Raw genomic sequence first — 57,054 nt, forward strand, 5'->3', positions numbered from 1 at the left:
CAGCAATGTCAATTGTTCGGGCGTTTTACCAGAGCCAGGTTTTTGACGGCGTGATGACCGCTGGCAGCGGGATATCCCACTGCTCCGTCGGCAGCGCGTCGACCTGCTGGCAATCATGAGCGTAGCCCACCGGCTGCAGACGATGCTGCCGCCAGTTTTGCAGCGTCCGGTCGTAAAATCCGCCGCCCATACCCAGGCGCTGTCCGGCGGCATCAAATGCTACCAGCGGCGTTACCAGCACATCCAGCTGGCTAAGCGGGAGGACATCGCGCACGTCGAGTTTCGGTTCGCGGATTTTCAGACGATTCACCACCAGCTCGCTGCTTGGGTGGTAGTGCAGAAACAGAAGATTGCCGGGGCTGAACGGATGAAGCACGGGGAGATAAACCCGTTTGCCTGCCCGCCAGAGCTGGTCAATAAGCGGCAGCGTATCCAGCTCGCCATCAAACGAAAGAAATACCGCGACCGTCTGCGCGAGCAGAACCGGCGGATAAGCCATCATTCTGTCCGCCGCCTGGAGGGCGAACTGCGTTTGCTGCTCCGGCGTTAACGCGCGTCGGCGCAGGCGGATCTGCTGGCGAATTTGCTGTCTGGTATAGGGGGCATCTGGCAATAGGGTCATACCTGAGTCTCATCGGTGAGCAAACGATACAAACAGGCGTAGTCTAATACACGACGGTAAAAGCCGAAAATTAACTTATGGGGGATAAAACGAAAGGAAGGGAATCTCCGAGATGCCGCCGCAGGCTGTAACCCTTGAACCCTTGGTTCAAGGTGAATGTGTCGTCACAGTTTTAAGGCTTCTCGGACGGACCGAGCATGCTCACCAACCGTGGAGCGCCACATTCTTGTGGTATGAAATATCGGCTCAGGGGACTGGCCCGCTTGCAAACATCTCAGAGAAATTTTGTTCTTGCGATTACTCTAACACAGTTAAATGCAAAGTGTTATTCAAACTTCTGCCCGGGTCTTTCGCTTATGCGACCTTGCTCAAGCAATGCTTGCTCGATGGTCTGCTGAAGCATCCGAATACGCTGTTCCATGCTGGCGGCGTAGTCGCGGGTTTTCGCTTTTTCCTGAGTCAACTCATAGCTGATGTTCAACGCGGCGATGAAGACCAGCTGCTCAGTATTTGTGACTCTAGTGCGTTCTTTTAAATCTTGCAACCGCTGATTCAGGTCGTCAGCTGCCTGGTTCAGGGCATCCCTTTGTTCAGGCGGGCAATTCACTCGCAGTGAACGGCCAAAAATTTGGAGATCTACGGGTTGTGCAGACATGCCACCTTCCTGCTGATTGACTGCGCGGCCTTCACGCCCTGGGAGGGTCTGCGAAGGGGCGACACTATAGCTACCCTGGTTCTAAGATACAAGCCCTATTCTGGTTCACCAGGGTCCAAAGTGGTAGCATATCATGAATATTCCTCCCAACGATGACGAATGCGCATGTCTATACAGAACGAAATGCCTGGTTACAACGCTGTAGACCAGTTACTGAACCAACAAGGGGTAGGATTAACCCCTGCCGAAATGCACGGTCTGATCAGCGGGATCCTGTGCGGCGGCAATAAAGACAGCAGCTGGCAGCCGTTGGTGCACGACCTGACCAACGAAGGCCTGGCTTTTGGGCATGAGCTGGCGCAGTCGCTGCGTAACATGCATTCCGCCACCAGTGATTCGCTGGAGGACGACGGCTTCTTATTCCAGCTCTACCTCCCGGATGGCGATGAGGTGAGCGTGTTCGATCGCGCCGATGCGCTGGCGGGTTGGGTGAACCATTTTCTGCTTGGGCTGGGCGTAACGCAGCCCAAGTTGGATAAAGTCAAAGACGAAACGGGTGAAGCCATCGACGATCTGCGCAATATTGCTCAGCTCGGGTATGACGAAGACGAGGATCAGGAAGAGCTCGAAATGTCTCTGGAAGAGATTATCGAATACGTACGCGTTGCCGCGTTGCTGTGTCACGACACTTTCTCTCTCCAGAAACCCACTGCGCCGGAAGTGCAAAAACCGACGCTACACTAATTAATCATTAAATCGTTCAGGGGGCGTCATGACTCAGCAGGAATTTCTCTCTCGTCGCCAGGCTCTACTGGCGCAGATGCAGCCAGGCAGCGCCGCGTTAATTTTTGCCGCGCCGGAAGCGGTACGCAGCGCAGATTCGGAATATCCCTACCGCCAGAGCAGCGATTTTTGGTACTTCACCGGCTTTAATGAGCCTGAAGCGCTGCTGGTATTGATTAAAAGCGATGAGACGCATAACCACAGCGTGTTGTTTAACCGCGTGCGCGATCTGACTGCTGAAATCTGGTTTGGCCGACGCCTTGGGCAGGATGCCGCGCCTGAGAAGCTGGGCGTCGATCGCGCGCTGGCATTTAGTGAAATCAATCAGCAGCTGTTCCAGCTCCTTAACGGCCTCGATGCTATCTATTTTGCGCAGGGCGAATATGCCTACGCCGACGAAATCGTGTTCAACGCGCTGGAAAAACTGCGCAAAGGCGTGCGGCAGAATCTGCAGGCGCCAAACTCGGTCATTGACTGGCGGCCGATGGTGCATGAGATGCGCCTGTTTAAGTCGGCGGAAGAGCTGGAGGTGATGCGCCGCGCAGGCGAGATCTCCGCCCTTGCGCACACCCGCGCCATGGAAAAATGCCGTCCGGGGATGTTTGAATATCATCTTGAAGGCGAGATCCTCCACGAGTTCAACCGTCACGGCGCGCGCTATCCCTCTTACAACACCATCGTGGGCAGCGGCGAAAATGGCTGCATCCTGCACTACACCGAAAACGAAAGCGAACTGCGCGATGGCGATCTGGTGCTGATTGACGCAGGCTGCGAATACAGCGGCTATGCGGGCGATATCACCCGAACCTTCCCGGTAAACGGCAAGTTTAGCCCGGCGCAGCGCGAGATTTACGATATCGTTCTTGAGTCTCTGGAAACCTCGCTGAAGCTTTATCGCCCCGGCACCTCCATTAACGAGGTTAATCAGCAGGTAGTGCGGATCATGATTACCGGCCTGGTGCGTTTGGGGATCCTGAAAGGTGAAATTGATGAGCTAATTGCTAATAACGCTCATCGTCCTTTCTTTATGCATGGCCTGAGCCACTGGCTGGGGCTCGACGTACATGATGTCGGCAACTATGACGTCGACCGCTCGCGTATTCTCGAACCGGGAATGGTGCTGACCGTGGAACCGGGGCTGTATATCGCGATGGATGCCGACGTCCCGGCCCAGTACCGCGGCATCGGCATTCGTATTGAAGACGACATCGTCATTACCGAAGACGGTAATGAAAACCTCACCGCTGGCGTAGTGAAAAAAGCGGATGATATCGAGGCGCTGATGGCGGCGGCGCGCCAGCTATGAGCGTACTGATCGTTGGCGGCGGAATGACCGGCGCGACGCTGGCGCTGGCAATATCTCGTCTGACCGGCGGTAAGCTGCCGGTGCACCTGATTGAAGCAACAGCGCCGGAATCTGCCCGGCATCCGGGCTTTGACGCCCGGGCAATCGCACTTGCTGCCGGCACCTGTCAGCAGCTGGCTCGCGTTGATATCTGGCAGGAAATTGCCGACCGCGCCACGGCTATTCAGCGCGTTCACGTCAGCGATCGCGGTCACGCGGGGTTTGTGACGCTCGAGGCTAAGGACTATGGGCTGGCGGCGCTGGGTCAGGTGGTTGAGCTGCACGACGTCGGCCAACGCTTGTTTGCCCAGCTGCGTAAAGCGCCGGGCGTGACGCTACACTGTCCGGCAAAAGTGGAAAATGTTAGCCGCCGCGAAGAGAGCGTAAGCCTGGTTCTGGACAACGGCGAAACGCTCAGCGGTAAACTGCTGGTCGCGGCCGATGGCTCGCGCTCAACGCTCGGGGCCCGCTGCGGTATCAGCTGGCAGCAAGAGCCCTATGAACAGCTGGCGATTATTGCCAACGTCAGTACCGCTGTGCCGCACAACGGGCGCGCCTTCGAGCGTTTTACCCAACACGGTCCGCTGGCGATGCTGCCCATGTCGCAGGGCCGCTGCTCCCTGGTGTGGTGTCATCCGCAGTCGCGGCAAGAAGAGGTTCTGAGCTGGTCGGACGAACGCTTCTGTCATGAACTTCAGCAGGCATTCGGCTGGCGTCTTGGCCGGATCGTCCAGGCAGGCAAGCGCAGCGCGTATCCGCTCTCGCTCACCCGAGCTACCCGCACCATTGCCCATCGTCTGGCGCTGGTCGGCAATGCGGCGCAAACGCTGCATCCTATTGCCGGACAGGGTTTTAACCTTGGCCTGCGCGACGTGATGAGCCTGGCGGAAATGCTGGCGCAGACGCATGGCGAAGGAGAGGATCCGGGTGGCTATTCGCTACTGAGCCGCTATCAGGCCCGCCGCGCCGCAGATAAAGCCGCCACCGTCGGTGTGACCGATGGGCTGGTGCATCTGTTCGCTAATCGCTGGGCGCCGCTGGTGGCGGGGCGCAACGCAGGCCTGATGGCGATGGAATTATTTACCCCGGCGCGCGATGCGCTGGCGCAGCGTACCCTCGGTTGGGTCCCCCGTTAAGGAGTGAAACGTGCAAAGTGTTGATGTCGCTATTGTTGGCGGTGGAATGGTGGGGCTGGCGGTTGCCTGTGGTTTGCAGGGCAGTGGATTGCGCGTCGCCGTGCTGGAGCAGGCCGCGCCGCAGCCGTTAAGCGCGGATGCGCCGCCGGCGCTGCGGGTGTCGGCAATTAATGCCGCCAGCGAGAAGCTGCTGAATAAACTGGGCGTCTGGGAGGACATAGTCGCCCGGCGCGCCAGCTGCTACCACGGTATGGAAGTGTGGGACAAAGACAGTTTTGGCCGTATCAGCTTTGATGACCAGAGCATGGGCTTTAGCCACCTTGGGCATATTATTGAAAACGCCGTGGTGCATCATGTTCTGTGGCAAAAAGCGCAGCGCTGTGCTGACGTCACGCTACTGGCCCCGGCGCAGCTGCAGCAGGTCGCGTGGGGCGAGAATGAGGCCTTTCTTAGCCTGCAGGACGGCAGCATGTTAACCGCCCGGCTGGTGGTTGGCGCCGATGGCGCCAATTCGTGGTTGCGTAATAAAGCCGATATCCCGCTGACCTTTTGGGATTATCAACATCATGCGCTGGTTGCCACTATTCGCACCGAAGAGCCGCACGAAGCGGTGGCGCGTCAGGTATTTCACGGCGATGGTATTCTGGCGTTCCTGCCGTTAAGCGATCCTCATCTCTGTTCTATTGTCTGGTCGTTGTCTCCTGAAGAGGCGGAACGAATGCGGCAGGCAGACGAGGCCGCTTTTAATCAGGCGCTGAATATTGCCTTCGATAACCGTCTGGGTTTGTGTTCCGTAGAGAGCGAACGTCAGGTTTTTCCGCTCACCGGCCGCTACGCGCGGCAGTTTGCCGCCCACCGTCTGGCGCTGGTTGGCGATGCCGCCCATACCATTCATCCGCTGGCGGGGCAGGGCGTTAATCTTGGCTTTATGGATGCCGCCGAACTGATTGATGAGCTGAAGCGCCTGCATGCGCAGGGCAAGGACATCGGCCAGCATCTCTATCTGCGTCGCTATGAGCGCAGCCGCAAGCACAGCGCTGCGGTGATGCTCGCGGGGATGCAGGGCTTCCGCGACATGTTCTCCGGCAGCCATCCGGCGAAAAAGCTGCTGCGCGATATTGGACTCAAGCTGGCGGATACTCTCCCTGGCGTGAAGCCGCAGCTTATTCGACAAGCAATGGGGCTAAACGATCTCCCGGCCTGGTTACGTTAAGTACGTCACACTTCTCTCTCCCGGCCTGCGCGCCGGGTTTTCCCTCTCATTTGAAATAATCTAATTTCACCTCTTTTTTCGCATTAGTTTTATTAATGTCACCTTTTTTTTGTTATAGAAATTAGGCTCATCTTTTCGCAGAAAATATCATCATGCTCTGCTTTTTTAACGCTGTTGTTTGTTTTTGTGCGGGCTTAATCGCTTTTTTGTAGGTAAAAATTCTGTAGCCTCTTCGGGTGCTTTTGGTCATAAGCTAATGTGATGTCCTGACCGGGCTTATGGTTTAGTGCGGATATCGGTGGTAAGTTCAGGCCAAAGAGAACGTTTGCGTCGGCATCCGTTTGCGATGCTGGCGGCGCGTTTCGTGGCGCAATTTTGGCAAAAATAGTGGCTGGTTCCGTTTTATTCGATGAGGAAAAGATGGCTCAACAGACTCCGTTGTTTGAACAACACACGCTATGCGGCGCGCGCATGGTGGATTTCCATGGCTGGATGATGCCGCTGCATTACGGATCCCAGATCGATGAGCACCATGCGGTGCGCGGTGATGCCGGAATGTTCGATGTGTCGCACATGACCATCGTTGATTTTCACGGCAGCCGAATTCGCGAGTTCCTGCGCTATTTGCTGGCTAACGACGTGGCGAAGCTCACCATCCCGGGCAAAGTGCTCTATAGCGGCATGCTGGCCGCCTCTGGCGGCGTCATTGACGACCTGATTGTTTATTTCCTTTCTGAAGATTATTTCCGCCTCGTTGTTAACTCCGCTACCCGTGAAAAAGACCTCGCCTGGATCACCCAGCAGTCTGAATCCTATGGTCTTGAAATGACCGTGCGTGACGATCTTTCCCTGATCGCTGTACAAGGTCCAAAGGCAAAAGAGAAAGCGGCGACGCTGTTTACCGACGCGCAGCGCCAGGCTGTAGAAGGTATGAAGCCCTTCTTTGGCGTGCAGGCGGGGGATCTGTTTATTGCAACCACCGGCTATACCGGCGAAGCGGGTTATGAAATCGCGCTGCCGAACGAGCAGGCGGTGGATTTCTGGCGCGGCCTGCTGGACGCGGGCGTTAAGCCGTGCGGCCTTGGCGCGCGCGATACGCTGCGTCTGGAAGCGGGAATGAATCTTTATGGCCAGGAGATGGACGAAGGCGTCTCTCCGCTGGCGGCTAACATGGGCTGGACCATTGCCTGGGAGCCTGCTGACCGTAACTTTATCGGGCGTGAGGCGCTGGAACTCCAGCGTGAAAAAGGCACCGAACAGCTGGTCGGTCTGGTGATGACTGAGAAAGGCGTTCTGCGCGGCGGCCTGCCGGTACGCTTCAGCGATGCCGAGGGCAATCAGAAAGAGGGCATTATCACCAGCGGGACCTTCTCCCCGACGCTGGGCTACAGTATTGCCCTGGCGCGCGTACCGGAAGGCATCGGTGAAACCGCCGTGGTGCAGATTCGCAACCGCGAAATGCCGGTCAAAGTGACGAAACCCGTTTTTGTACGCAACGGCAAAGCCGTGGTGTGATTTCCCATTTGGAGATGAATTAATGAGCAACGTACCAGCAGAACTGAAATACAGCAAAGAACACGAATGGCTGCGTAAAGAAGCGGACGGTACCTATACCGTCGGAATCACCGAGCACGCGCAGGAGCTGCTTGGCGATATGGTTTTCGTTGACCTGCCTGAAGTGGGCGCCGCCGTTGAAGCGGGCGCCGACTGCGCGGTGGCCGAATCCGTCAAGGCGGCTTCCGATATCTACGCGCCAATTAGCGGCGAAATCGTTGCCGTCAATGAAGAGCTGAACGACTCACCTGAGCTGGTCAACAGCGAGCCGTACACCGGCGGCTGGATTTTTAAAATTAAAGCCAGCGATGAAGCTCAGGTTGCCGCGCTGCTGGATGCGACCGCATACGAAGCTCTGTTAGAAGACGAATAAATACGCATCTTCCTTCACGTAGCAGTGGCGTTGGCTTCCTGCAACGCGAATGATTTTGCATATTCTGGCCCGGTAAGCATCAGTGCTCGCCGGGCAAACCAGTCAGACAATCACGATTCACCGCACGTTCAGGAACCATCGCTCATGACCCAGACTTTAGGCCAGCTTGAAAACCGTGACGCCTTTATTGAACGTCACATCGGCCCGGACGCCCGACAGCAGCAGGAGATGCTGAATACCGTTGGCGCCGATTCGCTTAACGACCTGATTGGCCAGATTGTGCCGCAGGATATTCAGCTGGCGACGCCGCCGCAGGTGGGTGAAGCAACCACAGAATTCGCCGCGCTGGCAGAGCTGAAGGCGATTGCCGGTCGTAACAAGCGCTTCAAGTCGTACATTGGCATGGGTTACACCGCCGTGCAGCTGCCTCCGGTTATTCAGCGCAATATGCTGGAGAACCCGGGCTGGTATACCGCCTACACGCCTTATCAGCCGGAGGTTTCCCAGGGTCGCCTGGAATCACTGCTGAACTTTCAGCAGGTGACGCTCGACCTGACCGGTCTGGATATTGCTTCGGCCTCGCTGCTGGACGAAGCCACTGCCGCCGCGGAAGCGATGGCAATGGCCAAACGCGTGAGCAAACTGAAAAACGCTAACCGTTTCTTTGTTGCCGCCGATGTTCATCCGCAGACGCTGGACGTGGTGCGCACCCGCGCAGAAACTTTCGGTTTCGATGTGATTGTCGATGATGCCGAGAAAGCCCTCGACCATCAGGACGTCTTCGGCGTGCTGCTGCAGCAGGTAGGGACGACCGGCGAGGTTCATGATTACAGCAAACTGATTGCTGATCTGAAAGCGCGCAAAGTGATTGTCAGCGTCGCAGCCGATTTTATGGCGCTGGTTCTGCTGACGGCTCCGGGCAAGCAGAGCGCGGACATTGTGTTTGGCTCCGCCCAGCGCTTCGGCGTACCTATGGGCTACGGCGGCCCGCACGCGGCGTTTTTTGCCGCAAAAGATGAATTCAAACGTTCCATGCCGGGCCGTATTATCGGCGTATCGAAAGATGCGGCGGGCAATACCGCGCTCCGCATGGCGATGCAGACCCGCGAGCAGCATATCCGCCGCGAGAAAGCGAACTCCAATATCTGTACCTCCCAGGTACTGCTGGCTAATATTGCCAGCCTGTACGCCGTGTTCCACGGCCCGGCCGGCCTGAAGCGTATCGCCAGCCGCATTCATCGCCTGACCGATATTCTGGCCGCAGGTCTGCAGAAAAAAGGCCTCAAGCTCCGCCATGCGCACTACTTTGACACCCTGTGCGTGGAAGTGGCTGATAAAGCGGCTGTGCTGGCGCGGGCGGAAGCGCTACAGATCAACCTGCGTAGCGATATTCATCACGCCGTCGGGATCACGCTCGACGAAGCCACCACTCGTGAAGACGTTCTGAACCTGTTCCGCGCTATCGTTGGCGACGATCGTGGCCTGGATATCGACGCTTTGGATAAAGACGTGGCCCTGGACAGTCGTTCAATCCCGGCCAGCATGCTGCGCGACGATGCGATCCTCACTCATCCGGTGTTCAACCGCTATCACAGCGAAACCGAGATGATGCGCTATATGCACACGCTGGAGCGTAAGGATCTGGCGCTGAACCAGGCGATGATCCCGCTGGGCTCCTGCACGATGAAGCTGAATGCCGCCGCCGAGATGATCCCCATCACCTGGCCGGAATTTGCCGAACTGCATCCGTTCTGCCCGGTCGATCAGGCCGAAGGCTATCACCAGATGATCGCTCAGCTCTCCGACTGGCTGGTTAAGCTGACCGGCTATGATGCGGTATGCATGCAGCCGAACTCCGGTGCGCAGGGTGAATACGCGGGCCTGCTGGCGATTCGCCATTACCACGAGAGCCGTAACGAAGGGCATCGCGATATTTGCCTGATCCCAAGCTCCGCACACGGTACCAACCCGGCTTCCGCGCAGATGGCGGGGATGCAGGTGGTGGTCGTAGCCTGCGATAAAAACGGCAATATCGACCTGGCGGATCTGCGGGCCAAAGCCGAGCAGTATGCGGCGAACCTCTCCTGCATCATGGTCACCTATCCTTCCACCCACGGCGTCTACGAAGAGACTATTCGCGAAGTGTGCGAAGTGGTGCATCAGTTTGGCGGCCAGGTTTACCTTGACGGCGCGAACATGAACGCCCAGGTCGGTATTACCTCTCCAGGCTTTATCGGCGCGGACGTCTCGCACCTTAACCTGCATAAAACCTTCTGCATTCCGCACGGCGGCGGCGGTCCGGGGATGGGACCTATCGGCGTCAAATCGCACCTGGCGCCGTTTGTACCGGGCCACAGCGTGGTGCAAATTGAAGGCATGCTGACCCGTCAGGGCGCAGTTTCCGCCGCGCCGTTCGGCAGCGCCTCCATTCTGCCGATCAGCTGGATGTATATCCGGATGATGGGCGCAGAAGGGCTAAAACAGGCAAGCCAGATGGCGATTCTGAACGCCAACTACATTGCTACCCGTCTGAAAAACGCGTTCCCGGTGCTGTATACCGGCCGTGACGGTCGCGTGGCGCACGAATGCATTCTGGATATTCGTCCGCTGAAAGAAGAGACCGGCATCAGCGAGCTGGATATCGCTAAGCGACTGATCGATTATGGTTTCCACGCCCCTACCATGTCCTTCCCGGTCGCCGGCACGCTGATGGTGGAACCGACCGAATCGGAAAGCAAAGTGGAGCTGGACCGCTTTATCGATGCGATGCTGGCGATTCGCGGCGAGATCGACCGCGTGAAAGCCGGCGAGTGGCCGCTGGAGGATAACCCGCTGGTGAATGCGCCGCATACTCAGGGTGAACTGGTGAGCGAGTGGAACCATCCGTACGCTCGTGAACTGGCGGTGTTCCCGGCCGGGCTGAACAATAAATACTGGCCGACCGTTAAGCGTCTGGACGATGTTTACGGCGACCGCAATCTGTTCTGCTCCTGCGTACCGATGAGTGAATATCAGTAATCTGCTGATTAGGCTATTTTTTAAAGGCGCTGCGGCGCCTTTATTTTTTGGGAGAATGGTATGACGATAGCATTGGTGACGGGCGGTAGCCGCGGAATAGGTAAAGCGACGGCGCTGCTGCTGGCGCAGGAAGGGTATACCGTGGTAGTGAATTACCATCAGAATAGCGCTGCCGCGACCGACGTGGTGAATGAGATTCGCGCCTGCGGCGGCAACGCCGTTGCGCTCCGGGCGGACGTCAGCGATGAAGCGCAGGTGATGGAGATGTTCGCCGCTATCGACCGCCTCGGTGAACCGCTTTCCGCGCTGGTCAATAACGCCGGGATTTTATTTACCCAGGGGACGATTGAAAGCCTTTGCGCCGAGCGAATTAACCGGGTGCTGGCCACCAATGTTACCGGCTACTTCCTTTGCTGCCGGGAGGCGGTAAAGCGGATGTCGCACAAGCATGGCGGTAAAGGTGGGGCGATTGTGAATGTTTCATCCGCAGCATCGCGCCTCGGGGCGCCGGGAGAGTACGTGGATTATGCCGCTTCAAAAGGCGCGGTTGATTCCCTGACCACCGGATTGTCGCTGGAGGTCGCGGCGCAGGGCATTCGGGTTAACGGCGTGCGCCCCGGATTAATCTATACCGATATGCACGCCAGCGGCGGCGAGCCGGGACGCGTGGATCGCGTCAAGTCGATGCTGCCCATGCAGCGCGGCGGGCAGCCGGAAGAGGTGGCGCAGGCGATCGTCTGGCTACTGAGTGATAAGGCCTCCTACGTTACCGGCAGCTTCCTCGAGCTGGCGGGCGGGAGATAGCAGGCAATCCATTTCCCGGGGCGCGGCTAACGCCTTGCCCAGGGAACAAAATCGGTATATCGCAGCGAACGGGTAGCCCTGCTAAGCGCAGCGCGAGCAGGGAAATACGCTATGACGCCAGCCATAGCCGCAGGCGCATTCCCCAGTTGCTGGTCCAGCCGGTGGTGACTGACTTCACCTCACCGCGCGAGATAACGATAAGGGTCGGCGTGACCTGTACCTCCCACCCTTGGGATAGCTGACCGCTGGCGTCATTGATCGTCGGCAGCGCTATTTTTTTATGCGCCAGCCAGCGCGCCAGGGTGGCGTTATCGCCCGAACGTAACGCTACCGTCATAACATTACCGCCATCGTCGGCTAAAGCAGCCACCGACGGGGTGGTATAGCGGCATACGCTGCACCAGGTTGCCCAGACGTATAGCAATAAGGGACGCTCCTGGCTCATTGCCGCCAGATCGACTGTTCGGCCATCAAGCGTTTGCAGCGGCATGCTGGAGAAATTCTGCGGCAGTGCGGGCCTGCGTAGATAATCCACCGTCAGACTGACGGCGGCAACAATCAGGATCCATGTCAGGAGCTGTCTGAAGACTTTAAGCATCATTTTTCTACATTGTAATGCGCCGTAACGGCCGGCAGCGTGCGGCGTTGATTCACTGAGTAAACGTCAGCAGCTCAACGATTGTTGCGGTTTATCTTATCGGTTGAGGGCGCGTAAGCAACGCTAATGCTGTAAAGAAGTGTCTGTTTTGTGGGAAGTTTTGCCCCTCCCTAGGGGAAGGGGCAAGATGATTACAGTTTCTCGCCGTTGCTGGCGATAACCTCTTTGTACCAGTTAAAGCTCTTTTTGCGCGAGCGGGACATATCCCCGGTGCCGTCGTCATGCTTGTTGACGTAGATGAAGCCGTAGCGCTTGCTGTACTGACCGGTTGTGAAGGAGACGCAGTCGATGCAGCCCCACGGGGTGTAGCCCATGAGTTCAACGCCATCGTAGGTCACCGCTTTGATCATCTCTTCAACGTGAGCGCGAAGATAGTCGATGCGGTAGTCGTCGTTGATGCTGCCGTCTTCTTCTACTTTATCGTACGCACCAAAGCCGTTTTCGACGATGAACAGCGGTTTCTGATAGCGTTCATACAGTTCGCACAGCGCATAGCGCAGGCCAACCGGGTCAATTTGCCATCCCCAGTCGGAGGCTTTGACATGCGGATTGGGCACGCTGCCTTCAAAGCCGGAAATTGCGTCGCCGGTGCCGCCTTCCGCTCTCACCGCGTTGGTCATGTAGTAGCTGAAACCGAGATACGCACAGGTGCCTTCACGCAGGATTTGCGCATCGCCTTCATCCATTTTGATATTGAAACCGCGGCGTTCCCACTCGTTCAGGACGTAGCTCGGGTAGTAGCCGCGCAGCTGTACGTCGGTAAAGACGTAGCGTTCACGCATCGATTCCTGCGCAAACATCACATCTTCCGGCTTACAGGAGTACGGATAGAGAGGAACCATCGCCAGCATGCAGCCAACCTGCATTTCCGGGTTGATTTGACGCGCCGCTTTCACCGCCAGCGCGCTGGCGACGAATTGATGATGCAGCACCTGGTACATGGTCTCTTCCGGGTTTTCATGTTCGGTATAGACTACGCCGGAGCAGCAGTAGCCAAACAGCGGCGCGCGCCAGTTACGCTGGTTGTTGATCTCGTTGAAGGTCATCCAGTATTTCACTTTGTGCTTATAGCGCTCGAAGACCGTTTCGGCAAAACGCACAAAGAAATCGACCACTTTGCGGTTGGTCCAGCCGCCGTACTGCTGAACAAGATGCAGCGGCATCTCAAAGTGGGAGAGGGTGATAACCGGCTCGATGTTGTACTTCAGCAGTTCATCGAACATGTCATCGTAAAATTTTAGCCCTTCTTCATTTGGCTGGGTTTCGTCGCCTTGCGGAAAGATGCGCGTCCAGGCGATGGAAGTACGGAAGCACTTGAAGCCCATCTCGGCGAACAGCTTGATGTCTTCTTTATAGCGGCCGTGGAAGTCGATGGCTTCGTGGTTGGGGTAGTATTTACCCGGCTCGACCTGCTGGGTTATCTCACGCGGTACGCCGTGCGCGCCGCCGGTTAGCACGTCGCAGATGCTCGGGCCTTTGCCGTCTTTATTCCAGCCGCCTTCAACCTGATGTGCGGCGACCGCACCGCCCCATAAAAAGTCTTTTGGTAAAGGGATTTTTTTCATCTTTGCTCATCTCGTCATAATGGCTGTTGGCTGCGAGTCTAACAAAGGGAATATAAATGTCACGATATAACAATTTGCCTGAAATGGAATTTGTTACATCGGAAAAACACCCTGTTATTTTCAGACGAGTTTGCGCGCTAATTTACGGCCCAACGTTTCCAGAATATAAATAACCGGGATCTGCGTGGTAATATCGTAGACGCCGCCGATGCGCGTTTGCGGAACGTGCCAGGAGAGATTGAAGTCGGCGAGCTTTGCCAGCCGCGAGTGCTCGTGGCTGGTGATGGACATCACTTTACAGCGATGCAGGCTGAACTGGCTGGCAAAGCGCAGGATTTCTTCGGTTTCACCGGAGACCGACAGCACAATAGCCAGAGCATTACGCGCCATATCATTGGTCACCGGAAAATAAGGATCGTCGATATGATTGCTGAATTTTCCGACGTTAGAAAAGAAACGTGCGCCATATTTTGCCAGCGCGCCGGAGGTGCCGGCGCCGACGAAAATAATTCTTTCCGAAGCGAGTATAATATCAACCGCCTGCTCGAGCAGTTGGTCAAATTCATCGTTATTGATGCTTTTAAAAAAGCTCATTATTTCGCTGGCGCCGATATTTGCCTGTTGAGGCTCATTCTGCTCCAGATATAATTTAAAGCGTACGCGAAACTCCGAGTAGCCTTCGCACTGCAGCTTGCGGCAGAAGCGCAGAACGGTAGTCGTGGAGACTCCGGCCGCTTCCGCCAGCTCGCGGATGGTCATGTACATCACTTTGTCGCGATTTTTAATGACGTAGTGATAGACCATCATCTCAAGATTATTGAGACTGGCGATAGCGGCGTGGGAGAAGATACTCACAGTGGCAAACTCACAATTCATAATGACCAGGACGGAATGATATCATGCAGCCAAATGACATAACCTTTTTTCAGCGTTTTCAGGACGACATTCTCGCCGGACGCAAAACGATTACCATTCGCGATGCTGCTGAATCGCACTTTAAAACGGGCGATGTGCTGCGCGTTGGCCGCTATGAAGATGACGGCTATTTTTGCACTATTCGCGTGGTGGCCACCTCAACGGTAACGCTGGATACGCTGACCGAACTGCATGCGCAGCAGGAAAACATGACGCTGGCGCAGCTGCGTGAGGTGATTGCGGAGATCTATCCTGAAGAAAAGCAGTTTTATGTTATTGAATTCGAAAAGCTTTAATAAAATAGTGAACGTCTGTTAGTTGAAATTTTTATGTAAGCTTTTGATTTTATACTGTTCATAAATATTCACCTTTTTATTTTAGCGAACAGGTGTTCACTGGAATCATTCTCAGTTAACCTAAGTGTGCATTGAAAGCGTACGGGTTTTCGGAGTCAAATATGGTTCGCAAATCGTTAATCACACAGGGATATTCTCTGGCAGAGGAAGTTGCCAACAGCATCAGTCACGGGATCGGGCTGGTGTTCGGTATCGTTGGTCTGGTGCTGTTGTTGGTGCAGGCGGTAGATAGCAACGCCGGCGCAACGGCTATCACCAGCTACAGTCTGTACGGCGGCAGCATGATTTTGCTGTTCCTCGCCTCGACCCTCTATCACGCGATTCCGCATCAGCGGGCTAAGCTGTGGCTAAAAAAATTCGACCACTGCGCCATCTACCTGCTGATTGCCGGAACCTACACGCCGTTTCTGCTGGTGGGGCTAAATTCGCCGCTCTCGCGCGGGCTGATGATCGTCATCTGGAGCCTGGCGCTGCTGGGGATCCTGTTTAAGCTGACGATTGCGCATCGTTTTAAGATCCTCTCTTTAGTGACCTATCTGACTATGGGCTGGCTGTCGCTGATCGTCGTTTATCAGCTGGCGATTAAGCTGGCGATTGGCGGCGTGACGCTGCTTGCGGTGGGCGGGGTCGTCTATTCGCTGGGGGTTATTTTCTACGTTTGTAAGCGTATTCCGTACAACCACGCTATCTGGCACGGCTTTGTGCTGGGCGGCAGCGTGTGCCACTTCCTGGCGATTTATTTGTACGTCGGGCAGGCTTAAATTTTGAGAAATCTCCCGGCTCGCGCTACGCTTAGCCGGGCTACAGGTTCACCGTCGTCTGAGGGCTGGTAGCCGGGACAGGCGCGTTATCGCCGCCTCCAGGAAGAAGGCGGCGGGGAATATCGCTTTAACTCTCTTCCAGCGAATACGGCAGCGGCTCAATGCTCAGGCTGCCGGCATCGTCGCGCACGCGGAATACGCTGCCCGGCTCCATATCGTTATTCATCACTACCTGCACCAGCAGGCGACCATCATCCAGCTGCACGGCCGCTAAAACGGTACCGGTACGACGCCAGTTGTCACCCATCTTCATTTCCAGGTCTTCCCCGGCTTCAGGCACGCGGCTGGCGGTCCCGGCCAGATACCACAGGGCGCGCTTGTTGGCACCGCGGAATTTAGCGCGGGCAACCATCTCCTGACCGGTATAGCAGCCTTTTTTGAAGCTGATGCCGCCCAGCGCCTGCAGGTTGGTGGCCTGCGGAATAAACTGCGCGCTGTTGGCGCTGTCGATGACCGGCAGGCCAGCTTCAATATTCAGCGCCAGCCACTGCTGGCTATTGTTTAGCTGTGCTTCGCCGCGCAGCGCGTCGGTGATGCGGGTGGCGGTTGCCACATCGGTCACCAGCAGGAAGCGCTCGGCGGGATGCTCAAACCACAGCACGCTGGTGGCACCTTCGCTGACAACCTGTTTATCGGCATTCGGCAGCTCGTTAAACAGCGGCGTCAGCGCAGCGCGTGCCTGGAACCCGGCAACGCCCAGCAGCACGGATTCATCGTCGGCGGCGATGGTCACTTTAGAGAACACCGCATACTTTTTCAGTTCAGTCAGCTGCGCATCGCGCAGGCTGCGGCGCTCAATCCACGCAAAACCCTCGTTGCGACGGAAAACGCGCAGATTGCTCCACATCTTGCCCTTGGCGTCACAATGCGCGGCAAGCAGATGCTGCTCGTCGGTCAGGTGGCTGACGTCAGCGGTGATCTGCCCCTGCAGATATTTCTCGCCATCCGGCCCGGTAATCGTCGCCAGCGCCCAGTCATCCAGCGTCATCAGCGTTAACGGCAGACGAGCGGAAGAGGAGGGCTGACGCGGAGGAAAAGGTGTAAAAGCCATAGTCATATCCTGAATAGCTTAACGCAGAGTGTGTGACTAATGGTAAAAGAGCTATGGTGCAATGCAAGCGCTTTTGCCAGGCCATTCGTGCCCTCAAAACTGGGCGCTAACGCGAACGAAATTATCAATAACCTGATTATTTTAGAGATTTCATGGAATAGCGCTCGTGGATCTTGATATTCCAGTGAAGTCAGCGGCGAAAACGGGTTAAACTAAGCAATATTTATAAGCAGGAAGTAAAACATGGATATTAACAATAAAGCTCGCATCCACTGGGCATGCCGCCGGGGAATGCGTGAACTCGATATCTCCATCATGCCGTTTTTTGAGCATGAGTACGATACGCTCAGTGATGACGATAAGCGGTTGTTCATCCGCCTGCTGGAAAATGACGATCCGGACCTGTTCAACTGGTTGATGAACCATGGCGAACCGGCTGATGCAGAACTGCAGCGGATGGTAAAATTAATTCAGACACGGAATCGGGAACGTGGTCCTGTGGCAATCTGATTTACGCATCTCGTGGCGAGCGCAATGGTTCTCACTGTTGATGCACGGCGTGGTGGCGGCGCTGGTGCTGGTGTTGCCCTGGCCGCTGAGCTATACCCCGCTGTGGCTGATACTGCTGTCGCTGGTGGTGTTCGACTGCGTGCGCAGCCAGCGGCGGATCCATGCCAGACAGGGGGAAATAAAGTTGCTGATTGACTCTCGCCTGCGCTGGCAAAAAGCGGAGTGGGATATCGTCGGCACCCCGTGGGTAATCAATAGCGGAATGCTGCTGCGTCTGCGAAATACGGAAAACCAACGCACTCAGCATCTATGGGTGGCGGCGGATAGCATGGACGCGGGCGAGTGGCGCGATCTGCGTCGGCTGGTGTTACAGAAACCGACGCAAGATTAAGCCTGGACTCAGGCGAACTGCTCAGCCATTTCGCCGAGGATTTGCTCGCACCAGTTCTGAATACGCTCATCGCTCAGGTCATACTGGTTGGTTTCATCGAGCGCCAGACCAACGAACAGCTGGCCGTCGGCGATGACCGGTTTCGGGCTGGTAAATTCATAGCCTTCGGTTGGCCAGTAGCCGATGAACTTAACCCCTTTTGTTGCCAGCTTATCGTGCAGCATGCCGAGCGCGTCAAGGAACCATTCGCCGTAGCCTAGCTGGTCGCCCATGCCATAGAGCGCGACGATTTTACCCTGCAGATCCAGCGTATCAAGCTGCTGCCAGACCGCCTCCCAGTCCTCCTGGATCTCGCCAAAATCCCAGGTTGGAATGCCGAGGATCAGCACATCATATTGCGTCATCAGGGCAGGGGAATCATCTTTCAGGTTATGCAGCGTCACCAGTTCAGGGCCGATGATATCGCGGATTTTTTCCGCCGCCATTTCTGTGTAGCAGGTGCTGGAGCCGTAAAAAAGACCTATGTTCATCGCGGAAACGTCTCAATTCTTGCTGTGACTTTGCGCTTAGTGTACCAGAAAGGCCGCGCCCGCCTGCAACTCGAATTATTTAGGGTATAATGGCGCCGTTTTAATATACAAAGAGGCCGGAGTGGAACAGGATCTCGCACAAATCGAGCAGTTTCTTGATGCCTTGTGGCTGGAGCGGAATCTGGCGGAAAACACGCTGAGCGCCTACCGCCGGGATCTGACGATGGTCGTGGAATGGCTGCATCATCGTGGCCTGTCGCTTGCCAGCGTCAGCGGCGAAGATCTGCAGTCGCTGCTGGCGGAGCGGCAAACCGGCGGTTATAAAGCCACCAGCACCGCGCGCCTGCTAAGCGCCGTGCGTCGCTTCTTCCAGCATCTGTACCGGGAAAAAATTCGCCCCGATGACCCCAGCGCGCTGCTCGCATCGCCAAAGCTGCCGCAGCGGCTGCCGAAGGATCTGAGCGAGGCGCAGGTTGAGCGCCTGCTTCAGGCCCCTTTGGTTGAACAACCGCTGGAACTGCGTGATAAAGCGATGCTGGAAGTGCTGTACGCCACCGGTCTGCGCGTTTCTGAACTGGTGGGCCTGACCATGAGCGATATCAGCCTGCGTCAGGGCGTGCTGCGCGTGATCGGTAAAGGAAATAAAGAACGTCTGGTGCCGTTAGGCGAAGAGGCGGTACTGTGGGTTGAGAATTACCTGGAGTACGGGCGTCCCTGGCTGCTGAACGGCGTGGCTTCCGATGTGCTTTTTCCCAGCCAGCGCGCGCAGCAGATGACGCGCCAGACGTTCTGGCATCGAATTAAGCACTATGCCGTACTGGCGGGAATTGACAGCGAAAAGCTCTCTCCGCACGTGCTGCGCCATGCGTTCGCTACCCATTTACTTAATCACGGCGCCGACTTACGCGTGGTGCAGATGCTGTTAGGACACAGCGATCTCTCCACGACGCAGATCTATACCCACGTGGCGACCGAGCGTCTGCGACAACTCCATCAACAGCATCACCCGCGTGCGTGAGTGCTGAAAAAAAGGACTGAGTATGAAAAAAGGTTTACTGATGTTCACTCTGCTGGCGACCACCTTATCCGGTGCGGCGCATGCCGATAGCGCGGCGATCAAGCAACTGCTGGCGAAGCTTGGCGTGCAGAGCTCGGACGTGCGGCCTTCGCCGGTCAAAGGCATCAGCACCGTGTTGACGGACAGCGGCGTGCTGTACGTCACCGATGATGGTAAACACATTATCCAGGGGCCGATGTACGATGTCAGCGGCGCGCAGCCGGTAAACGTTACCAATGCGCTGCTGGGGGGGAAGCTAAACGCCCTGGAAAAAGAGATGATCGTCTACAAAGCGCCGCAGGAAAAACATGTCATCACCGTCTTCACCGATATTACCTGCGGTTATTGCCACAAGCTGCATGAGCAGATGAGCGACTATAACGCGCTGGGGATTACCGTGCGCTATCTGGCCTTCCCGCGCCAGGGGCTGCAAAGCGAAGCCGAGCAGAATATGAAGGCTATCTGGTGCGCCAAAGATCGCAACAAAGCGCTGGATAACGCGATGAGCGGCAAAGGCGTGCAGCCAGCGAGCTGCGATGTTGATATCGCTAAACACTACACGCTCGGCGTGCAGCTTGGCGTTAACGGCACGCCGGCGATGGTACTGAGCGACGGTACGCTGATGCCTGGCTATCGCGATCCTAAAGACCTGAAAGCGCTCCTTGATGAGCATCAAAAACAGATAAGCGGTAACTGATTCGCGTGAAACAACAGATACAACTACGCCGCCGCGAGGCGGCTGACGGCGTCGATTTACCTGACGATCTCCCTCCGCTGCTGCAGCGGCTGTACGCCAGCCGCGGCGTGCGTAGCGCGCAGGAGCTGGAACGCGGTGTAAAAGGTATGCTGCCATGGTCGCAGCTGACCGGCGTCGAAAAAGCGGTAGAGATGCTCTACGGCGCATTTAAGCAGGAGCTGCACATTGTGGTGGTCGGCGATTTTGACGCCGACGGCGCTACCAGTACTGCGCTTAGCGTTCTGGCCCTGCGGGGGCTGGGCTACGGCAACGTCTCGTACCTGGTGCCAAACCGTTTTGAGGATGGCTATGGCCTGAGTCCGGAAGTGGTCGATCAGGCTCACGCCCGCGGCGCGCAGATGATAATGACCGTGGATAACGGCATTTCCTCCCACGCCGGCGTCGAGCGCGCCCATGCGCTGGGTATTCCGGTGCTGGTGACCGATCACCATCTGCCGGGGGATACGCTGCCTGCCGCCGAAGCGATTATTAACCCGAACCTGCGGGACTGCGAGTTCCCGTCAAAATCGCTGGCCGGGGTTGGCGTGGCCTTTTATCTGATGCTGGCGCTGCGCACTTTTCTGCGTGATAAAGGTTGGTTTGATGAGCGCGGCATTGCGCCGCCGAATCTGGCGGATTTACTCGATCTGGTGGCGCTTGGCACCGTGGCGGACGTCGTACCGCTGGATGCCAACAACCGTATTCTGACCTGGCAGGGGCTGAGCCGCATTCGGGCAGGTAAATGCCGTCCGGGCATCAAGGCGCTGCTGGAAATCGCCAACCGCGATCCGCAAAAGCTGGCGGCAAGCGATCTCGGCTTCGCGCTTGGCCCGCGCCTTAATGCGGCTGGGCGGCTGGACGACATGTCCGTCGGCGTGGCGCTGCTGCTGTGCGACAACACCGGCGAAGCGCGGGTGCTGGCCAATGAGCTGGACGCGTTAAACCAGACGCGTAAAGAGATAGAACAGGGGATGCAGGCGGAAGCGCTGACCCTGTGTGAAAAGCTGGAACGCAGCAGCGAGACGCTGCCCGGCGGCCTGGCGATGTACCACCCGCAGTGGCATCAGGGCGTCGTCGGCATTCTGGCCTCGCGTATTAAAGAGCGCTTCCATCGCCCGGTTATCGCCTTTGCGCCCACCGGTGACGGTACGCTCAAAGGCTCAGGTCGGTCGATTCAGGGGCTGCATATGCGCGATGCGCTGGAGCGTCTGGATACCCTCTATCCCGGGCTGATTCTGAAGTTCGGTGGTCATGCCATGGCGGCGGGTTTGTCGTTAGAAGAGGCGCGTTTTGAGGAGTTTCAGCAGCGTTTCGGCGAACTGGTGACCGAGTGGCTCGATCCTGCGCTACTGCAGGGCGAAGTGGTCTCCGACGGCCCGCTGGCGGCGGCAGAGATGAGCATGGAGGTCGCACAAATGCTGCGCGACGCCGGGCCATGGGGGCAGATGTTCCCTGAGCCGCTGTTCGATGGCCGTTTTCGTCTGCTACAACAGCGTCTGGTCGGCGAGCGTCACCTGAAGGTGATGGTTGAGCCGGTCGGCGGCGGCCCGCTGCTGGACGGTATTGCGTTCAATGTGGATACTTCCATTTGGCCGGATAACGGCGTTCGCGAAGTTCAGCTTGCCTATAAGCTGGATATCAATGAGTTCCGCGGCAACCGCAGCCTGCAGCTGATCATTGACCACCTCTGGCCAAATTGAGAACAGTATATTAATGAGAGCGCGAATCCGGTAGAATTCCGCTCTTATCACCGCATTTTGACGAATCCATTAAAAGAAACCGACCATGTTTGAAATAAATCCGGTAAAAAACCGTATTCAGGACCTCACGGAGCGCTCGGACGTTCTTAGGGGGTATCTTTGACTACGATGCTAAGAAAGAGCGTCTTGAAGAAGTAAACGCCGAGCTGGAGCAGCCTGACGTCTGGAACGAACCAGAACGTGCGCAGGCGCTGGGCAAAGAGCGTTCCTCGCTGGAAGCCATCGTTGATACGCTGGATCAGATGTCTCAGGGGCTGGAGGATGTTTCCGGTCTGCTGGAGCTGGCCGTTGAAGCCGACGACGAAGAGACCTTTAACGAAGCCGTTGCTGAGCTTGATGTGCTGGAAGAGAAGCTGGCGCAGCTTGAGTTCCGCCGCATGTTCTCCGGTGAATACGACAGCGCCGATTGCTACCTCGACATCCAGGCCGGTTCCGGCGGTACGGAAGCGCAGGACTGGGCGAGCATGCTGATGCGCATGTATCTGCGCTGGGCCGAAGCGCGCGGCTTCAAGACCGAGATCATCGAAGAGTCTGAAGGCGAAGTGGCGGGCATTAAGTCCGTGACCATCAAGATTATTGGCGACTACGCTTACGGCTGGCTGCGTACCGAAACCGGCGTTCATCGTCTGGTACGTAAGAGCCCGTTCGATTCCGGCGGCCGCCGCCATACCTCTTTCAGCTCCGCGTTCGTTTATCCGGAAGTGGATGACGACATTGATATCGAAATCAACCCGGCGGATCTGCGCATTGACGTTTATCGCGCATCCGGCGCGGGCGGTCAGCACGTTAACCGTACGGAATCCGCGGTGCGTATCACCCATATTCCGACCGGCTTAGTGACCCAGTGCCAGAACGACCGTTCACAGCACAAGAACAAAGACCAGGCCATGAAGCAGATGAAAGCGAAGCTTTATGAGCTGGAAATGCAGAAGAAAAATGCCGAGAAGCAGGCGATGGAAGATACCAAATCCGACATCGGCTGGGGCAGCCAGATCCGTTCTTACGTGCTGGATGACTCCCGCATTAAAGATCTGCGTACCGGGGTGGAAACCCGCAACACTCAGGCGGTGCTGGACGGCAGCCTGGATCAATTTATCGAAGCAAGTTTGAAAGCAGGGTTATGAGGAACCAACATGTCTGAACAACAAGCACAGGGCGCTGACGCGGCAATTGACCTTAATAATGAACTGAAAGCCCGTCGTGAGAAGCTGGCTGCGCTGCGTGAGCAGGGTATCCCGTTCCCGAATGATTTCCGTCGTGACCACACCTCTGACCAACTGCACGCTGAATTCGATGCCAAAGAAAACGAAGAGCTGGAAGCGCTGAACGTTGAAGTCGCCGTTGCTGGCCGCATGATGACCCGCCGTATCATGGGTAAAGCCTCCTTCGTTACGCTGCAGGACGTTGGCGGCCGCATTCAGCTGTACGTCGCCCGCGACGATCTGGCGGAAGGCGTCTACAACGAGCAGTTCAAAAAATGGGACCTCGGGGACATCATCGCGGCGCGCGGTAAGCTGTTCAAAACCAAGACCGGTGAACTCTCCATCCATTGCACCGAGCTGCGCCTGCTGACCAAAGCCCTGCGCCCGCTGCCGGACAAATTCCACGGCCTGCAGGATCAGGAAGCGCGCTATCGTCAGCGCTACCTGGATCTGATCTCCAACGATGAATCGCGCAACACCTTTAAAGTGCGTTCGCAGATCCTGGCCGGCATCCGCCAGTTCATGGTCGGCCGCGGCTTTATGGAAGTGGAAACCCCGATGATGCAGGTGATCCCCGGTGGCGCTTCCGCCCGTCCGTTCATCACCCATCACAACGCGCTGGATCTGGATATGTACCTGCGCATCGCGCCGGAACTGTACCTGAAGCGTCTGGTGGTTGGCGGCTTCGAGCGCGTGTTCGAAATCAACCGTAACTTCCGTAACGAAGGTATCTCCGTTCGTCATAACCCAGAGTTCACCATGATGGAACTCTATATGGCCTATGCGGACTATAAAGACCTGATCGAGCTGACCGAATCCCTGTTCCGCACCCTGGCGCAGGACGTTCTCGGCCATACCGAAGTGCCTTACGGCGATCAGACCTTTGATTTCGGCAAGCCGTTTGAAAAACTGACGATGCGCGAAGCGATCAAGAAGTACCGTCCGGAAACCGAGATGGCCGATCTGGATAACTTCGATTCTGCAAAAGCCATTGCGGAAAGCATCGGCATTCACGTTGAGAAGAGCTGGGGTCTGGGCCGCATCGTGACCGAGATCTTCGAAGAAGTGGCGGAAGCGCACCTGATTCAGCCAACCTTCATCACCGAATATCCGGCAGAAGTCTCTCCGCTGGCGCGTCGTAACGACGAGAACCCGGAAATCACCGATCGTTTTGAATTCTTCATCGGCGGGCGTGAAATCGGTAACGGCTTTAGCGAGCTGAACGATGCGGAAGACCAGGCGCAGCGTTTCCTCGATCAGGTTAACGCGAAAGCTGCCGGTGACGACGAAGCCATGTTTTATGACGAAGACTACGTCACCGCGCTGGAGCACGGCCTGCCGCCGACCGCAGGTCTCGGTATTGGTATCGACCGTATGGTGATGCTGTTTACCAACAGCCACACTATCCGCGACGTGATCCTGTTCCCGGCGATGCGTCCGGTAAAATAAGTTCTGAACCCTGAATCATTCGAGTTGCATGAAAGCCAACGCACATGCAACCTGAAGTATGGCGGGTAGACTGTAATAAACGAAACCCCAGCGCTGCTGGGGTTTTTTATGCCTGGCGGCTAAAGCTTATTAAGGCATTACGCGCATTATCATCCGCAGCCTGCATGACCATCCACGGGCTAAAAGCCCAGGGCGTCGCGCGAATTGCGCTTAAAACATCCTCAAGATGGCTCCACTGAAAATCCATCACTTCGTCAGGATTTATCCGTAACGCGCTGGCTACTCGTGCCGCATAGACCGGACAGACCTCGTTTTCGACAATGCCATTCGGCGCGACGGCCCGGTAACGGAACCCCGGAAAGACCGGGACGATACGGGTTATCTCGACGCCGAGCTCAAAGCGGCAGCGGCGCTCAACGGCCTGTTCAAAGGTTTCGCCGGTTTGCGGATGCCCGCAGACTGAGTTCGTCCATACGCCTGGCCAGGCTTTTTTGCCCAGCGAGCGGCGCGTGACCAGCAGTTGGCCTTGTTCATTGAACAGCCAGCTGGAAAACGCGAGATGCAGAGGGGTATTGAGGGTGTGGGCGGCATACTTCTCCAGCATACCTGTAGGCTTATCTTGCTCGTCCAGCAAAATGACATGTTCCCCGGCCATGACAACTCCTGAAATAGAAAATGACCCGGCACAAACCCGCCGGGTCATGTACTCAGGCCACTAGGGTAGCCCATAAATGGGACAAAGGCATTACCAAAACAAGCCCTGGCAACATGTTGGCTACCGGAAAGAGCTTAATGTTACAGATACGCAACCCGGTCGCCACCATCAGCAGCCCGCCGGCGCAGGAGAAATCCGCCATCATATCAGGCGAGATCGACGGCAGAATAACCACCGCCAGCATCGCCAGCGCCACCTGAATAATGACCTGCGGGATAGCAATGGTCATCACCGCGTAGCCCAGCAGCGTCGCGAAAATCCCGGCGGTAAATAGATCGAGAATCGTTTTGATATACAGAATTGACGGATCGCCGCTCATGCCTTCGGTCATCGCGCCGAAAATACCGGTGCCGCTGGCGCAAAACAGAACCAGGATGGCGACAAATTTCTCGGTAAACTCTTCATGGCCGAGGCCATTGACCGGTGGCAGCACTTTGTTGATCAAACCGCGGGTGGAACCTGCGGCTTTACCGATGCCCTTTTCCAGATGCAGCAGTTCGCCGAGGATGGCGCCAATCACCATTGCCAGCACGACGGCGGGCATATATTTAACTTTGAGCACCAGCGTAATACCAAGACCAACGGAGCACAGGCCGAAGGTCATCGGCAGCGCCGTTTTGACGCGCTCGGGGAGCTTGCCGCCCGCCACAGCGCCGATGAGTCCGCCGATAATCACGGCGGCTCCGTTTACATATGGGCCGATTAACATTGAATAATTTCCGGTTAATTAAAACATAGCTCGCCTTCACCCCAGCGGGGGATGTTGTTGACCTGCAGGTCAAACAGATCGAGCGCGCGATTGACGCTATGGGTAACGATGTCGTCCGCCGTTTGCGGACGCTGGTAAAGCGCCGGGACCGGCGGAAAGATAATTCCGCCCATTTCGGTTACGGCGGCCATATTGCGGATGTGGCCGAGGTTCAGCGGCGTTTCCCGGGCCAGCAGCACCAGGCGGCGACGTTCTTTCAGCACCACGTCTGCCGCGCGGGTGAGCAGGTTGTCGGTCAGGCAGTGGGCGATGGCGCCTAAAGAACGCATTGAACACGGCGCGACCAGCATCCCCAGCGTTTTAAATGAACCGCTGGAGATAGCTGCGCCAAGATTGGCGATGGGATGCACCACGTCGGCCAGCGCCATCACCTCGTCCAGGCGGTAATCCGTCTCCAGCTCGCAGGTTTTTTCCGCGCCTTTAGAGACGACCAGGTGGACTTCAACGGGATGCGGGCGCAGTAGCTCCAGCGCCTTAACGCCGTACTGAAACCCGGATGCGCCGCTGATACCAATGATGATGCGTGCCGTCATGAGGTTCTCCTTTTATTCGAAATCCGGCAGGAAGCGCTTCACGTCCACTTCTTTAAATCTGGAGCGCTGGAAGTTGTGCTTCAGATGGAACGGCACGGTGCAGTCGAATATCGTTTTGCAGGACATTCCCTGCTGCAGGATGCTCGGGCTGTATTCCGGTACCTGCGACGGATCGAGCGGATGGCAGCGAACGCCGGGAATAGTGATTGTATCGACATCGCCCTGGTAGCGGGTTTGCATGGCCCAAAGCACGTCGTCGCTGTCGAAAATATCGACGTCTTCATCAACCAGAATGACGTGCTTCAGTTCCGGGAAGGCTGAGAACGCCAGCAGAGCAGCCTGACGCTGGCGCCCTTCGTCCGCCGGGGAGGATTTTTTGAACTGCAGCACCGCCAGCAGCTTGCCGCCGCCAGCCGAATGGGCAAAGACGTTCAGCAGCTTGCCAGGCATCGCGCGTTCGACCATATCCAGAATGCTGGCTTCGGTCGGGATACCGGCCATATTGACGTGTTCTTCGCCTGGTCCTACGGTGGTGCGCCAGATAGGATTGATACGGTGAGTGACGGCTTTCACTTTGATGACCGGGATCGCCTCTTTAGCTTCGCCGGTATAGCCCGGAAACTCAGGCATCGCGCGGCCGGTATGGGTGTTCTGATCTTCTCGTACGCGCGCGTTGGGCAGCAGTTCGCCTTCAATCACGATCTCAGCGTGGGCGATCGCTTTCTCGTTAATGGTTTTACACTGCGTCATCTCCACCGCTTTGCCGCGCAGCGCGCCGGCGATGCTTAACTCGTTGAAGCCCAGCGGGGTGGTCGGCGGCTCGAAACAGGCGGCAATTTCAATGGCCGGATCGACGCCGATGCTGATTGAAATCGGCAGCGGCTGGCCTGCCGCTTCCGCCTTCATGCGAAAAGCATCGATATGGCGGCCGGGCGTTAGCCACATGGAGAGTTCGTCGCGGCTCTGGACGCACAGGCGATGAATGGTGATATCGGACTCATGCGTTTCTGGATCGGAGGCGTAGCACAGGCCCATCGTAATATAGGGGCCGGCGTCTTCTTCGGTATTCGTCGGTGCCGGCAGCAGCTTGCGCAGATCGAAATCGGCATCGCTTGCCAGATGGACCACTTGCTGGCATACCGCTGCGCCCTGGGTCATCACCGGGGCTATTGCGTTTTCTACTGAATCCTTCAGCAGATGCCCCAGTTTAGCCGGTTCACACTGGAGAAAATGGCTGACGCGCTGGCGGGAGCCATTCAGGCCAATCGCCACGCTGATATTTTCAAAACCTTTGATTTTATTGAAGACCATGACCGGGCCATTCTTGCGGGTCGGACGCTGGCAGGTCCCGCCGGCGCCTACGTAACGATAGACGCCGGAGAGTTCGGCGTGCGGGTCGACTTCGGTATTGGTTTCAACATACTCGCCGGGAAGCGTTTTCAGCAGCTCCAGCGCGGAGCGTAAATCATGTACCGATGAGGGTGTTTTGTTATCACTATTTGTCATGGGATATTCCTTCGGAAAAGAAGCTTTGCTCCCGGCACAATATTTTCCCTGGCGCGGATAAACAAATACCGTTTACCGGATGGTCAGTAGATCAAAAAAGTTTATTTTAACAAGGTGTTAAATAATGATTAATTAATATGAGGAGCAACGCTGCGGCTTTTTATTTCTCCGGCTAAGTGTGATACTGGTGATAAATTACACTGCGGATAATGATGATGGATTTAAAGCGCTTACGCTATTTTTGTCGGGTGGTGGAACAAGGTTCGGTGAGCCAGGCGGCGAAGTCGCTGAACATGGCGCAGCCGCCGCTCAGCAAGCGAATTCAGGAGCTGGAAGAGGAGCTTCAGGTATCGCTTTTTGTTCGCCGGGGAAACCGCATTGAGCCTACGGAAGCCGGTTTTTTTCTCTATCGAAAAGCGTGTGAAATATTACGCCAGGTAGAGGATACGGCGCGGGAAACGACGGATATTGCGCACAAAAACAGAACTGAATTGAGAATCGGCTTAACTCATCTCTATCAGAATTATTTTAAAGCATTGCTGATGGAGGTATATCGACGTCATCCCGACACTTCCATAAATATTTCCGTTACTGACTCCAGCCATCTCGAAACGTTATTAACCGAGGGCGCAATTGATTTAGCCTTAATCCAGCGCCCCTACCGTAGCGAAGGCTTTGATTATGTCTCTTTTGACCCGATTAAGCTGGTCGCGGTGATCAATAAAAGCTGCCTGCCGGAGCCGCCGTCTAATCCGTATAGCTACACATCGCTGGCGGCGCTGCCGCTGGTATTACTTCATAGAGCAAAAGATTCAGGGACTTACGAGATGCTAATGGAGCTGTTTCGTAAGTCCGGGGTCAACGCGAAGGTGATTATGCACATTACGCAGCCGGGCGTAATTCTCGACTGGCTGGAGTCCGGACTGCAGGCTGCGACGCTGCTACCTTCTTCTGAAGTGGATGCTGATAAGCTTAACCAGTGCTACGTGGTCGATGTTTTCCCCTCGCCGCAAATATTCTACCCGGCGCTGGTAAAATTGCCGTCTATGCCTTATCTGCCCGCGTTGATGGATATTATTACGCATGGCTATCCGTTTAATACTTCTGTATGAAGGGTAGCGATTGGGGATTGCCTTAGGGACTGGTATGATAATCGCCTCTGGTTGAGAGGTGAATGTACGTGTTAAGCGCAGGACGCCTGATGAGAAAACGCTTTGTTATTGCAATAATGTTGCTGAGCAGCCTGATCGTCGCGGGGTGTTCCAGCTCATCCGATTCCGGGTCCACCTACACCGTGAAGCGCGGCGACACGCTGTACGCTATTTCACGTTCCACTGGCACCAGCGTCAGGGATCTCGCCCGTCTCAACAATATTTCACCTCCCTATACCATCGAGGTTGGGCAAAAGCTGAAGCTGAACAGTGGTTCAGGGGCCACGGCGAAGGCGGGGGCATCCGGCAAGAAATCCTCCGCGAAGCGCACCGCTGCCGTGACGCCATCTTCGGCGGTGCCGCAATCCTCCTGGCCGCCGGTCGGGCAACGCTGCTGGCGCTGGCCGACCAGCGGCAAAGTTATACTGCCGTACTCCACCAGCGATGGCGGCAATAAAGGTATCGATATTGCCGGTAAGCGCGGCCAGCCGGTGTATGCGGCAGGGGCGGGCAAAGTGGTGTACGTGGGTAACCAGCTGCGCGGCTACGGCAACCTGATTATGATTAAACATAATGAGGACTATATCAGCGCCTATGCACACAACGACAAGCTGATGGTGAATAACGGCCAGAGTGTGAAGATCGGCCAGCAGATTGCCACCATGGGCAGCTCGGATGCGGATTCCGTGCGCCTGCACTTCCAGATTCGCTACCGGGCGACGGCGATCGACCCGCTGCGCTATTTGCCGCCGCAGGGCAGTAAGCCTAAGTGCTAAAAGGTTATTTTATCGACAGTTAGCCTGTTATGGGCTTGTCAGCGGGTGCGTAAGGTCTATAATGACCCTCGCACCTCCTCGCGGGCGTAGTTCAATGGTAGAACGAGAGCTTCCCAAGCTCTATACGAGGGTTCGATTCCCTTCGCCCGCTCCAGACTCAAGTCTCCTGAAGTCCACTCAACTCAATTTTCCCTTGATAAATCAGCAGTTATAGCATTCTATTAGTCTATTGAACTCAATTGTACTCCCCCAGGGTCAAGCTCAATGTGGGGGTATGGATGGGGGTATAATTGTACCCCCTGCTGAGAGGTACCCCAATGAAGCTGACTGCTCGTCAGGTTGAAACTGCTAAACCCAAAGAGAACCCTTGGAAACTGGCCGATAGCGTTGGTTTTTAAGGAAATCGCCGATGCTCAAAGAAAATTTCAACGAACTGCAAATCTTTCTTGTAGTAGCAAGGGAGCGAAGTTTCACCAAAGCGGCGGGTAAACTGGGCGTTTCTCAGTCTGCACTCAGCCACGCGATGAAGGCCCTGGAGGAAAGGCTGAATATACGCCTTCTGACCCGTACGACCCGAAGCGTTGCCCCTACAGAAGCCGGTGAGAGAATTATTGCCTGCCTTGAACCGCGTATTGCCGATCTCGAGCAGGAGCTAGAATCGCTGGTTCAACTGAACGGCACCGCCTCTGGCAATATCCGTTTATCTGCCGGGGAGCATGCCGTGCGAAGTCTGGTATGGCCGAAGCTAAAACCCTTCCTCAGGGAATATCCGGAAATTAATCTCGAACTGGTGGTGGATAACGGCTTTGTCGATATTGTTGAGGGGCGTTTTGACGCCGGGATCCGCCTGGGCGAAAGCGTGGATAAGGACATGATTGCGGTAAGAATTGGGCCGGACATGAGAATGGCTGTGGTAGGAGCGCCGTCTTATTTCGCTGCAAATCCTGCACCTGAAACGCCGCACGAGCTGCAAAATCATCGGTGTATCAATATGCGCCTGCCGACAGCCGGTGGGCTTTACCACTGGGAGTTTGAGAAGGATGGGAAGCCGTTACGGGTTAGAGTGGAAGGGCAGGTTACGTTTAATCTGCAGGCGGAACGAATTGATGCGGCGTTATCCGGTTTTGGCATCGCCTGTATACCTGAAGACAGGGTGCAGGATTATATAAAGTCAGGAGAGCTTATTCAGGTTCTGCAGGACTGGTGCCCATCTTTCCCCGGATACTATCTTTACTACCCGAGCCGTAAGCAGCATCCGCCCGCTTTTGCGCTGATGATCGATGCACTTCGCTACGTGGAATAATGGGTCCGATATTTACTGCGGACCCGTCTAAGAATCAACTACCTGCATAGGATATTTGCAAGGGGAGCTTACAGATATTGACTCAGCAGTGCCTCAAGACTGTTCTGGTCCACGGCAAACAGGCGAATACCTTCGGCGAGCTTTTCCACTGCCATCGCATCCTGATTATGAGCCCAGTAGAACTCAGCCTCGGTCATCGCTGTGGGCTTCGCCTGGATTTCACCTTCATACGTCAGCGGCATTGGTACCGCCCCCTGAGTTTGCTGCAACTGCGCCAGCAACGCCGGGGAAACGGTCAGACGATCGCATCCGTTAAGCGCCAGCACCTGTTCCGGCGTACGGAAACTGGCCCCCATCACCACGGTGCGGTAGCCGTGCATTTTATAAAAGCGATAGATCTTCTGCACTGATTCGACACCCGGATCGTTCTCGACGGTGAAGGTGGTATCAGGGTTGTTTTTCTTGTACCAGTCGTAGATACGGCCCACAAACGGGGAAATCAGGAAAACATTGGCATCGGCACAGGCTCTGGCCTGGGCAAAGGAGAACAGTAGCGTGAGGTTACACTGGATACCCTCTTTTTCCAGCGTTTCTGCGGCACGGATCCCTTGCCAGGTGGCAGCAAGCTTAATCAAAACCCGATCTTTACCAATACCTTTCTCTTCATACAGTGCAATAATTTCCCGCGCTTTAGCAATACTGGCCTGGGTATCAAACGAGAGGCGAGCATCCACTTCAGTTGAAATACGACCCGGAACGTTTTTCAGGATCAGCACCCCGATACTCACCGCCAGGTAATCGGCAATATCCGCAGGCTGTACCGGCTTTCCATTCTGGCGGGACTTCACCGCCGCGACGGCATCTTTCACCAGTTTCTGGTATTGCGGAAGCTGCGCCGCTTTATAAATAAGCGAAGGGTTGGTGGTCGCATCTTCAGGCTGGTAAGCCATAATGCTGTCAATATCCCCGCTGTCGGCAACAATTGTGGTTCGCTGCTTTAGTTGTTCAAGCTGATTCATGGCATAAACCTGTATTTCATAATTGGGCAGCAAATAGCAAGGAGGGGCCAGAGCCCGCTCCTTATTGCTAAGCTGGATAGGTGGTTATTTTGCCTGCGCGACGCGGGTGGTCAGGCCTGGCATATTGAAGCACTCTGCTTCGTTCTGGATCATATCTTTAATTTTATTAACCACATAACGCTCGGGTTCGACACCAAACGACTTCAGATTAGCAAACATGGTCTGCATCTCTTTGACTACCGCTGGTTTTTCGTAGTTGTAGTGGCCGCTGAGTTCGAGAATCTCTTTCAACAATTCCGGCTCGTTAAAGATCTGTTCCTCGGACTTATTTTTGTGCTCATCGGTCATCCATTTTTCCCATTTGTGGCTCAGCACGCACTCGCGGGTCAGGACGGTTTTTAAATCAGATGCTGACTTGATAAAGCCTTTCGCTGCCAGATCTTTCTCGACTTCCGCCAGCTTCAGATAAGCGCGGGTTTCAATGGTGCCGTAGGCTGGGGCGACGTTCATTGCCGTGATGCCCAGACCTGGATGTTTCAACAGGATCTCATCCGGAAGATAGTCACCATTATGCTCTTTCAGACCGACGCCGTGACGGGTGCTGATAGCCGAAAGCTCTGCGGACTGCTTATCGTTAAAATGGCCAACGTTTTTGGTCAGGCGGGTCAGGGTACCGGTCTGACCAACGATAAACAGCGGCTGCGGTAGCGATTCGGCAGCAAGACGCTTATTCAGCTCAATAATAAACCCTTCATAGGCGCTGACGTCGGTCAGGCCGCCATTGGTCTCTTCAGTTCCGACTTCATAGAAGAACTCCTTCAGGTTATTTGCCTTACGGTACTCTTCGCAGAAGCGGATCAGCTCAACGGTACGACTCAGCACCAGTTCGATATCAATGACTTTACCGACGACATACGGGTCTTTTGTCGGGTCGATATGCAACAGGTCGAAACCGGCGTCCATATCTACCTGATAAGAGCGGCGCGCTAGCGCCATCGCTTCGGCTTCCGGAATATGGTCTTTACGTTCTTTATCACGCTGCCATGGGCCACCATGGTCACGACAGAGGAAGTAATCACCGTCGAAGCCGACTTTTTCCGCCATCGCTTTCAGGTCGGCGGCAAAGCGAAATTGATCCCAGTTGTTAACGTAACCCGCGCCAAACTCATCTGCATCAACCTGGTTGCGGCTGGCAATAAACATCAGCGGCAGGTCTTTTTCTTTACCCAGCTCAAAACAGGCCTGAATTAATGCCGGAGACATGGGGCCAATTCCCAGCATTGTTGATTTTCCACCGTTAACAATATAATCGACGTACTGTTTCATTGTGTTTTTCATGATGACTCCTCAGACTTTATTCATATCAGAAGTGATTGTTTTTTTAGCCGACTCTTTTTTTACCGGCTCGCTTATGTTGGGGCGCAGAATATATAGGCAGATTGCGGTGACAATAACGCCGATAACCATATCGATGGCATACCATACAGGTGCTTTATTGACGCCTGCGATAGCAATTAACCCGCCGTGGGGAACCATAGATTCAACGCCGTGAACCATTGCCAGGCCAGCACCGACAGCGCTGCCGATAATTATTGATGGCAGAACGGTCTTCAGGTTTTTAACGGCGAAAGGAATGGCGCCCTCGGTAATGCCAATTAACCCCATAAAGGCAGCAGAGGTTCCCATTCGTCTTTCATCTTCAGCCCATTTACGTGGTGAAATAAAAGTAGAGAGAGCAATGCCCAGTGGCGGAATAGCGCAGGCAACACGGTAAGCGCCGTTAGGACCATAAATACCTTCAGCCATTAATGCGAGAGTAAATGCCGTTGCGGTTTTATTTACCGGGCCACCCATATCAAAGGCTGCCATGGCACCGACAATCAGACCAAGTACCAGTCCACTGCTTCCCTGCATATGGGAGAGCATGGAAACCAGCCATTTCATGGCAAAACCGATGGGTCCAATCAGTACATACAGATAGAGCATGCCGACGATGACGCTTGAGACGATAGGAATAATCATGATCGGCATAACCGGCATCAGCACCTTACCGACTTTCCAGCCTTTTACCCATTTAGCCACGTAGCCGCTGAGAATACCGAGCAGCATCGCCCCCAGAAAACCGGTTACCACGTGATCTGCGCCCAGCGGCGTGCTGGCCATAAAACCGGTGATTAAACCCGGAGTCAGCCCCGGTTTACCGGCGATAGAGTAGGAGATATAAGCCGCCAGCACCGGGATCATCATTCCGAGGCCCGCGCTGCCGATAGCGCCGAGGTTTAATAAGAATGGGTTGGTCACCACCATGCCTTTACCCGCGACCGGCTCACCCCCAATCAAGGAGAGTGCCAGGCAGATACCGCCGACCACCACCACCGGCATCATATATGACACCCCGGTACTGAATGCTTTAACTAAATCATCCTTGATGACTTTCATTTTTTCCGACATTTTCATCCTCCAGGACCCTTTATTTTTATGATGACTGCGATATTCAGGCACAATCATCCCCGGACGCGTTTGCGTCGTAATTTAAATAAAGAGTTCGCAGAAATTTAATTAACGTTATTATTCACCGGTACCGAATGTCGAAAGTAAATAAGGACCGGTGGGTTGTTTTATTGCACCAGTTTTTCAGCCCGGTCAATAATCGCTGCTGGATCGCGAACCACTTCTGCCGGGTTCAGCGAAATAACCAGTCCGGCGTCTTCTTTTTCTTCAAAACGCTCGACGCCTTCTATACCAATAGCAATCGCCAGAATAACCACGTCCGCTTCGGCAATCTCATCTTCGCTTAATTCATTTTCAATTCCCATGCCGCCCTGAGTTTCGACCTTGACGTCATAACCTCTTTTTTTGCACTCCTGCTCGATAGCTTCCTGTGCCATATAGGTGTGGGCGACACCGGTAATGCATGCTGCGACTCCGACAATCTTCATGAGTGACTCCTGATTTTTTATTTGGCTGTGGTTTTAAACATTGCTTAATAAATCCTGATTTCATACGGCCAAAGTATTGGCCATCAGGTTGTAGAGTACGTTGACGTTTTCGGCCTGTTTTATTTCATTGCGGAAATCCTCTTTCATTAGCTTTCGGGCAAGCGTGGAGAAATATTTCATATGCTCATTAGGGTCGGCGGATTTACTCACCGTCAGCATGAATACGGTTTCGACTTCCTGATCGCCCCACATAATGGGCGACGCAAGGGTTGCCATACTGATGGTGGAGTAGTGAATATGGTCTGACTTGGTGTGCGGAATGGCGAAGCCATAGCCCACGGCGGTGGAGAATGAGTCTTCGCGGGCCCAGATATCATCGGTTAATTGATCCCGATTATCGGTGCGATGGTGCAGCCACAGATTGTCGGTCATCTTTTTGATAACTTCGTTTTTATCGCTGGCCTGTAGTCCGCAGAGAATAAACTCTGGAGCGAGGATCGGCTTTTTGCTGACCGCTTTTACGTCCGGTGAACTCAGCGCGACTTTGACATCAGCGGAACGTTTTAACGCCACAATATCCTGTACCAGCCCCTGGCATTTGGCAAAACTCAGCTCCCGCAGCGCATGTTTTACACCCGGAATAGAGGTGCCACTCATGCTGAGTTCGTCAAAGCCCATGCCAACGAACAGCGGCAGAAAATCTTTGCTGGCACCCAGCTCTCCGCAGATACCTATCCACTTGCCCGCGCGGTGGACTTCGGCGGCGGCATACTGCATGGCGCGCAGGAATGCCGGAGCATAGTTATCGTATACCGCCTCAACCTGCGTATTTCCACGGTCGGCGGCAAAAAAGTACTGCGTCAGGTCGTTGCTGCCCACGCTGAAGAAATCTGCGTATTCCGCTATTTCACTAATCGCGAAGATAACGGAGGGGATCTCCAGCATCACGCCGAGCGAGATGCTGTCGTTGAATGCCAGCCCTTCATCACGCATCGTACTTTTGACCTCTTCGAGGACTTCACGGCACCAGATAACTTCATCAACGTTGGCGATCATCGGGATCATGATTTTGGCATCGCCAAAAGCCGAGGCGCTGAGGATAGCCTTGAGCTGCATGGCGAAAAGGTCGCGATAACGCGGATAAGTTCGCACCGCCCGGAAGCCGAGAAACGGGTTTTCTTCTTCGCCGATGCTCATATAGTCGACAGGCTTATCACCGCCAATGTCGAAGGTGCGGAAGATAACCGGCTTCCCTTGTGCAACCTGTATCACCTGGCTGTAGAGCTCAGCCAGTTCGTGGTAGTCCGGTGCGGATTCGCGGTCCATGAATGACATTTCGGTACGAAATAGTCCGATGCCTTCAGCGCCGTTACTGAAGGCTGCCTCGGCTTCCGCCAGGCTGGCAATATTGGCGGCTATCTCAACGCTATGATGATCGCTGGTGGTTGCTGCCTGATAGACGTTAGCCAGCATTTGCTGCTGCATACTCTGCTGAACGGCAATTTCATTCTGGTAATAGCGCAGAACTTTCTCATCCGGTGCGATAATTAAAATACCCGGATTGCCATCGATAATAATGTCCATGTCTGCATTCAGCTGTAGGGTCGAAAAATCAATATCTGTCAGAGTCGGGATACCGAGCGAACGTGCAAGGATAGCGGTGTGCGACGTTTTACCCGTGGCGGATAATACCATCCCGGCAAGAAACTCTTTATTGATCCCGAGAAACTGGCTTGGTGTCAGACTGTTGGCCAGAATAATCGATGGTTGCGTTAATTCAAGACTGTTCTGCGGTAATATACCCGGGCCATAGATCGCAGAAAGTAATTGTCCGGTAATATCGAGAACATCCAGGGTCCGCTCTTTAATGTATTTGCTTGATGAGCGAGTAAGAATTTCACAGAATTCCATTGCAGCTTTAATCACCGCATCCCAGGTATTGTCACCACCGGAAATCGCCGAGGAGATATGGCTTTGAAAGGTCGCATCGGTGATAATGGAAAAATGCGCCTGTAAAATATCGTGTTCAACGCCTTTTTTAATTTCCAGCGCAGCCTGCTTCTCTTGCTTAAGCGCCTCTAAACCCGCCAGAAAAATACGCTGCTGATGCTCCGTGGAATACTCACCGCCCGGGTTACGCGCCAGCATTTCGTCCAGAGACAGACTCTGAATACGAACGGGTTTGGCAATGGCAACACCGCCGCTGATGCGTGAACCCTGAATAAAACTGAGCTGAGTCTCCCGCAGCGAACGCGGGAGATAACCCGCAGGCACTGCGGCTTCATCTGCATGGCTAACCTCGAAGGAGGGCAGTTTTTTAAGCAGCGCACTCAGCTGCTGAGCCGCGTTTGCAGCATCTTTACCGCTGATGGTAATTTCACAGGCGTCGTTGAGTAAGGTATCGGTGGCGACAATCGAGAGAGCGCTTTTACCATTACCCTGAATGCCGCTGCGAATATTATTCCAGCACACCTCAGATTGAAAGGTATTACACAATCGTTCGATATGTCCCGCCGGTCTGGCGTGAATACCATCCTTCAGCTCACATTGATACGTAATTATCTGTGACATCATTGCTCCCGATAATCTTTTAGCCCTGGCTAATTAATTTTTTCTGCAGGTTTGAGTGCCTGCCTTTCATGTTTTATATCCTTCATCGTTCTCAGCTAGCTTTGAATAGAAAAAAAGTGACCTTTGCTTGAATAAAAAAGCCTGATTATTATTTTGTGATCGAGGTCATGAAATTATATAGAATTACTGTGATGTGTGTATTGCGAGATGATTTAAGTAATTGTGATGGCAGCCGTACTATTATTAACGGGTGAGCAGTGGTCACGTAATTGCTATTAAAGTGACTTTCTTTCTATTCAATGGTCATGGGTAATGGAGTACAAAATAATACACACTCTATTTATTTCGTTGTGGTAATTACGATGCATTTTCGTGGAATATTACTGGATTTAGACGGGACGCTGGTGAACTCGCTGGATTTCGTTGAGGCCTCCTGGCGTTTATGGGCCACTACAAAAGAGCTGGATCCGAGGGCGGTATGCCATTATCTCCACGGTAAACCCGCTTTGAGTACGCTGCGCCACTTTATGCCCGATGCCAGCGAACAGATCATCATCGACGAATTTCTCGCGCTGGAAGAGTTTGAAGCGAGCAATACTGACGGCATCACTGCGGTTAACGGGGCTGTTGATTTTCTCCGCCAGCTTGAGCAGTTGCAGGTCCCTTGGGCCATTGTGACTTCCGGGTCGCTGAAGGTTGCCTCAGCACGGATCCGACAAGCCGGTTTCCCCGTTCCGCCGGTGCTGGTGACCAGCGAAGATATTCATCATGGCAAGCCGCATCCGGAGCCGTTCCTGACGGGTGCAGCCCGACTCGGTCTTTCTCCCGCTAATTGCCTCGCTTTTGAAGACTCCACTGCCGGTCTGCTTTCTGCCACCCAGGCAGGGTGCGTGGTGGTTGAAGTCCTGACCCGCCAGTCTGTAGTTCACGATATCGATACCTGGAAAACCATTGATAACTACCTCGACCTGCGCGTAACGCGCAAGGGCGAGGCAGATTTTTTACTTAAGATTCAGAGGGAGTTTTAAATGTCATCACGAAAAACCCTGGCCAATGCCATCCGTATGCTGAGTGTCGATGCCGTTCAGCGGGCAAATTCCGGTCATCCGGGCGCACCGATGGGAATGGCGGATATTGCCGAAGTCCTGTGGCGGGATTTTCTCAACCATAACCCGAATAACCCCGCGTGGGCCAACCGCGACCGTTTTGTACTCTCCAACGGTCACGGCTCAATGCTGCTCTACAGCCTGCTGCACCTTACCGGCTACGATTTGCCGATTGATGAGCTGAAAAACTTCCGTCAGCTGCATTCGAAAACGCCGGGGCACCCGGAAGTGGGTTACACCGCGGGCATCGAAACCACCACCGGGCCGCTGGGGCAGGGGATAGCCAATGCGGTCGGCATGGCTATCGCCGAGAAAACTCTCGCGGCGCAATTTAACCGCCCGGGCCACGACATTGTCGATCACTTCACATATACCTTTATGGGCGACGGTTGCATGATGGAGGGAATTTCTCATGAAGTTTGCTCCCTGGCCGGGACGCTGAAGCTCGGTAAGCTGGTGGCGTTCTACGACGATAACGGCATCTCTATCGATGGTCACGTCGAGGGATGGTTCACCGACGACACCGCCAAACGCTTTGAGGCTTACGGCTGGCATGTGGTACGCGGAGTCGATGGGCATGATCCTGAATCCATCCGTGCCGCGATTGATGTTGCAAAGTCGATTACCACCATGCCGACGTTAATTATCTGCAAAACGGTGATTGGTTTTGGCTCTCCGCATAAAGCGGGTACTCATGATGTCCACGGCGCGCCGCTGGGCGAGGCTGAAGTGGCGGCAACGCGTGAAGCGCTGGATTGGCCGTATCCACCGTTTGTTATCCCCACTGAGATAGCTTCGCAGTGGGACGCCCGCAAATCAGGGCAGGCTAAGGAGGCTGCGTGGAACCAGCAGTTTGCCACATACGCGAAAGCGTTCCCCGAGCTGGCAGATGAATTTACCCGTCGGGTGAATGGGCAACTGCCTGCAGATTTTGCCAGCAAGGCGCAGGCGTTTATTGAAAAATTGCAGGCCAAACCGGCGAAAATCGCCAGCCGTAAAGCGTCGCAGAATGCGATTGAAGCCTTTGGTCCGCTGTTGCCGGAATTCCTCGGCGGATCTGCGGATCTGGCTCCATCGAACCTGACCTTGTGGTCCGGCTCTAAAGCGATTAACGAAGACAGCGCCGGGAACTACATTCACTACGGCGTGCGTGAGTTCGGTATGACCGCTATCGCCAACGGTATTGCGCTGCACGGTGGCTTCCTGCCGTACACCTCGACGTTCCTGATGTTTGTCGAATACGCACGCAACGCGGTGCGCATGGCGGCGCTGATGAAGCAGCGTCAGGTGATGGTTTATACCCATGACTCCATTGGCCTGGGCGAAGATGGCCCGACCCATCAGCCGGTCGAGCAGATTGCCTCACTACGCATGACGCCGAACCTCAGCACCTGGCGTCCCTGCGATCAGGTTGAATCGGCGGTGGCGTGGAAATATGGTGTTGAGCGACAGGACGGTCCGACTGCGCTCATTTTTTCCCGGCAAAACCTGACCCAGCAGGAACGGACCTGGCAGCAGGTGCAGGATATCGCGCGCGGCGGCTATGTTCTGAAGAATTGCGAGGGGCAACCGCAGCTGATCCTTATCTCGACCGGCTCGGAGGTGGAGCTGGCGGTAGCCGCATGGCAGCAACTGACGGCTGAAGGTGTGAAGGCACGGGTGGTCTCCATGCCGTCCACCGATGTCTTCGACAAGCAGGATGCGGCGTATCGTGAAGCGGTGTTGCCGCAGGCGGTTTCTGCGCGTATTGCCGTGGAAGCGGGGATCGCGGATTACTGGTTTAAATATGTCGGGCTGAATGGCGCGATTATCGGTATGCAGACCTACGGCGAGTCCGCCCCGGCGGAACAGCTTTATCAGGAGTTTGGCATTACCGTTGAGGTGGTGTTGCAGCAGGCAAAAGCGCTTCTGGCTTAACCTTTAACGGCCCCTTACATGCTAAGGGGCCGCTTTTCATTAAAGGGAGAGATAACATGTATCCCGTTGACCTTCATATGCATACCCTGGCCAGCACCCACGCCTATAGCACGGTTCATGACTATATCGCCGCCGCGGTGCGTAAACATATTCGCCTGATCGCCATTACCGACCATGGCCCGGAAATGGTTGATGCGCCGCATCCGTTTCACTTTAATAATTTGCGTGTGCTGCCGCGCGTTGTCGATGGTGTGGGGATCCTGCGCGGTATTGAGGCCAATATCAAACCTGGTGGTGAGACCGACTGTAGCGACAAAATGCGTGCGTCGCTGGATTTAGTGATTGCTGGATTCCATAAGCAGGTGTTTGCGCCAGCGGACATTACCACCAATACCGATGCGCTGATTGCAGTAATAGCGAGCGGTAAGGTGCATATTATCAGCCACCCCGGTAACCCGGAGTATCCGATTGATATCCCGGCGGTGGTGGCCGTGGCTAAGGAGTGTCATGTGGCGTTGGAGGTCAATAACGCCTCTTTCGTCCATTCACGTAAGGGCAGTGAGGGGAACTGTCGCAAAATTGTAGCAGCCGTGCGCGACAGCGGCGGACTTCTCTCATTGGGTAGCGATTCACACAGCGCGTTTTCTCTGGGGGACTTTAGCGCCTGTCAGCATCTGCTGGTGGAGGCTGATTTTCCAGCATCAAGAGTGCTGAATACCTCTGTGCGACGAGTGCTGACGTTTCTGGAACAGCACGGCGGGGGGCGGATAGCCGAGCTTTATGCGCTTCCTGGCTAAAAATCTTGTGGGTTAAACCCTCTCCCAATAATGGGAGAGGAAGTTCGGCGTGTCTGTGCGGTTTTGAGACTGGACTGTTAGAGCCAGGGAAAACCACCTACAGGTCAATAACGTTGCCTCGCGGCAGATTTAAAGACTTACGAATGGCGGCGATAACCTCAGTTGGTTTGAGTAACAGCGAATTAATACAAACATTCAGAATACGGCAACCCTCAAAGCGTGAAGGATTATCGATAGTAATATCGGATGCGATGATGGTGAGCTCAGACTCGAAAATATCTTTATCGGTAATTGGATTCTTAAGCCCCAGTACGCCCTGAGTCTCAATTTTGATCGCAAAGTGATACTGCTTCGCCAGTTTTTCCAGCTGCTCTGCGGCCATGTACGTATGCGCCACGCCGGTCGCGCACGCGGTCACCGCCACAATATGCAGATGACGTTCGCTGGAGAAAGGCTGAATCTCATCTCTTGTTGCACGAGTGGTCATGATCTTGCTCCTTTATTTTTGCGGCGGTATTCAAGCGGCGTACAGTCGTTGATATCGCGAAACACCTTGCAGAAATAGTTAGTATCTGTGAAACCGCACTTTTCTGAAACTTCGTTTATTTTCAGATTGGTATTGGTCAGCAGCGTTTTTGAACGTGAAATGCGGGCTAACTTGAGATATTCGTTAAATTTCACGTCTGACTCCTTCGAAAACAGACGCGACAGATAGCCTGGGGAAATATTAAACTTTTCGGCGACGCTTTCCCGGCTAATGTCCGTGTGGTAGTGACTATCGATATGGCTCTTAATTTCGTCCAGCAGTGAGAAGGGAGCCCGCTGGTTATTCAGGCCATCGGTAATTTGATATAGCAGGTCGTTAAGCAGCGCATAGACCACGTGGGCAAAGGTCTCGCTGGTGGTATCTTGCGACCACGCCAGCGATTCAGCCAGGTCGAGAAGCCGATCGCGAACCGTACTGCTTGAGTTTTGCAGATTGTACTTCTCTACCTCTTTAAACTGCGTGCCATCCCAGTTGCTGATGCTGAAACCGACGTCCTGCTTCCAGAAGACTATCGACATGCAAATAACCGGGCTTTCCCACAGCGGCGAGTTCCAGCTATTGGCGGGGATATAGGTGATGGTGCCGACCGGACGTTCATATTTCACGATGCGGTCCACGCCTTTCGGCAGCAGCATGCGAAGTGTGCCCTTTACCGTCAACTCAATGCGCGGAACGTGCAGATGGTAGGCCATCGCCGGAGCCTGCGTATTGCCGTTAGCTACCATGACGCCTTTGTCTATCGAGCCCTGAGCGCTGAATTCACTGAGAATAGATTGAATAAATGTAGCCATATTATGCCCGAGGTTTGATAACTGTCTTCAGGACTTTCACCGCAAAGGCGGTGGTGATGCTCCCGGCGACCACCGAAACGATGTAGCCAAAATGGTTGCTGACTACCGGTAATACGATAAGTCCGCCCCACGGGGCGGCGTTGGTTGCGCCAAACCATAGTGAGAGGATCGCCGCAACCGCACTGCCAAGCATAATTGCCGGGATCACCCGTACCGGATCCGCCGCCGCAAACGGAATTGCCCCTTCTGTTATCCCCATAAAGCCCATAATTATCGCTGGCTTACCGGCTTCTCGCTCCACATCATTAAAGATGTCTTTAAACAGAAAGGTTGCCAGCGCCAGCCCCAGAGGCGGAGTACAGTCGGCGGCAGCGACTGCCGCCATCAGCTGCGGGTTCGTTGAGATCAGTGCAACAGCAAAGAAAAAAGCGGTTTTATTCATTGGGCCGCCCATGTCAACGGCGATCATGCAGCCCAGGATGGTACCGAGGATAATAAACGACGCGCCCTGCATATTGCCAAGCCAGACGCTAAGCCACTTCATCAGCCCGGCAATCGGGTCGCCAATGATGTAATACACCGCCATGCCGGTGAGGAAGGTCCCGATCAGCGGAATAATAAATATCGGTAATACCATGCGCAGGAAGTGGGGGATTTTAAGCCGGGCGATCAGGTTCAACAGAACATAGACGACCAGCCCGGCAATAATCCCGGAGAGCATGCCGCCTAAAAATCCGGCGCCCATCTGATAAGCCATCAGGCCGCCGATGGCACCCGGCGCGATGCCCGGTTTATCGACCATCGAATACGCGATAAATCCTGACAGGATGGGGATAAACAGGGTTAAGCCAGCCATACCAATTTGCGACATGGCCTTCAGGAAACCATGGTCCGGTACGGCGGCTTCCCCGTTAAACATCACCGCGAGCGCCAACAGAACACCACCAGCGACGACAAACGGGATCATGTAGGAGACGCCGGTCATAAAATGTCGTTTAGTATTTTTTAATAGTTTTAACATGTCAGCCTCGTAACGTTTGCTGCTCAGAAGACCAGAGTTCTGGATATCAGCGTGTAAAGCGCTTCCGGGCTTTTTGCCGCTTTAATCTGGCTGACAAATTCATCATTCATGAGCATGCGCGCCAGGCTGGAGAAGTACTTCATATGCTCGTTATCCTGCGCGGATTTGCTAATCGTCAGCATGAACAGGGTATCCACCATGACGCCGCCCCAGGCGATAGGTTGCCTGAGCGTGGCAATACTGACGGAGGAATCCCTGACAGCGTCCGTTTGGGCATGGGGGATAGCAAAGCCCGAGCCAACGACGGTAGGAAAAGGCACTTCGCGAGCCCAGATATCACTGCAGAGCCTGTCACGTGTATTGGTGCGCTGCTGAAGCCACAGGTTATCAACCATCATTTTGATAGCCTCGTTTTTATCAGCGGCGTCAATTCCCCATAAAACCATCTCCGGCGACAGTAGCGGCTTTTGCGCCGCACTAACGCTCGAGTTTTGTAATGCGGCTTTGAACTGTTGTGCGTTGTGATTTTGCAAAAGATTCTGCGTCAGCGACCGGCAATCTCCGGCACTGAGTTGGCCCAGGGCGTGCTTAATCCCCGGAATCGCGGTGTAGTTCATACTCAATTCATCAAAGCCAATGCCGATAAGCAGTGGGAGAATGGTTTCGTCAGCAGCGAGTTCACCGCACAACCCGACAGGCTTACCGGCGCGATGAGCCTCTTTCACTGCGAATTGCAGGGCGCGTAAAAACGGTGGCGTGCAACTGTCATAAAGCGTTTTTACCTGTGCATTACCTCGGTCTGCGGCGAAAAAGTATTGCGTCAGGTCATTACTGCCCACGCTGAAGAAATCCGCATGTTCTGCCATCTCTGCCATAGAAAAGAGTACCGAAGGTACTTCCAGCATGATTCCGAGCGCTGTCTGTTCATCAAATGCCAGACCCTCGTGGCGCATCTCCTGTTTAACCGATTCCAGTACCTCACGACACCAGATAAGTTCTTCCACCCGAGAAATCATCGGCAGCATAATTTTGGCTTTACCTGATGTTGAGGCGCTCAGAATAGCCTTCAGTTGGGTGGAAAAAAGGTCGCGATATTGCGGATAAGTACGCACTGCCCGGAAACCAAGAAACGGGTTTTCTTCATTGTCGACGCTTAGGTATCCAACCGGTTTATCACCGCCGATATCGAAGGTGCGAAAGATAACGGGCTTCCCCCCTGCCAGAGTAACAACCTGTTTATACAGGTTTGTCAGTTCAGCGCAGGAGGGCGGGTAATCGCGGCCCATATAGGTTATCTCGGTGCGAAACAGGCCGATGCTTTCCGCGCCGTTTTCAAAGGCCGCCTGCGCTTCGGCCAGGCTTGCAATATTAGCGGCTACCTCTACGCGATGCCCATCGCGGGTTCTTGCGGGCGCTAAAGCATTTTCCCGCAGCCGCTGCTGCATATCCTGCTGGACGGCAATTTCATGACGGTAGTAGCGCAGAACTTTCTCATCCGGATGGGTAATCAGGATCCCCGGCTCACCATCAATGATTATCAGCTGATCGACATCGAAATCCAGCGATGAAAAATCGATATCCGCCAGGGTTGGGATACCTGACGAACGAGCCAGTATGGCTGTATGGGAGGTTTTCCCCGTAGAGGAGAGCACCAGACCTGCAAGGTGTTTGCGGTTTAGCGCCAGAAACTGGTTGGGGGTCAGATGACTGGCGAAAACAATTGTCGGTTCATTTAGCAAAGGTGGGTGGTAAGCCAGAGCCTGTTCGCCATAGATCGCACTGATGAGCTGCGTCGCAATATCAAGAATATCCAGGGCGCGCTCCTGCAGATACTGGCTAGGCGAGCGCTCAAGCTGATGGCAAAAGTCAAGGGACGCCTGCGCGATGGCCGACCAGGCATTCATGTTGTTATTCAGATAACCGATCGCACTATCCTGAAATGCGATGTCGGTTATCAGAGATAGATGTGCCGCAATAAGATCGTGTTCAATACCCTGGTTTTTTCCGAGTGCGGCCTCTTGCTCTACGCGTAACGCATCTAATCCGGTAAGAAAGCGGGCTTTTTCACTTTCAATATTGCCGATATACCCTGGATTGCGGGCGATAATATCGGTGAAAGTCAGGCTCTGCATTATCTGTGGTCTGGCGATGGCTGCGCCTTTATTTATGCGAGTTCCCTGAATCACCTGTGGGTTCAACTCGCGCAGGCAGCGGGGCAGATACCCCTGCGTGGTTATTGGTTCCGGTTCAAAGCTAAAAGTCGGGAGATCAGAAAGCAGCGTGCGCAACTGGACTGCGGCCTGCGTTTCATCCTCTCCGCAAAGGGTGATGCGGCATGTATCGTTTACCAGCGTGTCACTGGCAATCAGCGAGAGGGCGCTTTTCGCATTTGCCAGTAGTCCCGTACGGGTGTTTTCCCAGTCGATATCTGCCCGGAACAGATTACATAGCCGCGCGATGTATCCGGCAGGCCGGGCATGAACACCTTCGTGAAGCTCACATACATAGGTTATAACCACCGCCATCTCGACTCCTGAATGCCTTCGCGCGTCAATGTGTTGCCGATCTCGCTATCTTTCCCTGTTCGCAACGGTGATGACATAGTAAAAAAGTGACCTTTTCTTAAAAATAGTAACCTGATTGTGATTTTGTGACTTTTGTCATATTTATGAATGATTAATTCTCAATTACTTGTTTGATTTAGTTTGTTTTTTTGTTTCTGGCTTTTGAACCGTTTTTGCAATATGGATCACAAATTTAAAGCTAATACAAACAGGTTCATGAAATGGTGCGGGGGTAGGCAGGATAATCTGTTTCCGGCATGTCTATTCACGACTTCTCCGGCGGCATCTATCACTATGGCGTTAGCAGATATGTATCTGATTCAAAACTATCTGAGTTATCTGCCTGATTAATCAAACGAAATAAGGGTCCGCAATAGAGCACGGACCCGTCCGGGTATTAACGGCCCACGCGAGCCTGATGTTCAGGGGAGTAACGTTCGCCGACGATTTTAATGGTTTCAAGCGCCTGGGTTATCTGCCGTGAGTCATCCTGAGAAAGGATGATGTCGGCAGCCCCAAGGTTTTCTTCCAGTCGATGCAGTTTGGTGGTACCAGGGATAGGAACAATCCACGGCTTTTGTGCCAGCAGCCACGCCAGCGCGATTTGTGCAGACGTCACACCTTTCTTTGCCGCCAGTTCACCCAGCAATGAAACCAGCTTTTCATTGGCTTCTATCGCCTGCCCGGCGAAACGCGGCACTGTACTGCGGTAATCATCCTTCCCAAAAGTGGTTCCTGGCTTAATCGAGCCCGTCAGGAAGCCTTTGCCTAATGGGCTGAAGGGTACAAAACCAATACCCAGTTCCTCCAGCAACGGCAGGATCTCCTGCTCAGGCTCGCGCCACCACATGGAGTATTCGCTTTGCAGCGCGGTGACTGGTTGTACGGCATGTGCACGACGAATGGTCTGCGCACCCGCCTCGGACAGACCGAAATGTTTAACTTTGCCTTCAGCGATCAGGTCTTTCACCGTTCCCGCAACATCTTCAATCGGGACATCCGGATCGACACGGTGTTGATACAGCAGATCAATGACATCAGTCTTTAGACGGCGTAATGATCCTTCCACAGCTTCTCGGATATGCTCCGGACGGCTGTTTAAAATCTGCTGCTTGTTGTCCGTACCGAAGGTAAAACCAAATTTGGTGGCGATGACCACGCGGTCACGAAACGGTTTTAGGGCTTCGCCGACCACCTCTTCATTAAGAAAGGGGCCATACACTTCAGCGGTATCGAAGAAGGTGACGCCACGTTCAACCGCTGCGCGAATGAGCTCGATAGCCTGATGAGTATCGGTCGCCGGGCCGTAGCCGTGGCTTAATCCCATGCAACCGAGCCCAAGCGCGGAGACTTCGAGTCGGGATTGACCCAGATAACGTTTTTGCATTGAATGAATACCTCTTTTATCGCGACTTAAACGTCCAGTTTGCGGCTGGCCAACCATTCAACTCTGGCAGGATCGCGGTGGGAGAAGAAAGCGCTGGTGGCGGTATCGATAGCGGTAATCTGCAGCATATCTTCAGCGCTGAGTTCAAAATCGAGAATGTTGATGTTCTCTGCCATACGTTCTTTTCGCACCGACTTCGCCAGTGATACGATGCCTCGCTGGAAAATCCAACGCAGCACAACCTGGCCCACGCTTTTACCGTATTTCTGGCCAATCGCCGTTAACATGGGATGCTCAAACAGACCATTTTTTCCTTCTGCAAACGGAGCCCAGGCTTCCGGCTGAATGCCACGGCTTTGCATCCATGGCACGGCATACAGCTGCTGGTTGAAGGGGTTAACTTCAACCTGGTTTACCGCCGGGGAAACGTTGTTGAAGGCGATAAGATCGGCCAGTCGGTCAGGATGGAAGTTGCTGACGCCAATGGCGCGAATTTTGCCTGCCTGCTGCAATTCTTCCATAGCACGCCATGCCCCATGGACATCGCCATAAGGCTGGTGAATCAGATACAGGTCGACGTAATCAAGTTGTAGCCGATTCAGAGAGCGTTCGAACTGGGCTTTAGCGCCTTCGTAGTTAGTATCCTGCAGCCACAGTTTGGTCGTGACAAAGAGCTCGTTACGGGCGATACCGCTCTGTTTCAGCGCGTTCCCGACCTGGGTTTCATTCTGGTAAGACGCGGCGGTATCGATCAGGCGGTATCCCGTATCGATGGCATCAATAACGGCTCTTTCGCATTCAGCAGCATCCGTCATCTGGAAGACACCAAAGCCCAGCAGGGGCATTTCAATACCATTGTTCAGTTTTACAGTTGGCATGACGTTATCCTTCAGCTGTTGTGTTGAAAAAGCATAACGCAAAGTGATTTATTCGATTAGATGGGGTAATTAGCTAGGGCTTATTAGATGTGTTCATTAATTTTGTGAAAGGCTGGCGCTCAGCTGTGTGCCATGCGCGGACGCTGCAGAATATTGTGCTTTCGGCTCGAAGCGGACTGAGGTAACGTAGCAGAAATATTTATCCGGACTCAACCAAAATGCCTGCCATCGAAACGTTTATTACTTTCCTTTTCGCGCTGACGCTTCTGGAGATTTCTCCGGGGCCAGACATGATGCTGACTATCGCCAGAGGAGTCGGGCAGGGAAGACGTATCGCGCTGCTTACGGTTGTGGGCAATGTATTTGTAGCAGGATTTGTGCAAGTTTCTTTTCTTGTTCTGGGGCTGGTAACCGTTGTACATGCCTGGCCGGTTGCGCTGGATCTGCTAAGGTGGGTTGGTGCGGCTTATCTGATGTGGCTGGGCATAAAAATGATTGCGACTTCAGGTACTGATACGCGGCTGCGAAAAACGGCAAAAATTTCTGACTGGAATGCCGTAAAGGAAGGCGCTCTGAACAGCCTGACTAATCCAAAATCTCTGCTGTTCATGTTTGCTTTTCTTCCTCAGTTTGTCGATCCCACCGCGGGTCCTGTCTGGCTGCAATTGCTTGTTCTGGGTAGTATCCAAAAGCTGGCAGGAATTGTTTCCCTGGGCTCAGTCGCGATGGCATCGGGAACATTTGGAAACTGGCTGGGTAAACACCCAGGCTTTATCAAATGGCAGGAACGATTTACAGGAGTTGTCATGATAGGCCTCGGTATCCGCATGTTGTTTAGTGGGTCTGGCGTAGTATCGAAATCTGCCAGTTAAGTTTTACCGAAACGGTCAACCCAGTGAACTCACAGCACAGACATTCACGCTCATTAGCTTTGCGCCAACATGAGACAATTTTAATTTTGATGAAGCTGACGTTTATATTGAGCCTCCATCCGATCCTGATTACCCGTCCTGTCGTTGTGATAATCCCCAAGGAACCAACCTATACCCTCCTTCTACAGTTGTTATAGAGTTCCTTCCTGACGCTCAGAAAGGGGGCTTACGCTCAGAAAGACGGAGAGAAAGTTATTGATGATGCAGGCCAAAGAGTGAATTAAGCATCACGAGGCGAATATCCCCCTGTTTAATTGACGACCAAAAACAATGGCTGATTTATACGAAATGAACTCTCCCAACAAGAACTGGCATGAGCAAAAGCTTGCAATAAAAACGCTTTAGGCAGCCATGTTACATTGTTTGCGCTGAGTCTTTTCCGTGATCCTATTCGTACTTTGGCGGGGCGCTTTACATCACAAAATTCAAAATCCACTCCTGTACAGGTATCTGATGAGCGAGTAAAAGTGTACTCTTTTGAGTATTGCATATGAGCGTGTCGCTCGAATGACTTATGATGCCTCTTGTTATATATGGATAACCGCTATGCCAAAAGAGAACAAAAATCCGAAGCTACGTAACTACGATCCTCGTTTTATCTACTCTCTTGTTGTTAAGCGTTACTTCTCTGAAATGAAGACAAAAATAGAAATTGCTGAGGAGCTCGGTCTGTCTCGCTTCAAAGTTGCACGCCTGATTGATGAAGCCATTGCGCAAGAGTATGTAAAATTTACTTTTCCTAAACAGCAGGCTCTGGACGAGGAAATAGCGCAAAATTTGTGTAAAAAATACGGATTGCAGGATGCCGTTGTGCTCTCTGTTTCTGAATCCTGGTCTTCGCAGGAACAATTAAACGTCAAGCTGGGAGGGATAACGGCGACCTACTTGAGTGAAATTCTCAAAGAGGGAATGAAGTTTGGTCTCGCCTGGGGGCGCGTACTCTCAAGTACGGTGAGTCAACTGACGACATTACCTGTTCTGGATGTGGTTCAGCTTTCTGGCGTTCATCCAGGCATTGAATTTAGTCAGGGGCCCATTGATTTGATTCACAAAGTTGCTGCTATTTCCCACGGAAGAGCGCACCCAATGTATGTCCCTATGTGGGTGGATGACGAAAGTTTAGCCCAGAAACTCGCAGACGATCAGGCTGTTCAGGATACGCAAAAGTTTTACTCAAGTATGGATGTCGTTATTACGGGCATTGGGGCCTGGAAAACCGGTTCTTCCAGTCTGTGCGATATATTCCCTGAAGCATGGCGTGAGACTTTAATGAGCCAGGACATTACCGCTGATGTATGCGTAACCCTGGTAAATAGTAAAGGGGAAATACTCGATAGCCCGCTAAACCGCCTGGGGTTCGGCATTACGACAGAACAATTGCGGGCCACAAAGAAACTGATTGGGGTTGCTGGGGGGGACGAAAAATATGAAGGCATTGTTGCCTCTCTCAAATCAGGCCTTCTGAATGTGCTGATCACTGATTTTGATACGGCTATCAAACTGCTGGATTAATAGCCGCTAGCGCTTTACGCCACGCCGGTATTATTCAATATCGGCGTGGCGTTCCTTCATCGTCTGGCTTGTTTCATTAAGATTGGCCATTAATGACTGCACAATAGTGTCATAGGTCAGTAGGGAAGCCTGTTCGAACAGAGAACCCATCGGTTGGGCGCTGTGACCTGCCGGGATAGTGAGTATGTAATCTGCCAGAGTTGCCAAAGTTGAATCTGGTTCGGTAGTGATGAGAGCGATATACACGCCATTATTCTTTGCTATTTTCACCTGGTTGATCAGGCGTTGGGTCTCTCCGGAGCCTGAACCAACGATCATCAAGTCGTTTTTGCGAGAATGTGGAGAGCTAATTTCTCCTACCACGCTGACGGACAGACCAAGGTGCATCAGTCGGTTAGCAAAAGCATTTATCATTTGTCCTGAGCGACCAGCACCGGCAAGAAATACATGTCCGGCAGTGATAATAGAATCAACCAGTGTGTTAAATTCTTGCTCATCGATTTTATCCAAAAGCGAAGATAACTCGTTTAAAACGAGGGCGTACTTTTTCATGATGGTCATTCTTTTATTAAAAAAAAGGCAGATAGGGGATATCTGCCTTTTGTTTATCAGGATGCTACAAGCATCTCTTCAACATATTTCCCGACTTCGTGCGTTTTAAGGTTACGGCACGACTCGATGAACGAAATATCCTGGAAGAGCGTAAAGAGGCGGCGCAGCACAGACATATGCTGATCGCTGGTGGCGAATGCGAGATTAAACATAATGCCGCATTCCACGGTGAGGTCAGCATCTTCCATCTGACCAAACACGACTCCTTTATCAAAACGCACGATGCTTATGCTGTTGGTTTTTACCAGCGTATAGTCTGCATGCGGGATGGCAATGCCCTGACCGTTCGCCATCAATAAACCAGTTGGATAAGTCTTCTCACGCTCCAGGCAGGCCTGAATATATTCGGGAGTGATATAGCCTTTTTCCAACAGCTTCTGGCCGGCAAACTCAATTGCCGCATGCCAGTCAGCGATCGTACCCTCGACATCATTTACCAGAATCTCAAGTTTCATTATTCACCTACTTAAGCATTTCTTCTTTAACAGCATCAAAAATTTCATCTTCGCCCAGGCCCGTTAACAGGCCTGCACCCACAATCACACGAGTGGTGATCCCTGGGTTATCCAGCTTGGTTGAAGAAACAATCAGGTCATAGCTGTTAAACGTGTCCGTGGTGCAGGCCATTAAAGAGGATTTATCGACCTGCGCTTCGATATTCTGTTCTTTCAGGTAGTCCTGTAGGACAGAAACCATAATGGAAGAGGAGGCAATACCGTTCCCACATACAACTAAAATCTTTTTCATTTTCAATTACCTTATGAAGTTTTAAGCCGTTTTTTCTGCCTCAGTTTTTAACTGACGGCGCGCTTTCTGTTTGAGTAAATAGCCTACGGACAGTAGCAACACAGCGGCGAGAGCATAACCTGCGATGCCAACATGGCTGAGTCCAGCAAAGAGACCGGTGAACGGGTTAGCTGAAGGGTTTAGCGATGAGTACATTACGCTGGCATCAGGATTAGTACCGAATTTCTGGAACACTTCATTTGTTGCTGGAGCCATCCAGGATGCGATGTATAAGCCGCCGCCAAACAGGATGATGGAAGTCACCCAGGTACGAATAATGTTGCCATTAAAAACCGGCACCATGCACGCAATAAAGAATACGAACTGCGAGAGGTCCCCCAGCGGCATCACTCGGTTGCCGGGAAGGACAACGGCGAGGATAACAATGACCGGGATCAGCAGCAGTGCAGGCGCAATAACTGAAGGATGACCAACAATCAGCGCGGTATCCATCCCGACAGTGATCTCACGGTCCGGGAAACGTTTAACCAGCTTCTTACGTGCTACGTTGGACAGCGGAACCAGACCTTCCATCATGATGGAGGTCATGCGCGGCAGCAGGAGCATCACGGCGGCAAGGTACATACCCAGTTGCAGGCTGGCAATAATGGTGTGATACGGCGATTCCCAACCATAACCACAGAAGCCAAGAAGAATACCAATAATGAAACCAACCATGGTCGGATCGCCAAGGATACCAAATCGTTTCTGAATACTTTCCGCCGTAACGTTCAGATTACGGAACCCAGGGATGCGATCGTAAATCCAGTTAAACGGATAAGCGAACAGCAAATAGGTGTTTGCAACCGGGTGGGAGATGGCAACGCCTTTTGGCAGGTTGAAGAATTTTTCGTTGTTTTTGGCACCCAGGTCAGCCGCAATAAGTGCCCAGACATGGAACAATGCAGCAGTAAGAACACCGTAGAGGAAGCTGCCGGAGTAAGCGCCAACAATTGCCCCCATAGAGGCATTCTGATGAAGGTTAAACACGTCAACGTTTACGCAGTCCGTGAGACGCGCCGCCAGCATGGCAATATTCACCGCGACGCACAGAGGGATAATAATTGCCCCCATACTTGAGCCAAAACCCATTACGGCTGTGGCTGCGCCGCCAACATCAATGGCGCTCAGCGAGGAGCCGGTGGCCTCAGCAAGCCCCGTCACCGCTGGCTGCATTTTTTCAAGCATCAGCTTGATGGTCATGGTTAATGCGATAAAACCAATGCCGACTTTAATGGCTGATGAAATACACTCCGACAGGGGCCGCCCCAAAAGTTTCATCAGTATAAGGAAGATGACCGGTATAAAAATAAAGTTACCCAGGTCATTGATAAACTGTGTGATCAGTTCCATTTATTAGCCCTCAGATTTCTCATCATCTGGTCTGAAACCCATATTCCATCGAACATCTTCAGGTTTCGTCAGCAATGCGTTGTCACTGCGTTCTGCTTCCAGTAGATTCTTTTTGGAATTTTCCCTTGCAGTGGCAAAGTCGAACGCGTTGTCATACCAGGCATCAACGATCATTTTTGTGTATTCAAGATCATTAACTCTGCAGCCAAGTCCAATCACCTGCGCATTGTTACTGAGTCTTGCTCGCTTGGCCGAGTAAGGATTAGTGACGGCGACAGCACGAATCCCCCAGTGCTTATTTATCTGGCAAGTAAAGCCAATACCGGTTCCGCAAATGTAGATACCGAGGCGGCATTCGTCCCGCTGAATAACACCTGCCATTTCATCCGCAAGACGAGCGAAGTTGTTGAAACCATCTTCTTTTCGTTTAACGGGATCGTACACGACCTCGGCATTTTTCTCTTCTTCGAGGTACTTTTTAATCTCCTCCTTACGATCAAATCCCACATCATCACATGCGATTGCAATTTTCGTTTTCATCTTATCCAACCTGTCATAAAGAACTTAAGCCAAGTATGGGGTTGGTAAATGTTGGTTGTCAACTGAGATCAATGTCACAAAATTAGTATCATGTTGATTTTAAAGGCATTAAAAACCAACAAAAACAAATAAAAGCTAATGCATGCCAATTTTTTGATGATGGAAAGAGGAGAGAGTATTAGTAAACTGAAGTGGATAATCTGTATTATATGTATTTAATGTATTGATTATTAATGAATTATTACTATTTGGCCTTTGTTCTTATAGTTGAGCGTTACCAGGGACGTACTCTTCTGACTTCTCTTTGGGTTTGTTTTAGTTTGCATCTTCTGTGCTATGATTCGCTTCATTGCAATATGAAGAATGTTGATAGGGGGAAGGATGTACCTGGTTGAAGAGAGGAGAAAATTGATCCTGGAAGAGATTATTTCGGCTGGTACCGTTTACGTTAGTGACCTTGCGAAAAAGTACGAGGTCACTTATGAAACTATCCGCAAAGATCTCACTCATCTGGAAAAAAAAGGACTGTTGGTTAAAAGCCATGGAGGGGCAACCTTAAAGCAGGGGGCTGTCGAACATCCTTTCCAGGTCAGGGAAAAAGAAAATAGTACCTTCAAACAAGCTATCGCCAGAAAAGCGCTGGACTTTATCCCCCCCAACAGCTCAATGATCATTGGCACTGGGAGTTCTAACTATGAACTGGCTAATCTGTTGTGCATGAAATCTGGCTTTAAAATTTTTACCGATTCTTTGCCGGTGGCCAGTGTGCTGATCGAATCTGATAACCAGGTCTTTTTGTTCGGCGGAGAACTGAGGAAGAAAAGCTCTTCTGTCTTTGGCGGGTGGGCTGTGTCAATGATTAATGATATTAACGTTGATCTCTGCTTTATCGGCACCGATGGCTTCAACAATATGACAGGTCCCTCCACGCCGTCCTCCTCGGATGCCTTTCTGGATCGAACGATCATTGCCCATTCCGAGAAGAAATATATCCTGGGCGATTACACTAAGTTCCAGCGAAGCAGCTTATTTAAGATCTGCGACTGGTCTGAGATTACCGCGCTGATCACTAATGATATTGCGGATAAAGACGGTATTGCCGAAGTTTCGAAACATACAACAGTGGTAACCTGTTGATTTTAAAATTAATAATTTCAATAACGGTACTTCTCATGTGCCGTTGTCCTGTAGAAACAATTGCAATCAAAACACTCCGCTCATAAGAGCGTTTGAAGTATTGCCATCGTAAAAGCCCCCAGAATAAGCCAATTTAATTCAATTTATTAAAAATCAATCAGTTAATCATTTGTAGTGCATTAATTAATCGTCACTTTTGCTCATGTGAGCATTTTTCGTAATGCGCTTATGTGATTTTGTGTGATCAAGATATAACTTTTGCAAGCTTCCCATTTCAGCAAATCACTGATGTGCTATAACTGCTCATGTGATTACATAGATGCTCACATGAGCATTTAACGGAATGAGGAGAAGCCAGTGGGCACAATTTCTATCAATGTCGCGGATGGTGCGGCATACAAAAATTATGATGAAGTGCTGGAGCATATTCACCAGAAACATCTGGCTGATGGGATAGTAAGAGACACTTACCTCCAGGCGCTGCGTGAACGTGAAGCCGACTACCCAACCGGAATTTTACTTGATGGCTATGCTGTCGCTATCCCACATTGCGATAGCCAGCATGCCGTCAGCCCGGCGATTTACATCATCCGTTTGCCACAGGAAATTGAAGTTAATCAGGCAGATGGTGACGAGAAATTGTGGGTTCGCCTGGTTGTTAACCTGGTTGTTACTCAACCAGCAGATCAATTGCAGTTGTTGAAGGCGTTGTTTAACCATCTTCAGCTATCTGATTTTTACCACCAGATGCTGGAACTTCCTGCTGAAGAAGCAAGAGCATTGTTTATTAACACGATAATTAAATAACAATTACCCGGAGATTTTACCATGATTACTATCCTCGTAGCCTGCGGAAGCGGTGTAGCAACCTCCACACTTGCCGCTGATGAAGTTAAATCGGTTTGTGCTGAATACGGCATTGCCAACGTAAAAATTAATAAATGTAGTATGTCCGAACTGGCCTCCGAAATGCAAAGTGCTGATGTGGTTCTGACAACGAATAATTATAAAGGTGATATTGGTAAGCCGCACATGAGCGTCGCAGGTTTTATTACCGGTATTAACGAAGCCGCGCTGCGTAAAAAATTAGGTGAACTGTTAAGCGAAATTTCCAAAGGCTAAAGTCTAAAAAAGACGGGGGATGGTTAAATGGAAATGTTAAAAAGCATCATGTTTACTATTACAAGCATGGGCGCTACAGCAATATTGCCGCTTGTTATTTTCCTTTTAGGTCTGGTTTTTCGAATGAAAGTTGGTGCTGCCATTAAATCTGGCATCACCGTAGGTATCGGTTTCATCGGCCTGGGACTGGTTGTTGGGCTGCTAAACACAGCCCTGCAGCCAGCAATTGCGTATTACTCAAAAATTGGCAGCGGGTTCACCGTGGC

Annotated in this window: 56 protein-coding genes, 1 tRNA gene, 1 other RNA gene and 2 pseudogenes (1 of these 60 running past the window's edge); 32 read left to right on the forward strand and 28 right to left on the reverse strand. The window is 53.2% G+C overall.

The features are described from left to right. Positions 1-25: 25 nt before the first annotated feature. The 3 genes from KO1_RS14220 to zapA all read right to left on the reverse strand — a co-directional run bounded on the left by KO1_RS14220 (position 26) and on the right by zapA (position 1,277). Positions 26-622: a 5-formyltetrahydrofolate cyclo-ligase gene (locus KO1_RS14220; protein WP_024274704.1), complete on the reverse strand. Its 597-nt coding sequence runs from the start codon at positions 620-622 to the stop codon at positions 26-28. Between the two features lie 100 nt (positions 623-722). Next, positions 723-906: non-coding RNA, 6S RNA (ssrS, locus tag KO1_RS14225), on the reverse strand. 41 nt (positions 907-947) lie between these two features. Further along, entirely contained in the window at positions 948-1,277 is a 330-nt protein-coding gene (gene zapA, locus KO1_RS14230; RefSeq protein ID WP_004105598.1) for a cell division protein ZapA, read from the reverse strand. 165 nt (positions 1,278-1,442) lie between these two features. Here zapA and KO1_RS14235 point away from each other — a divergent pair, with 165 nt between their 5' ends. The 8 genes from KO1_RS14235 to KO1_RS14270 all read left to right on the forward strand — a co-directional run bounded on the left by KO1_RS14235 (position 1,443) and on the right by KO1_RS14270 (position 11,503). After that, positions 1,443-2,021 carry a YecA/YgfB family protein gene (locus KO1_RS14235; protein WP_016809851.1) on the forward strand — a complete coding sequence of 193 codons (579 nt, stop codon included), beginning with the start codon at positions 1,443-1,445 and terminating at the stop codon, positions 2,019-2,021. A gap of 28 nt (positions 2,022-2,049) precedes the next feature. After that, positions 2,050-3,366, forward strand: a complete 1,317-nt coding sequence (gene pepP / locus KO1_RS14240; protein ID WP_024274703.1) for a Xaa-Pro aminopeptidase — start codon at positions 2,050-2,052, stop codon at positions 3,364-3,366. Next, positions 3,363-4,541: a 2-octaprenyl-6-methoxyphenyl hydroxylase gene (gene ubiH / locus KO1_RS14245; protein ID WP_024274702.1), complete on the forward strand. Its 1,179-nt coding sequence runs from the start codon at positions 3,363-3,365 to the stop codon at positions 4,539-4,541. Before pepP ends, ubiH begins: the two co-directional genes overlap by 4 nt. Before the next feature lie 10 nt (positions 4,542-4,551). Then, the gene (gene ubiI, locus KO1_RS14250) at positions 4,552-5,754 is read left to right on the forward strand and encodes an FAD-dependent 2-octaprenylphenol hydroxylase (protein WP_004115291.1); all 1,203 of its coding nucleotides are present in this window, start codon (positions 4,552-4,554) and stop codon (positions 5,752-5,754) included. Between the two features lie 420 nt (positions 5,755-6,174). Further along, positions 6,175-7,269, forward strand: a complete 1,095-nt coding sequence (gcvT, locus tag KO1_RS14255; RefSeq protein ID WP_064406948.1) for a glycine cleavage system aminomethyltransferase GcvT — start codon at positions 6,175-6,177, stop codon at positions 7,267-7,269. Positions 7,270-7,291: 22 nt separating this feature from the next. Then, positions 7,292-7,681 (forward strand): glycine cleavage system protein GcvH, encoded by a 390-nt coding sequence (gene gcvH / locus KO1_RS14260; RefSeq protein WP_004105585.1) that lies wholly within the window; start codon positions 7,292-7,294, stop codon positions 7,679-7,681. Positions 7,682-7,825: 144 nt separating this feature from the next. After that, positions 7,826-10,699 (forward strand): aminomethyl-transferring glycine dehydrogenase, encoded by a 2,874-nt coding sequence (gcvP, locus tag KO1_RS14265; RefSeq protein ID WP_017145454.1) that lies wholly within the window; start codon positions 7,826-7,828, stop codon positions 10,697-10,699. A 60-nt stretch (positions 10,700-10,759) separates the two neighbouring features. Further along, positions 10,760-11,503, forward strand: coding sequence for an SDR family oxidoreductase (locus KO1_RS14270; RefSeq protein WP_004105581.1), 744 nt, complete (start codon positions 10,760-10,762; stop codon positions 11,501-11,503). Between the two features lie 109 nt (positions 11,504-11,612). Here the strand turns inward: KO1_RS14270 and KO1_RS14275 are convergent, their stop codons facing one another. The 3 genes from KO1_RS14275 to KO1_RS14285 all read right to left on the reverse strand — a co-directional run bounded on the left by KO1_RS14275 (position 11,613) and on the right by KO1_RS14285 (position 14,575). Beyond that, positions 11,613-12,104, reverse strand: coding sequence for a protein disulfide oxidoreductase (locus tag KO1_RS14275; protein WP_004105578.1), 492 nt, complete (start codon positions 12,102-12,104; stop codon positions 11,613-11,615). Between the two features lie 188 nt (positions 12,105-12,292). Continuing rightward, the gene (locus tag KO1_RS14280) at positions 12,293-13,726 is read right to left on the reverse strand and encodes a 6-phospho-beta-glucosidase (RefSeq protein WP_004105576.1); all 1,434 of its coding nucleotides are present in this window, start codon (positions 13,724-13,726) and stop codon (positions 12,293-12,295) included. Between the two features lie 120 nt (positions 13,727-13,846). Then, the gene (locus KO1_RS14285) at positions 13,847-14,575 is read right to left on the reverse strand and encodes a MurR/RpiR family transcriptional regulator (RefSeq protein WP_064352017.1); all 729 of its coding nucleotides are present in this window, start codon (positions 14,573-14,575) and stop codon (positions 13,847-13,849) included. Positions 14,576-14,625: 50 nt separating this feature from the next. On the opposite strand from KO1_RS14285, the gene yqfB reads away from it, so the two are divergent. Together yqfB and trhA are read left to right on the forward strand one after the other, a co-directional pair. Beyond that, positions 14,626-14,937, forward strand: a complete 312-nt coding sequence (gene yqfB / locus KO1_RS14290) for a N(4)-acetylcytidine aminohydrolase (protein WP_017145456.1) — start codon at positions 14,626-14,628, stop codon at positions 14,935-14,937. A gap of 161 nt (positions 14,938-15,098) precedes the next feature. Beyond that, positions 15,099-15,758, forward strand: a complete 660-nt coding sequence (trhA, locus tag KO1_RS14295; protein ID WP_004105569.1) for a PAQR family membrane homeostasis protein TrhA — start codon at positions 15,099-15,101, stop codon at positions 15,756-15,758. A 127-nt stretch (positions 15,759-15,885) separates the two neighbouring features. On the opposite strand, the gene ygfZ is transcribed toward trhA, so the two are convergent. Continuing rightward, positions 15,886-16,869: a tRNA-modifying protein YgfZ gene (gene ygfZ / locus KO1_RS14300; RefSeq protein ID WP_004115279.1), complete on the reverse strand. Its 984-nt coding sequence runs from the start codon at positions 16,867-16,869 to the stop codon at positions 15,886-15,888. A gap of 243 nt (positions 16,870-17,112) precedes the next feature. Here ygfZ and sdhE point away from each other — a divergent pair, with 243 nt between their 5' ends. Next, positions 17,113-17,379, forward strand: coding sequence for an FAD assembly factor SdhE (sdhE, locus tag KO1_RS14305; RefSeq protein WP_004105561.1), 267 nt, complete (start codon positions 17,113-17,115; stop codon positions 17,377-17,379). Next, positions 17,360-17,770 (forward strand): protein YgfX, encoded by a 411-nt coding sequence (locus tag KO1_RS14310; protein WP_004105559.1) that lies wholly within the window; start codon positions 17,360-17,362, stop codon positions 17,768-17,770. Before sdhE ends, KO1_RS14310 begins: the two co-directional genes overlap by 20 nt. Positions 17,771-17,778: 8 nt before the next feature. Here KO1_RS14310 and fldB read toward each other — a convergent pair whose 3' ends face one another. Then, positions 17,779-18,300 (reverse strand): flavodoxin FldB, encoded by a 522-nt coding sequence (gene fldB, locus KO1_RS14315; RefSeq protein ID WP_004105557.1) that lies wholly within the window; start codon positions 18,298-18,300, stop codon positions 17,779-17,781. A gap of 121 nt (positions 18,301-18,421) precedes the next feature. Between fldB and xerD the strand changes: the two genes are divergently transcribed. From xerD to lysS, 5 genes are all read left to right on the forward strand, one after another. Next, positions 18,422-19,318, forward strand: coding sequence for a site-specific tyrosine recombinase XerD (gene xerD / locus KO1_RS14320; RefSeq protein WP_004105555.1), 897 nt, complete (start codon positions 18,422-18,424; stop codon positions 19,316-19,318). Positions 19,319-19,340: 22 nt separating this feature from the next. After that, complete coding sequence (gene dsbC, locus KO1_RS14325; protein ID WP_064406949.1) at positions 19,341-20,054, forward strand: bifunctional protein-disulfide isomerase/oxidoreductase DsbC; 714 nt, start codon at positions 19,341-19,343, stop codon at positions 20,052-20,054. Between the two features lie 5 nt (positions 20,055-20,059). Next, on the forward strand, positions 20,060-21,793 hold the full coding sequence (recJ, locus tag KO1_RS14330) for a single-stranded-DNA-specific exonuclease RecJ (RefSeq protein ID WP_004105553.1): 1,734 nt from the start codon (positions 20,060-20,062) through the stop codon (positions 21,791-21,793). An 85-nt stretch (positions 21,794-21,878) separates the two neighbouring features. Then, positions 21,879-22,977 (forward strand): peptide chain release factor 2 gene (gene prfB, locus KO1_RS14335; RefSeq protein ID WP_097365639.1). Its coding sequence is split into 2 segments (ribosomal slippage): positions 21,879-21,953 and positions 21,955-22,977, totalling 1,098 coding nucleotides; the frame shifts between segments, so codons are not numbered across the junction. 9 nt (positions 22,978-22,986) lie between these two features. Then, positions 22,987-24,504: a lysine--tRNA ligase gene (lysS, locus tag KO1_RS14340; protein ID WP_004105551.1), complete on the forward strand. Its 1,518-nt coding sequence runs from the start codon at positions 22,987-22,989 to the stop codon at positions 24,502-24,504. A 106-nt stretch (positions 24,505-24,610) separates the two neighbouring features. Here lysS and idi read toward each other — a convergent pair whose 3' ends face one another. From idi to KO1_RS14360, 4 genes are read right to left on the reverse strand one after another with little or no spacing between them, the layout of a single operon-like run. After that, a complete protein-coding gene (gene idi / locus KO1_RS14345) occupies positions 24,611-25,159 on the reverse strand; it encodes an isopentenyl-diphosphate Delta-isomerase (protein WP_004105550.1) in 549 nt (182 codons plus the stop codon). 52 nt (positions 25,160-25,211) lie between these two features. Continuing rightward, positions 25,212-25,928, reverse strand: a complete 717-nt coding sequence (locus KO1_RS14350; RefSeq protein WP_024274697.1) for a DUF554 domain-containing protein — start codon at positions 25,926-25,928, stop codon at positions 25,212-25,214. A gap of 14 nt (positions 25,929-25,942) precedes the next feature. After that, entirely contained in the window at positions 25,943-26,521 is a 579-nt protein-coding gene (locus KO1_RS14355) for a UbiX family flavin prenyltransferase (protein ID WP_004105547.1), read from the reverse strand. Between the two features lie 12 nt (positions 26,522-26,533). After that, a complete protein-coding gene (locus tag KO1_RS14360) occupies positions 26,534-28,027 on the reverse strand; it encodes a UbiD family decarboxylase (protein WP_023321610.1) in 1,494 nt (497 codons plus the stop codon). Between the two features lie 215 nt (positions 28,028-28,242). Between KO1_RS14360 and KO1_RS14365 the strand changes: the two genes are divergently transcribed. From KO1_RS14365 to KO1_RS14380, 5 genes and pseudogenes are all read left to right on the forward strand, one after another. Beyond that, positions 28,243-29,139 (forward strand): LysR family transcriptional regulator, encoded by an 897-nt coding sequence (locus KO1_RS14365; RefSeq protein ID WP_016809684.1) that lies wholly within the window; start codon positions 28,243-28,245, stop codon positions 29,137-29,139. An 89-nt stretch (positions 29,140-29,228) separates the two neighbouring features. Next, positions 29,229-29,954, forward strand: a complete 726-nt coding sequence (actS, locus tag KO1_RS14370) for an amidase activator ActS (RefSeq protein ID WP_004105542.1) — start codon at positions 29,229-29,231, stop codon at positions 29,952-29,954. A gap of 80 nt (positions 29,955-30,034) precedes the next feature. Next, positions 30,035-30,108 (forward strand) — tRNA-Gly (locus tag KO1_RS14375). Positions 30,109-30,271: 163 nt separating this feature from the next. Then, positions 30,272-30,346: pseudogene (locus KO1_RS28930) on the forward strand (Arm DNA-binding domain-containing protein); the annotation flags it as partial. A 17-nt stretch (positions 30,347-30,363) separates the two neighbouring features. Continuing rightward, positions 30,364-31,257, forward strand: coding sequence for a LysR family transcriptional regulator (locus KO1_RS14380; RefSeq protein WP_023321608.1), 894 nt, complete (start codon positions 30,364-30,366; stop codon positions 31,255-31,257). 68 nt (positions 31,258-31,325) lie between these two features. Here KO1_RS14380 and tal read toward each other — a convergent pair whose 3' ends face one another. The 5 genes from tal to ptsP (KO1_RS14405) all read right to left on the reverse strand — a co-directional run bounded on the left by tal (position 31,326) and on the right by ptsP (KO1_RS14405) (position 37,786). Beyond that, the gene (gene tal, locus KO1_RS14385) at positions 31,326-32,276 is read right to left on the reverse strand and encodes a transaldolase (protein WP_001515339.1); all 951 of its coding nucleotides are present in this window, start codon (positions 32,274-32,276) and stop codon (positions 31,326-31,328) included. Between the two features lie 84 nt (positions 32,277-32,360). After that, positions 32,361-33,614: a class II D-tagatose-bisphosphate aldolase non-catalytic subunit gene (locus tag KO1_RS14390; protein ID WP_001515338.1), complete on the reverse strand. Its 1,254-nt coding sequence runs from the start codon at positions 33,612-33,614 to the stop codon at positions 32,361-32,363. Positions 33,615-33,623: 9 nt separating this feature from the next. Continuing rightward, positions 33,624-34,727 (reverse strand): PTS fructose transporter subunit IIC, encoded by a 1,104-nt coding sequence (locus KO1_RS14395; protein ID WP_001515336.1) that lies wholly within the window; start codon positions 34,725-34,727, stop codon positions 33,624-33,626. A gap of 167 nt (positions 34,728-34,894) precedes the next feature. After that, the gene (locus KO1_RS14400; RefSeq protein ID WP_001515335.1) at positions 34,895-35,215 is read right to left on the reverse strand and encodes a PTS fructose transporter subunit IIB; all 321 of its coding nucleotides are present in this window, start codon (positions 35,213-35,215) and stop codon (positions 34,895-34,897) included. Between the two features lie 60 nt (positions 35,216-35,275). Next, positions 35,276-37,786: a phosphoenolpyruvate--protein phosphotransferase gene (ptsP, locus tag KO1_RS14405; RefSeq protein ID WP_004105536.1), complete on the reverse strand. Its 2,511-nt coding sequence runs from the start codon at positions 37,784-37,786 to the stop codon at positions 35,276-35,278. 362 nt (positions 37,787-38,148) lie between these two features. Here ptsP (KO1_RS14405) and KO1_RS14410 point away from each other — a divergent pair, with 362 nt between their 5' ends. Genes KO1_RS14410 through KO1_RS14420 form a run of 3 tightly spaced genes read left to right on the forward strand, consistent with a single transcriptional unit; the run spans position 38,149 to position 41,606 of the window. Next, positions 38,149-38,814, forward strand: a complete 666-nt coding sequence (locus KO1_RS14410; protein ID WP_024191304.1) for an HAD-IA family hydrolase — start codon at positions 38,149-38,151, stop codon at positions 38,812-38,814. Then, positions 38,815-40,809 (forward strand): transketolase, encoded by a 1,995-nt coding sequence (tkt, locus tag KO1_RS14415; RefSeq protein ID WP_004105531.1) that lies wholly within the window; start codon positions 38,815-38,817, stop codon positions 40,807-40,809. Positions 40,810-40,865: 56 nt separating this feature from the next. Next, complete coding sequence (locus tag KO1_RS14420) at positions 40,866-41,606, forward strand: phosphatase (protein WP_004105529.1); 741 nt, start codon at positions 40,866-40,868, stop codon at positions 41,604-41,606. 97 nt (positions 41,607-41,703) lie between these two features. Here KO1_RS14420 and KO1_RS14425 read toward each other — a convergent pair whose 3' ends face one another. The 6 genes from KO1_RS14425 to KO1_RS14450 form a co-directional block, all read right to left on the reverse strand. Then, on the reverse strand, positions 41,704-42,093 hold the full coding sequence (locus KO1_RS14425) for a PTS fructose transporter subunit IIB (protein ID WP_001515329.1): 390 nt from the start codon (positions 42,091-42,093) through the stop codon (positions 41,704-41,706). Continuing rightward, positions 42,090-42,944, reverse strand: a complete 855-nt coding sequence (locus KO1_RS14430; protein ID WP_024274695.1) for a helix-turn-helix domain-containing protein — start codon at positions 42,942-42,944, stop codon at positions 42,090-42,092. Before KO1_RS14430 ends, KO1_RS14425 begins: the two co-directional genes overlap by 4 nt. 1 nt (position 42,945) lies before the next feature. Next, positions 42,946-43,965 carry a PTS fructose transporter subunit IIC gene (locus KO1_RS14435; protein WP_024274694.1) on the reverse strand — a complete coding sequence of 340 codons (1,020 nt, stop codon included), beginning with the start codon at positions 43,963-43,965 and terminating at the stop codon, positions 42,946-42,948. Between the two features lie 23 nt (positions 43,966-43,988). Beyond that, on the reverse strand, positions 43,989-46,490 hold the full coding sequence (gene ptsP / locus KO1_RS14440) for a phosphoenolpyruvate--protein phosphotransferase (RefSeq protein WP_024274693.1): 2,502 nt from the start codon (positions 46,488-46,490) through the stop codon (positions 43,989-43,991). 436 nt (positions 46,491-46,926) lie between these two features. Beyond that, positions 46,927-47,916: an aldo/keto reductase gene (locus KO1_RS14445; protein ID WP_024274692.1), complete on the reverse strand. Its 990-nt coding sequence runs from the start codon at positions 47,914-47,916 to the stop codon at positions 46,927-46,929. A gap of 26 nt (positions 47,917-47,942) precedes the next feature. Continuing rightward, positions 47,943-48,794, reverse strand: coding sequence for an aldo/keto reductase (locus KO1_RS14450; protein WP_024274691.1), 852 nt, complete (start codon positions 48,792-48,794; stop codon positions 47,943-47,945). A 218-nt stretch (positions 48,795-49,012) separates the two neighbouring features. Here KO1_RS14450 and KO1_RS14455 point away from each other — a divergent pair, with 218 nt between their 5' ends. The 3 genes and pseudogenes from KO1_RS14455 (at position 49,013) to KO1_RS14460 (ending at position 51,238) form a co-directional block, all read left to right on the forward strand. Continuing rightward, on the forward strand, positions 49,013-49,666 hold the full coding sequence (locus KO1_RS14455) for a LysE family translocator (protein WP_004105516.1): 654 nt from the start codon (positions 49,013-49,015) through the stop codon (positions 49,664-49,666). Between the two features lie 116 nt (positions 49,667-49,782). Then, positions 49,783-49,950, forward strand: a pseudogene (locus KO1_RS28990) (thioredoxin domain-containing protein); the annotation flags it as partial. A 322-nt stretch (positions 49,951-50,272) separates the two neighbouring features. Next, on the forward strand, positions 50,273-51,238 hold the full coding sequence (locus KO1_RS14460) for a sugar-binding transcriptional regulator (RefSeq protein ID WP_004105514.1): 966 nt from the start codon (positions 50,273-50,275) through the stop codon (positions 51,236-51,238). 30 nt (positions 51,239-51,268) lie between these two features. On the opposite strand, the gene hxlB is transcribed toward KO1_RS14460, so the two are convergent. From hxlB to KO1_RS14485, 5 genes are read right to left on the reverse strand one after another with little or no spacing between them, the layout of a single operon-like run. Then, on the reverse strand, positions 51,269-51,790 hold the full coding sequence (gene hxlB / locus KO1_RS14465) for a 6-phospho-3-hexuloisomerase (RefSeq protein ID WP_064406965.1): 522 nt from the start codon (positions 51,788-51,790) through the stop codon (positions 51,269-51,271). A 56-nt stretch (positions 51,791-51,846) separates the two neighbouring features. Continuing rightward, on the reverse strand, positions 51,847-52,305 hold the full coding sequence (locus KO1_RS14470) for a PTS sugar transporter subunit IIA (RefSeq protein WP_004105511.1): 459 nt from the start codon (positions 52,303-52,305) through the stop codon (positions 51,847-51,849). Positions 52,306-52,312: 7 nt separating this feature from the next. After that, a complete protein-coding gene (locus KO1_RS14475) occupies positions 52,313-52,597 on the reverse strand; it encodes a PTS sugar transporter subunit IIB (protein ID WP_000723161.1) in 285 nt (94 codons plus the stop codon). 21 nt (positions 52,598-52,618) lie between these two features. Beyond that, positions 52,619-53,989, reverse strand: coding sequence for a PTS galactitol transporter subunit IIC (locus KO1_RS14480; protein ID WP_064406950.1), 1,371 nt, complete (start codon positions 53,987-53,989; stop codon positions 52,619-52,621). A gap of 3 nt (positions 53,990-53,992) precedes the next feature. Beyond that, positions 53,993-54,529, reverse strand: a complete 537-nt coding sequence (locus KO1_RS14485) for an RpiB/LacA/LacB family sugar-phosphate isomerase (protein ID WP_004105507.1) — start codon at positions 54,527-54,529, stop codon at positions 53,993-53,995. 381 nt (positions 54,530-54,910) lie between these two features. Here KO1_RS14485 and KO1_RS14490 point away from each other — a divergent pair, with 381 nt between their 5' ends. The 4 genes from KO1_RS14490 to KO1_RS14505 form a co-directional block, all read left to right on the forward strand. Continuing rightward, a complete protein-coding gene (locus KO1_RS14490) occupies positions 54,911-55,666 on the forward strand; it encodes a DeoR/GlpR family DNA-binding transcription regulator (protein ID WP_064406951.1) in 756 nt (251 codons plus the stop codon). 357 nt (positions 55,667-56,023) lie between these two features. Continuing rightward, positions 56,024-56,473 (forward strand): PTS galactitol transporter subunit IIA, encoded by a 450-nt coding sequence (gatA, locus tag KO1_RS14495; protein WP_032729060.1) that lies wholly within the window; start codon positions 56,024-56,026, stop codon positions 56,471-56,473. Positions 56,474-56,494: 21 nt separating this feature from the next. After that, positions 56,495-56,788: a PTS sugar transporter subunit IIB gene (locus tag KO1_RS14500; protein WP_004105500.1), complete on the forward strand. Its 294-nt coding sequence runs from the start codon at positions 56,495-56,497 to the stop codon at positions 56,786-56,788. Positions 56,789-56,815: 27 nt separating this feature from the next. Next, on the forward strand, positions 56,816-57,054 hold the start of the coding sequence (locus tag KO1_RS14505; RefSeq protein ID WP_004105498.1) for a PTS transporter subunit IIC. Its footprint extends 1,015 nt past the window's final position; only the first 239 of its 1,254 coding nucleotides appear in the window; its start codon is at positions 56,816-56,818; its stop codon lies beyond the right edge, outside the window.

Source organism: Klebsiella oxytoca NBRC 105695, assembly GCF_001598695.1.
Taxonomy (GTDB): Bacteria; Pseudomonadota; Gammaproteobacteria; order Enterobacterales; family Enterobacteriaceae; genus Klebsiella; species Klebsiella oxytoca.

Coding starts and splice junctions, on each gene's coding strand:
- KO1_RS14220 (WP_024274704.1), bottom strand. CDS start 622: ATGACCCTATTGCCAGATGCCCCCTATACCAGACAGCAAATTCGCCAG.
- zapA (WP_004105598.1), bottom strand. CDS start 1,277: ATGTCTGCACAACCCGTAGATCTCCAAATTTTTGGCCGTTCACTGCGA.
- KO1_RS14235 (WP_016809851.1), top strand. CDS start 1,443: ATGTCTATACAGAACGAAATGCCTGGTTACAACGCTGTAGACCAGTTA.
- pepP (WP_024274703.1), top strand. CDS start 2,050: ATGACTCAGCAGGAATTTCTCTCTCGTCGCCAGGCTCTACTGGCGCAG.
- ubiH (WP_024274702.1), top strand. CDS start 3,363: ATGAGCGTACTGATCGTTGGCGGCGGAATGACCGGCGCGACGCTGGCG.
- gcvT (WP_064406948.1), top strand. CDS start 6,175: ATGGCTCAACAGACTCCGTTGTTTGAACAACACACGCTATGCGGCGCG.
- gcvH (WP_004105585.1), top strand. CDS start 7,292: ATGAGCAACGTACCAGCAGAACTGAAATACAGCAAAGAACACGAATGG.
- gcvP (WP_017145454.1), top strand. CDS start 7,826: ATGACCCAGACTTTAGGCCAGCTTGAAAACCGTGACGCCTTTATTGAA.
- KO1_RS14270 (WP_004105581.1), top strand. CDS start 10,760: ATGACGATAGCATTGGTGACGGGCGGTAGCCGCGGAATAGGTAAAGCG.
- KO1_RS14275 (WP_004105578.1), bottom strand. CDS start 12,104: ATGATGCTTAAAGTCTTCAGACAGCTCCTGACATGGATCCTGATTGTT.
- KO1_RS14280 (WP_004105576.1), bottom strand. CDS start 13,726: ATGAAAAAAATCCCTTTACCAAAAGACTTTTTATGGGGCGGTGCGGTC.
- yqfB (WP_017145456.1), top strand. CDS start 14,626: ATGCAGCCAAATGACATAACCTTTTTTCAGCGTTTTCAGGACGACATT.
- trhA (WP_004105569.1), top strand. CDS start 15,099: ATGGTTCGCAAATCGTTAATCACACAGGGATATTCTCTGGCAGAGGAA.
- ygfZ (WP_004115279.1), bottom strand. CDS start 16,869: ATGGCTTTTACACCTTTTCCTCCGCGTCAGCCCTCCTCTTCCGCTCGT.
- sdhE (WP_004105561.1), top strand. CDS start 17,113: ATGGATATTAACAATAAAGCTCGCATCCACTGGGCATGCCGCCGGGGA.
- fldB (WP_004105557.1), bottom strand. CDS start 18,300: ATGAACATAGGTCTTTTTTACGGCTCCAGCACCTGCTACACAGAAATG.
- dsbC (WP_064406949.1), top strand. CDS start 19,341: ATGAAAAAAGGTTTACTGATGTTCACTCTGCTGGCGACCACCTTATCC.
- lysS (WP_004105551.1), top strand. CDS start 22,987: ATGTCTGAACAACAAGCACAGGGCGCTGACGCGGCAATTGACCTTAAT.
- idi (WP_004105550.1), bottom strand. CDS start 25,159: ATGGCCGGGGAACATGTCATTTTGCTGGACGAGCAAGATAAGCCTACA.
- KO1_RS14350 (WP_024274697.1), bottom strand. CDS start 25,928: ATGTTAATCGGCCCATATGTAAACGGAGCCGCCGTGATTATCGGCGGA.
- KO1_RS14355 (WP_004105547.1), bottom strand. CDS start 26,521: ATGACGGCACGCATCATCATTGGTATCAGCGGCGCATCCGGGTTTCAG.
- KO1_RS14360 (WP_023321610.1), bottom strand. CDS start 28,027: ATGACAAATAGTGATAACAAAACACCCTCATCGGTACATGATTTACGC.
- KO1_RS14365 (WP_016809684.1), top strand. CDS start 28,243: ATGGATTTAAAGCGCTTACGCTATTTTTGTCGGGTGGTGGAACAAGGT.
- actS (WP_004105542.1), top strand. CDS start 29,229: ATGAGAAAACGCTTTGTTATTGCAATAATGTTGCTGAGCAGCCTGATC.
- KO1_RS14380 (WP_023321608.1), top strand. CDS start 30,364: ATGCTCAAAGAAAATTTCAACGAACTGCAAATCTTTCTTGTAGTAGCA.
- tal (WP_001515339.1), bottom strand. CDS start 32,276: ATGAATCAGCTTGAACAACTAAAGCAGCGAACCACAATTGTTGCCGAC.
- KO1_RS14390 (WP_001515338.1), bottom strand. CDS start 33,614: ATGAAAAACACAATGAAACAGTACGTCGATTATATTGTTAACGGTGGA.
- KO1_RS14395 (WP_001515336.1), bottom strand. CDS start 34,727: ATGTCGGAAAAAATGAAAGTCATCAAGGATGATTTAGTTAAAGCATTC.
- KO1_RS14400 (WP_001515335.1), bottom strand. CDS start 35,215: ATGAAGATTGTCGGAGTCGCAGCATGCATTACCGGTGTCGCCCACACC.
- ptsP (WP_004105536.1), bottom strand. CDS start 37,786: ATGTCACAGATAATTACGTATCAATGTGAGCTGAAGGATGGTATTCAC.
- KO1_RS14410 (WP_024191304.1), top strand. CDS start 38,149: ATGCATTTTCGTGGAATATTACTGGATTTAGACGGGACGCTGGTGAAC.
- tkt (WP_004105531.1), top strand. CDS start 38,815: ATGTCATCACGAAAAACCCTGGCCAATGCCATCCGTATGCTGAGTGTC.
- KO1_RS14420 (WP_004105529.1), top strand. CDS start 40,866: ATGTATCCCGTTGACCTTCATATGCATACCCTGGCCAGCACCCACGCC.
- KO1_RS14425 (WP_001515329.1), bottom strand. CDS start 42,093: ATGACCACTCGTGCAACAAGAGATGAGATTCAGCCTTTCTCCAGCGAA.
- KO1_RS14430 (WP_024274695.1), bottom strand. CDS start 42,944: ATGGCTACATTTATTCAATCTATTCTCAGTGAATTCAGCGCTCAGGGC.
- KO1_RS14435 (WP_024274694.1), bottom strand. CDS start 43,965: ATGTTAAAACTATTAAAAAATACTAAACGACATTTTATGACCGGCGTC.
- ptsP (WP_024274693.1), bottom strand. CDS start 46,490: ATGGCGGTGGTTATAACCTATGTATGTGAGCTTCACGAAGGTGTTCAT.
- KO1_RS14445 (WP_024274692.1), bottom strand. CDS start 47,916: ATGCAAAAACGTTATCTGGGTCAATCCCGACTCGAAGTCTCCGCGCTT.
- KO1_RS14450 (WP_024274691.1), bottom strand. CDS start 48,794: ATGCCAACTGTAAAACTGAACAATGGTATTGAAATGCCCCTGCTGGGC.
- KO1_RS14455 (WP_004105516.1), top strand. CDS start 49,013: ATGCCTGCCATCGAAACGTTTATTACTTTCCTTTTCGCGCTGACGCTT.
- KO1_RS14460 (WP_004105514.1), top strand. CDS start 50,273: ATGCCAAAAGAGAACAAAAATCCGAAGCTACGTAACTACGATCCTCGT.
- hxlB (WP_064406965.1), bottom strand. CDS start 51,790: ATGAAAAAGTACGCCCTCGTTTTAAACGAGTTATCTTCGCTTTTGGAT.
- KO1_RS14470 (WP_004105511.1), bottom strand. CDS start 52,305: ATGAAACTTGAGATTCTGGTAAATGATGTCGAGGGTACGATCGCTGAC.
- KO1_RS14475 (WP_000723161.1), bottom strand. CDS start 52,597: ATGAAAAAGATTTTAGTTGTATGTGGGAACGGTATTGCCTCCTCTTCC.
- KO1_RS14480 (WP_064406950.1), bottom strand. CDS start 53,989: ATGGAACTGATCACACAGTTTATCAATGACCTGGGTAACTTTATTTTT.
- KO1_RS14485 (WP_004105507.1), bottom strand. CDS start 54,529: ATGAAAACGAAAATTGCAATCGCATGTGATGATGTGGGATTTGATCGT.
- KO1_RS14490 (WP_064406951.1), top strand. CDS start 54,911: ATGTACCTGGTTGAAGAGAGGAGAAAATTGATCCTGGAAGAGATTATT.
- KO1_RS14500 (WP_004105500.1), top strand. CDS start 56,495: ATGATTACTATCCTCGTAGCCTGCGGAAGCGGTGTAGCAACCTCCACA.